Below are 53,871 nucleotides of genomic sequence, written 5' to 3' on the forward strand. Positions count from 1 at the left end.
AGTGATCTGGCCGGAGTGATCTGGCCGGAGTGATCTGGCCGGAGTGATCTGGCCGGAGTGATCTGGCCGGAGTGATCCGGCCGGAGTGATCCGGCCGGAGTGATCCGGCCGGAGTGATCCGGTGCGGTGTCCACCAAGGTCGGCCGGCTCGGCACGGGTTCGCCCGGATGCCGGCCGTCCTTGCGCCGCGGACCACGCCCGGCGGCCATGACGTGCTGCCGCTTCCTGACCAGAACATGTACTCCTGCCAGGAATGTCGCACGACCGGGACGCCCCCTCCGACCGGCAACCCGGCCGACGTCGGCGGACACCGCACCGGCGGCAAGGCTGAGGCGCGACCGGAAGTCGCGGGGCTCGGCCCGGCCTTGACTGACGTTGGTCGATCTACCCTCAAGTTGATCACGGAAAGTGAGGGTAGATCGACCAACGTCAGTCGGTGTCCGCCCCGGAGTCGACCGCACTACAGCGACACCAGCAGGCCTCGTCGGCGTGACAGCACAACCGCGACGCCAGCGGGCCCCGTCGGCGGCGGCAGCCGGCGCGCGTCAGAGCCCGGGGTCCCGCGTCGCCGCACCGTCGCAGTTCCGCTTCGCGGCGCCGGTGCCACGCGGCGGCGTGCCAGGGGGTGTGGGGTCGGAATCCCCGCGAGCTGACACTGCGCGAAACGACAGCGCCGTCCGTCGGCATCTCGCGCTAGGTTCGATGCTGTGACTCAGACGCCAGACCAGCCCCTGGACCTGCCCCGCACCGTCGGGGAGCTCCGGGCCAGCGGCCACCGGTTCCGCACCGTCAAGGAGGAGCTGCGTGAGAACCTGCTCGCGAAGCTGCGGGCGGGCGAGCCGCGCTTTCCCGGGATCGTCGGGTATGACGACACCGTGCTGCCCGAGCTCGAGCGGGCCATTCTCGCCGGGCACGACGTCGTGCTGCTCGGGGAGCGCGGTCAGGGCAAGACCCGCGTCATCCGCGGGCTGATCAGCCTGCTCGACGAGTGGACGCCGGTCATCGCCGGGTCAGAGCTCAACGAGCACCCCTTCGAGCCGGTCACGCCCGCCTCGCGGCGGCTGGCGAGCGAGGCCGGGGACGCGCTGCCCGTCGACTGGCTGCACCGGTCGATGCGGTACGGCGAGAAGCTGGCCACCCCGGACACCAGCGTCGGCGACCTCATCGGCGACGTGGACCCGATCAGGGTCGCGCAGGGGCGCACGCTCGGCGACCCCGAGACCATCCACTTCGGGCTCGTGCCGCGGACCAACCGGGGCATCTTCGCCGTCAACGAGCTGCCCGACCTGGCCGAGCGGATCCAGGTCTCGCTGCTCAACGTGCTGGAGGAGCGGGACATCCAGGTCCGGGGATATCAGCTGCGCCTGCCGCTCGACGTGCTGCTGGTGGCGAGCGCGAACCCGGAGGACTACACCAACCGCGGGCGGATCATCACGCCGCTCAAGGACCGGTTCGGGGCGGAGATCCGCACGCACTACCCGCTCGACCTGGAGCTGGAGATCGACCTGGTCCGGCAGGAGGCGCAGCTCGTCGCGCAGGTGCCGGAGCATGTCCTCGAGGTGCTGGCGCGGTTCACGCGGGCGGTGCGGGAGTCGCCGTCCGTCGACCAGCGCTCGGGCGTGTCGGCCCGGTTCGCCATCGCGGCCGCGGAGACCGTCGCGGCGTCGGCGCTGCGGCGGGCCGGGATGCTCGGGGAGGAGCGGCCGGTGGCCCGGATCGGCGACACCGTGTCGGTGACGAGCACGCTGCGCGGCAAGGTCGAGTTCGACAGCGGCGAGGAGGGGCGGGAGATCGAGATCCTCGCCCACCTGCTGCGCACCGCGACCGCCGAGGCGTTCCGCGGGCGGCTGGCCGGGCTGGACCTGTCCGGGTTCACCGACCTGGTCGCCGAGGGGCAGGTCATCGAGACCGGCGAGCTGGCCGGGGCCGACGAGATCCTGCGGCAGGTCGGCACGGTGCCCGGCCTGGCCAAGGTGCTCGAGCGGCTCGGGCTCGGCGACGCGCCCAGCCGGGGCGAGGCCGCGGCCGGCATCGAGTTCGCGCTCGAAGGGCTGCACCTGACCAGACGGCTGAGCAAGGATCTCACCGAAGACGGCCGCACCGTTTACGGAGGCTGACAGCGTTGCGCCACAACAGGTTCCGCTACGGGGCGTGGCGGGGCGGGCCCGACCCGCTCGCCCCGCCCTACGACGTGCGCGCGGCCGTCGACGAGGTCGGCGCCGAGGTTCTCGACGGCGGCAGCCTGCGGGAGGCGCTGCGCAACCTGCTGCGCCGCGGCCCGCAGGGCGGCCGCGGCCTCGACGACCTCGTCGCCCGGGCCAGAAGAATGCGCCGCGAGGCGATGCGCCGCGGCCAGCTCGACGGTGCCGTCACCCGGGCCCAGCAGCTGCTGGACCAGGCGATCGCCGCCGAGCGCGACGAGCTCGCCCGGCACGACACGGACGAGGCCCGGTTCGCCGAGACCGTGCTCGACAACCTCCCGCGCTCCACCGCACGTGCCGTGGAGGAGCTGAGCAGCTACCAGTGGGCGTCCGCAGAAGCCCGCCAGAGGTACCAGCAGATCCTCGACCAGCTCCGGCAGGAGGTCGTCGAGCAGCGCTTCCAGGGCATGCAGCAGGCGCTGCGCGACCCGGAGGCGCAGGCCGCCATGCGCGAGATGCTGCGCGACCTCAACGACCTGCTCGACCGCCACGCCCGCGGTGAGAACACCGACGACGCGTTCCAGCAGTTCATGAACCGGCACGGCGACTTCTTCCCGGAGAAGCCCGCCAACGTCGAGGAGCTCATCGACGCCCTCGCCCGCCGGGCCGCCGCCGGGGAGCGGCTCATGCGCTCCCTGACGCCGCAGCAGCGCGCCGAGCTCCAGTCGCTGATGGACCAGGCGCTCGGCGACCTCGCCGGCGAGATGGCCCGGCTCACCGACAACCTGCGCGCGCTGCGGCCCGGCATGAACTGGGGCCGGGGCGAGCGGGTCCGCGGCGACCGCGACCTCGGCTACGGCGAGGCCGCCGGGGCGCTGGAGGAGATCGGCGACCTCGACGACCTCGTCGACCAGCTCGGCCAGGAGCATCCGGGCGCGACGCTGGACGACGTCGACGTCGAGGCGGTGCAGCGGCAGCTCGGCCGCGGCGCCGCCGACGACCTGCGCCGGCTGCGCGAGCTGGAGCAGCAGCTGCGCCGGCAGGGCTGGGTCACCCGGGGCGCCGACGGGCTCACGCTGAGCCCGAAGGCGCTGCGCCGGCTCGGCGGCACCGCGCTGCGCACCGTCTTCTCCGAGCTGCAGGCGGGCCGGCAGGGCCAGCACGACCTGCGCGACGCCGGCGCGGCGGGGGAGCTGACCGGGGCGTCGCGGCGGTGGATGTACGGCGACGAGCAGCCCATCGACGTCGTGCGCACGATCGGCAACGCGGTGCGCCGGCAGGCCACCGGCGGCGCGGCGACCCTGCCCATCCGGCTCGACGTCGAGGACTTCGAGATCGCCGAGACCGAGCGGCGGGTGTCGGCGGCGGTCGCGCTCTGCGTCGACCTGTCGTTCTCGATGATGGCCGACGGGCGCTGGGGGCCGATGAAGCAGGCCGCGCTCGCCCTGTCGCACCTGGTCGCCACCCGGTTCCCGCAGGACGCCCTGCAGATCATCGGCTTCGGGCGGTATGCCATGCGCCTCTCGCAGGAGGAACTGGCCGCCGTCGAGCCCGACATGGTGCAGGGCACCAACCTGCAGCACGCGCTACGGCTCGCCGGGCGGCACCTGCGCCGGCACCCCGGCTCCGACCCGGTCGTCCTCGTCGTGACCGACGGCGAGCCGACCGCGCACCTGCTCGACGACGGCACGTCGTACTTCATGTGGCCGTCGACCCGCGAGACGGTGACGGCGACGGTGCACGAGGTCGACCAGCTGACCCGCTACGGCGCCGTGCTCAACGTGTTCATGCTGGGCGAGGACCCCGGCCTGCGCCGGTTCGTCGACGCCGTGGCCCGGCGCAACGGCGGGCGGGTCTTCACTCCCGAAGCCGACGACCTGGGCCGCTACGTCGTGTCCGACTACCTGCGGGCCCGCCGGGGCCGCCGCGGGTGAACCGTGTTTCGGCAACCGGGTGTGCGGGGTACCAGATCCACGTAGATCGGTACCCCTCTCCCCGGGAGCCCAACATGATCATCTTCGGTTTGATTCTGTTCCTGCTCGGACTGTTCCTGCATGTCGGCATCCTGGAGACGATCGGCATCGTGCTGCTGATCATCGGGGTGGTGCTGTGGATCCTGGGCGCGGTCGGCCGTCCGCTGGCCGGACGCCGTCACTATTGGTGAGCCGCGACCCTCTCCGGCTCGACGGGCTGGTCGGCGTCCTGCCGGCCGGCCCGCCGGCGTTTCGGGTCGCCGAAGGTCCAGAAGCGGTACAGCAGGTAGTTCCACACCAGGTTGGTGCCGCCGGCCGCGACCCGCGCGACGAGCAGCGGCACCCCGAGCGCGTGCAGGCCCTCGACCGCGCCGAGCGTCAGCGCGTAGTCGCCGAGCACCTGGGCCACGAACCGCAGCACCTGCGGCCCGACCGGCCGGTCCTGCGCGTGGAACGCGAAGTAGCGGTTGAGCACGAAGTTCAGCGCGTAGGTCACCCAGAACGCGACCGTCACCGCCGCCCACACCGGCAGCGGCGTGACCGTCTTCAGCAGCGCGAGCAGCGCCAGGTCGAAGCCGAACCCGACCATCCCGAGCAGGCAGAACCTGGTCAGGGAGTGTTGCCAGATCCGCCGCATCCGGCTCATCGCTGGAAGAACCGCCTCTTCTTCGGGGGCTTCGCCGGCGCGGGAGCGGCCGGGGCCGGCCCGCGGCCGAGCACGTCCCGGGCCAGGCCGACGACGTCGGGCACCATGTCGGGGGTCATGAGCACGACCTCCGCCAGGGAGTCGCGGATCGTGACGGCCCGCTGCCGCGACGCCTGGACCGCCGCGAGGAAACGGTACCCCACGGCCGCGACGACGTCCTCGCGACAGGCGGGATCGAGCCACGCCGCCACCGCCAGCGCGAAGCAGGCCGTGTCCGTCGTCCAGTCCTCGACGCCGTAGGCGATCTCGGTGAGCAGCGCCCGCGCTCGCGCGGTGTCGCCGGGAGCGGCCCCGGCCCGCAGCTCCTCGCAGTGCAGCAGGCCCAGGCAGGCGAACGTCTGCGCCGAGCGCTCCCACCAGCCCTGCGCCATCGGCCAGCCGTCGGGCGCGGCCGGCGGGTGCACCAGCAGCGACAGCAGCTCCTCGACGGGCAGCTGGCCCAGCGGCAGCGCGTGGTCGTACGCGGCGATCGGGTGCGGCCAGGCCGGCGCCGCGACCCGGGCGAGCAGCTCCTGGCTGGCCCGCGCCGCCGGCTCGACCGTGGGATAGGCGTCGAGGGCGTCGTAGCGCCACAGCGCCCGGCCGGGCCGCAGCGGCGCCACCATGTCGGCCGGCGGCGGGCCGGTGATCTCCACCTCGATGCCCGGGCTGGCCCTCCGCAGCAGGGCGAGCGCCGACGGTACCTCCAAAGCCGACAACGACAGGTGCGCCATCGGTCCCCGGTCCTCCGCCGCCAGCTGGTGCAGCACGTTCACGCACGCCTCGGCCGGCCCGGCCACGGCCCCGAGCCAGCGCCGCTCGCGGCAGGCCTCGTCGAGGTCGGCGTGCTCGTGGCTGGTCACCGGGTGCTCGCGCATGAAGTCGGCGAGCGCGACCAGGTGCCGCACGTCGCCGTCGTACGCGAAGCGCAGCCGGGCCGCGGTGTGCACCGCGCAGTCGTAGTCGGGCGCCGTCCGCGTCGCCGTGTCGAGCAGCTCCAGGGCCTCGTCGAGCCGGCCGGCCTCGGCCAGCCAGTTCGCCATGTCGGCGCACAGGTCCATCTCGCCCGGCGCGGCCTTCCACGCGGCCCGCATGACCTTCAGCGCCTCGTTGAGCCGGCCGTCGGCCCGCAGCGCGTACGCGTACCAGACCGCGGTGAGCTTGTCCGCGTGCAGCTTGTGGCCGCGGGCGCCCCAGCGGACGGCCTCGGCGGTGTGGCCCGGGAACCGGCGGGCCAGGCCGGCCGCGGCGCCGTGCAGCAGCGCGTGGCCCGGGTGCGCGACGGTCGCCCGGCGGACCAGGTCGAGGTACACCTCGTTGGCCCGCGCCACCTCGGGGCCGGCCGGGTCGCCGAGCGGCTGCATCACGCCGACCGTGAGCCGGGCCAGCTCGTCGGGGTCGAGCCGGGCCACGTCGAGCGCCCGCACCCAGGACACGTCGGCCCACGGCTGCGCCGGGTCGAACCGGGTCGCCTGGGCCAGCAGCCGCAGCGCCTCCACCGGGCTGGTGCGCGACAGCAGGTGCGCCCGCGCGACGACGGTGCCGATGTACGCCGGCTCCTCGAGCGGGAACAGCCCGGCCACGCCGTCGCCGGCCCGGGTCGCCAGGGCGGCGAGCAGCTCGTGCACCTCGGGCAGCGCCGGCGCCCACGCGATCGCGCCGGCGAGATGGTTTGCCGCGTGCTCCAGGTCGTCCTCGGCGAGGGCGATCCGGGCGAGCGACAGCTCACCGTGCGCCTGCGCGACCGGATCCTCTTCAGCCTCAGCCACGCGGGCAGGGTAGAGCAGCCGCCGGGCCGCCCACTCGGCGGGTGCGGCCTGGAAGCGAGCGCAGCGATCCGTGACGATGCGGCACACCCTGCCCACCCCGACCGACCCCGACATTGCGTCGGCCCGGCCGCCGCATGAACGGTTCCGCACCGCCCGCGGAAGGCCCCGTCGATCTTGCAGTTGTGGTGGCTGACAAACCCGGACATCGTGGGAGTGTCGAGGCACCACAACTGCAAGATCGACGCAAGTGGTCGGGGGTCAGGCCGCGGCGGCCGGGACCGGGGTGTCGTCCGGGGTTGCGACCAGGACCGGGCCGGGGCCTACGCCGACCGTGACCGTGTCGCCGGGCTTGATGCCGGCCGCGGCCGGGCTGGGCAGGTCGACCAGGGCCTCGTCGCCGTCCGGGAGGCGGACCGACAGCCGGGTCAGGGCGCCGTGGAAGGTGCGGACCACGACCAGGGCCGTGCCCGTGTCGGCGGCGGTCAGGGTCATCGCCTCCGGGCGGACCAGCACCGCGACCGCCGCGCCCGCCGCGGCGTCGGACGAGCCCGCGGCCACCTGGTGCGTGGAGCCGAGGACACTGACCGTACCGTCGGATCCCAGCACGCCCGAGAGCCGGTTCATCGTGCCGACGAACTCGCCCACGAACGGCGTGGCCGGGCGGTGGTAGAGCGTGTCCGGGTCGGCCAGCTGCTCCAGGCGGCCGGCGCGCATGACCCCGACGCGGTCCGCGACGGACAGCGCCTCGCCCTGGTCGTGGGTCACGAACAGGGTGGTGATGCCGAGCCGCTGCTGGATGCGGCGGATCTCGTCGCGCAGCTGGACCCGGACCTGTGCGTCGAGCGCCGAGAGCGGCTCGTCGAGCAGCAGCACCCGCGGTTCGATCGCGAGGGCCCGGGCCAGGGCGACCCGCTGCTGCTGGCCGCCGGAGAGCTGGTGCGGGTAGCGGCCGCCGGCGCCGCCGAGGCCGACGAGCTCCAGCAGCTCCGCGGCCCGCTTGCGGCGCGCGGCGGTGGCGTTGCCGCGCACCCGCAGGCCGAAGGCCACGTTGTCCAGCGCGGTCAGGTTCGGGAACAGGCTGAACGCCTGGAACACCATGCCCATGTCGCGCCTGTTCGGGGCCAGGTCCGTGATGTCGCGGTCGCCGACGAACACCGTGCCCTCGTCGGCCGACTCGAACCCGGCCAGGACCCGCAGCGCCGTGGTCTTGCCGCAGCCGGACGGGCCGAGCAGGGCGACGAACTCGCCCGGCTCGATGATCAGGTCGAGCCCGTCGAGCGCGGCCACCGCGCCGAACCTGCGCCGCATGCCGAGCATGCGCACACCGACCGCGCTCATGCGGTACCTCCGGAGGACTTGCGCCGGTCCGCGAGGGACACGACGAGCAGCAGGATCCACGTGAACAGCAGGCTGGCGGTGCTCACGGCGACGGACAGCTGCCCGCTGGCGCCGGAGATCTTCACCAGCCACGTCGGCAGGGTCTCGAACAGCAGGATGCTGGCGATCGTGTACTCGCCGAGGACCAGGCCGAGGGTGAGGAACGCGGCGCCGAGCACGGCGCTGCGCAGGTTGGGCAGCAGCACCCGCCAGACCACCGTCGGCCACGACGCGCCGAGGCCGCGGGCCGCGTCGACGAGCGTCCTCGCGTCGATCGACCGGATGCCGGCGTCCAGGGAACGGTAGGCGAACGGGGTGGCCAGCACGATGTACACGATGATGAGAATGTATGGCAGCTCCGGGTCCTGCGAGGAGACCAGGAAGTCGCCGAGCGGCGTGCCGGCCAGCTGGTTCGGCCCGAGGGCGAGCATGTCGCGGACGCCGGCGACCAGGGCGATCGGCGGGATGACCAGCGGCAGCAGCGACAGGCCCTCGACGATCGGGCGCAGCTTGGGCAGGCGCAGCGTGACGGCCAGCATCGCCGGCACGGTCACCAGCAGCACCCCCAGCACGGTGAGCACGGCCAGGGACAGCGAGCGGCGCAGCGCGGCGGCGAAGCCGTCGGCGGCCGGGATCGCCGCGTAGTACTCGCCGGTGACGCCGCCGTTGCGCTTGTCCTCGATGGTGAACCAGACGGCGGCGGCGAGCGGCACCAGGAAGTAGACGGCCGCGATCGCGAGGATGATCGGTCGGTCGACCGACCAGCGGCGGCGCTTCGGCGGGGCCGCGCGCACCACCGTGGGCTCCAGCACGGCGGTCACCGCAGCCACCTCGCCGTCCGGCGCTCGATCGTCCAGTACACCGCCATGACGATCGAGACGAGCACGATCATCTCCAGGGCGAGCGCGGCGCCGACGCCCTCGTGGTCGGCCGACACGTTGCCCGACAGGGCGTTCGCGATCTGGAGCGTGACCAGGGGGACCGTGCCGCCGACCATGGCCTGCGCGGTGGCGAACGCCGAGAGGGAGCCGCAGAACAGCAGCAGCGCGCCGGCCATCACCGGCGGGGCGAGCAGCGGGCCGGCCACGAGCCGCCAGTACTGGGCGCGGGTGGCGCCCAGGTTCGCCGCCGCCTCCGACCACTCCACCCGGACACCGTCGAGGGCCGGCGCGATCACGATGACCATGAGCGGCACCAGGAAGTAGAGGTAGACGAGCACGAGGCCGCCGAACTGGTACAGGCTGAACGCCGAGTTGGCCAGGTCGAAGCCGGTCCAGTCGCGGATCAGCGCGGTCACGATGCCGGCGTTGCCGATCGTGGCGATGAACATGAACGCGAGCGGGACGCCGCCGAAGTTGGCCAGCACGCCGGAGGCGGTGAGCACCAGGCGGCGCAGCAGGCCACCGCCGGCCAGCACGGCCCGGGCCAGCAGCAGGCCGCACGCCGCGCCGAGCACGGCGCACACGACGGAGAGCTTCAGCGAGCCCCACAGCGCCTGGCGGTAGCCGCCGCCGAGGGCGGCCTCGATGTCGGAGGTCCCGTTGCCGAACGCGCCGAAGCCCAGCGCGACGGTCGGCAGGATCAGCCCGATGAGCATGATGAGGAGGAACGGTGCGACCGACAGCCAGGGGCCGCACCGCCGGGCACGGCCCCAGAAGGACCGTGCCCGGACGGGAGTTGCGGCGATGGTCACCCGGTCAGCGCCTTGGTCCAGCCGTCGGTGAGGACCTTCTTGGCGCCGTCGATCTGGTCGGTGGTCGGGAACTCGGCCTTCGCCTCGACCTTCGGCAGCTGCGCGACGAGCGCCGTGTCGGCCTTGCCCGACTCGCTCATCTTCGGCAGCCGGACCGGCCGCGCGTAGCCCTTGAGCCACAGGTTCTGGCCCTCGTCGGAGTACAGGAACTCCTCCCACAGCCGCGCCGCGGCCGGGTGCGGGGCGGTCTTGTTGATCGCCTGGCAGTAGAAGTTGCCGTAGATGCCGTCGCTGGGGACCGCGACCTTCCAGTCGATGCCCTTCTCGGCCAGCTTCTTGGTGTAGCCGGCGTTGAGGTAGTCCCAGTCGATCGAGATCGGGGTCTCGCCCTTCTCGATGGTGGCCGGGGTCGACTCGACCGGGATGTAGTTGCCGCTCTTCTTCAGCGCGGCGAAGTAGTCGATGCCGGGCTGGATGTTGGTGAAGCTGCCGCCGTTGGCCAGGGCCGCGGCGAACACGCCGGCGAACGCCGAGCCGGACTTGGTCGGGTCACCGTTCAGCGCGACCTTGCCCTTGTACTCCGGCTTCTTGAGGTCGGCGAACGTCGTCGGGCAGACCGGGATCTTCTTGGCGTCGCAGCCGATGGAGATGTAGCCGCCGTAGTCGTTGTACCAGGCGCCGCCCGACTCCTTCTGGCTGTCCGGGATGTCGGCCCAGGTCGCCACCTTGTAGTTGGCGAACAGGCCCTCCTTCGCGCCGGACTGGGCGAACGCGCCGCCGAGGTCGAGCACGTCGGGCGCGCGGTCCTGGCCCTTGAGCGACTTGACGGCGTTGATCTCGTCCTGCGACGAGCCGTCGGGGTTGTCGCTGTTGACCTTGATGTTGTACTTCTTCGAGAACGTCTCGATGATCTCGCCGTAGTTGGCCCAGTCCGGCGGCAGCGTGATGACGTTGAGCTGCCCCTCCGCCTGCGCGGCCTTGATGAGGGCGTCCATGCCGCCGAGGTCGGCGGCCGACGTGGCCGTCGCGGCGTCGGAGGTGTTGTTCTGGGCCTCGGCCGCCTTCTCGGACGAGCCGCAGCCGGCCACGGCGGCGACCAGGGCCGCCGCCAGCAGGCCGTGCAGGACGATATTACGTTGGCGCATGAAGATGCTCCCGAGGGTGTGGAGCCGAAACCGCTTCGGCGGCCTCACTGTCAGCCGGTCGTGTGGCCCTCGGGTGAACGTCGGTTGTCAGTCGGGTCGATAGGTCCCCAACACCCTTGACACGGTGATCACGATCACGACTCTGGCCGGGTTGACCCGGGGGATCTTGTACCGGCGGGCGTAGCGCTCCTCGGCATCCGCCACCGCCTGCGGATCCGTGACGATGACGGCCGTGCCCTCAAGGGTCGACCAGCGGTGGCCGTCGACCTGGGTGAGGGCGACTCGTCCGGTATCGCGGACATTGCGGACCTTCTGTGACGTGCCCGACGTGATGACCCGGGCGATGCCCGTCTCCGGGTCGTAGGTCGCGCCCACCGGCACCACGTGCGGGGTCCCGTCGCGGCGGATCGTCGCCAGGGTGCACAGGTGCCGCTCGGTCCAGAACTCGGTGAGGCTCACCGCTCGGCCACCGTCCCGTTCACCACGTCCACGTGCCGGTTGGTGTGCACCGCTTCGAGCATCCGCCGGTCGTGCGTCACCAGCAGCAGCGTGCCGGGGTAGTTGTCCAGGGCGCTCTCCAGCTGCTCGATCGCCGGCAGGTCCAGGTGGTTCGTCGGCTCGTCGAGCACCAGCAGGTTCACGCCGCGCCCCTGCAGCAGCGCGAGCGCCGCCCGGGTCCGCTCGCCCGGCGACAGCGTCCGCGCCGGCCGCAGCACGTGGTCGGCCCGCAGCCCGAACTTCGCCAGCAGCGTCCGCACGTCGGCGGGGGACTCGTCCGGCACGTGCTGGCGGAACGCGTCGAGCAGCGTGACGTCGCCCTCGAACAGCCGCCGCGCCTGGTCGACCTCGCCGACCACGACGCCCGGCCCGACGTGCGCGGTGCCCTCGTCGAGCGCCACCCGCCCGAGCAGCGCGCCGAGCAGCGTCGTCTTCCCGGCGCCGTTCGCGCCGGTGATCGCCATCCGGTCGGCCCAGTCGACCTGCAGGTCCACCGGCCCGAGGGTGAACTCGCCGCGGCGCACGACCGCGCCGCGCAGCGTCGCCACCACCGCGCCGGCCCGCGGCGCGGCGGCGATCTCCATCCGCAGCTGCCACTCCTTGCGCGGCTCCTCGACCACCTCGAGGCGATCGATGAGCCGCTCGGTCTGGCGGGCCTTCGCGGCCTGCTTCTCGGTCGACTCGATCTTCTTCGCCTTGATGTTCTTGTCGTTGTCGGGCTGCTTGCGGCGGGCGTTCTTGACGCCCTTCTCCATCCAGGCCCGCTGCATCCGGGCCCGGGCCTCCAGGTCGGAGCGCGTCTCGGCGTAGTCCTCGTAGCGTTCCCGCGCGTGGCGGCGGGCCACCTCGCGCTCCTCCAGGTAGGCCGCGTACCCGCCGCCGTAGTAGTTGACCTGTTGCTGGGCCAGGTCGAGCTCGAGGATGCCGGTCGCCGTGCGGGCCAGGAACTCCCGGTCGTGGCTCACCACGACGGCCCCGCCCTGCAGGCCGGTGGTGAACCGCTCGATGCGGGCGAGCCCGTCCAGGTCCAGGTCGTTGGTCGGCTCGTCCAGCAGGAAGATGTCGTACCGGCTGAGCAGCAGCGACGCCAGCCCGGCGCGCGCGGCCTGGCCGCCGGACAGCGCCGTCATCGGCCGGTCGAGCTCGGCGATCGCCGCCGCCAGCTCCTCGGCGCGCTCGTCGAAGTCGGCCCCGCCGAGCGCGAGCCAGCGCTCGAGGGCGGTCGCGTATTCCTCGTCGGCGCCGGCGACACCTGAGCCGAGGGCCTCGGCGGCCGTCTCCATCCGCAGCTGCGCGTCGGCGACGCCGGTGCGCCGGGACAGGAACCCCCGGACCGTCTCGCCGGGGCGGCGGTCGGGTTCCTGCGGGAGGTACCCGACGGTGGCGGTCGGCGGGTTGAGCTGGATGGCGCCGTGCTCGGCCGGCAGCAGCCCGGCGAGCGTGCGCAGCAGCGTCGTCTTCCCCGCCCCGTTGACCCCCACCAACCCGATCACGTCACCGGGCGCGACCACCAGGTCGAGCCCCGAGAAGAGGGCCTTGTCGCCGTGCCCGGCGGCGAGGCCCTTGACCACCAGCGTCGCAGACATCCGCATAGTGTCCCTCAACGCGCCGGGCGCGATCTCGGGGAGTAGCGTGATTGTGGAACGCCCACGGCTCGTATCGCGTGCTTCGGCCTGCCGCCCTGTCGTTCCCGCTGTCGTTTCCTGTTCTCGTGGAGTGAAGCCTTGAGCAGCACAACCTCGCCGACGCTCAGCCACCGGCAGATCGTGACCATCCTCGCCGGGCTCATGATGGCGATGTTCCTCGCCGCGCTCGACCAGACGATCGTCTCGACGGCGATGCGCACGATCGCCGACGACCTCGGCGGGTTCTCGATCCAGGCGTGGGCGACGACGGCGTTCCTCATCACCTCGACGATCGCCACGCCGCTGTACGGCAAGCTCTCCGACATCTACGGCCGCAAGCCGTTCATCCTCTTCGCGATCGGCATCTTCATCGTCGGCTCGGCGCTGTGCGGCGTGGCCGACTCGATCTACCAGCTCGCCGCGTTCCGGGCCGTGCAGGGCATCGGCGCCGGCGGCCTGTTCTCGCTGGTCTTCGCGATCATCGGCGACATCGTCCCGCCGCGCGAGCGGGCGAAGTACCAGGGCTACTTCCTCGCCGTCTTCGGCACCTCCAGCGTGCTGGGCCCGGTCCTCGGCGGCTTCTTCGCCGGCTCCGACTCGCTGCTCGGGATCACCGGCTGGCGCTGGATCTTCTACATCAACGTCCCGATCGCCCTGGCCGCGTTCCTGGTCGTGCTGCGCGTGCTGCACATCCCGCACCACCGCACCGACCACCGCATCGACTGGCCCGGCGCGCTCGCCCTCGTCGTCACCCTGGTCCCGCTGCTCACCGTGGCCGAGCAGGGCCGCGAGTGGGGCTGGGGCTCCGGCCGGTCGGTGACGTGCTACGCGATCGGCGCCGTCGGCCTGGTGCTCTTCCTGGTCGCCGAGTACTTCTACAAGGAAGAGGCCCTGCTGCCGCTGCGCCTCTTCCGCGGGCGGACCTTCTCGGTCGCCTCGACGAGCAGCTTCATCCTCGGCATGGCGATGTTCGGCGGCCTGCTGACCCTTCCCCTGTACCTGCAGATCGTGAAGGGCGCGACCCCGACCGAGGCCGGGCTCATGCTGCTGCCGCTGGTGCTGGGCATCATGACCGGCTCGATCGTCTCGGGTCAGGTGATCGCGCGCACCGGGCGGTACCGCATCTTCCCGGTCGTGGGCTCCCTGCTCATGATCGTGGCGCTGTTCCTGTTCTCCCGCATCGGCGCCGACACCCCGCTCTGGCGCACCATGCTCGTCATGGCCCTGATGGGCCTGGGCCTGGGCGGGAACATGCAGCCGGTGATCACGGCCGCGCAGAACGCCGCGAACCCGCGCGAGATCGGCGTCGCGACGTCTACGGTGACGTTCTTCCGTTCGATGGGCGGCACGCTGGGCGCCGCCGTGTTCCTGTCGGTCCTGTTCAGCCTGATGCCGGACAAGATCCGCGCGGCCTTCACGGCGGCCGCGACGACGCCGGAGTTCCAGTCCGCCGCCCGGGCCGACCCGGGCGTCGTCGAGCAGATCCGCTCCACGGCGACGTCGGGCAACGCCAGCTCCTTCAACAACACGTCGTTCCTGGAGCGCCTTCCGGCCGCCCTGGCCCACCCGTTCAAGGTCGGCTTCTCGGACTCGATGAGCGTGGTGTTCCTGGTGGCGGCGTTCATCATGGTGGTGGGCTTCGTGGTGATCCTGTTCCTGCCGGAGCTCCCGCTGCGCTCGATGTCGGCAGCCCAGCAGCGGGCGGCGGAGGAGGCCCCGGCGGCCGCGGCTTCGGCGCCGTCCCCGAACGGCGCGGCCGCCGCTGCGGCCGTGATCGCCCGCGACGACGACGGTCCGGCTCCGGTCCCGGCCGCGGCGGGGATCGCGCCCGGTGGGGCCCACGAGTCCGACGAGGTGGCGTCCGGCAACGGCCACCAGCCCTCGCACGCGGCCGGCGCGCACGAGGCCGAGGGCGAGGGCACCCCGAGCGAAACGAAACCCCGCCACGCCCGCTGACGCCGGACGCCCGGAGGGCGCGTCCGTGATCCATGGCGACTTCTGGTCGTCATGGCAGCCAGATCTCGCCGTCGATCATGGCCGCGCCCTCCGGGCGTCCGCTGAACCCAGCTCGCCGACGTGTCGCGGCTGCTTTTCCATCTCTTGCCCGGCCCATCCTCGTTCTGGTCGAGGGCATCAACCTAGCTTCCTAGGATGCGGAACGCGACGTGGTCGAGGGCGCGGGAGCTGGTCGAGAGCGGCGGGCCGGCGCGTCGTCAGGTGCCCAGGATTCGGCGTTTCTGGTGTTCGAACTCCGCCTCGGTGAGGACGCCCTGAGCCCTGAGGGCGGCCAGGCGTTCCAGCTGGGAGAGGGGATCGGGGGCCACGTCGCTCAGCGGCGGGCCGGCGCCCGGCGCCGGCCGGTCGCGCATCGCCTGGGCCAGCCGCTCGGCCTGCTGGCGGGCCACGACCGCCGGGTCCGGGACCTCGTCCCACAGGATCGCGAAGGCCCGCGGGTTGTGCGGGTCGATCGACACCGGCAGCGTGGCGCCCGGCGTGGGCCAGCGGCGGTGGTGGACCAGGCCGTGGAACTCGGCGGCGTACGGGGCCAGGCCCGGGGCCTGCAGCACCAGGTGCATGCGGCAGTTCTGGTAGATGCCCCGGCCGTTGTGGCGGGTCGCCGAGACCACCTGCGCGACTCCCCGCACGCCGCCCGGTGGGGGCTGGGAGCCGCCCGTCAGGAAGTCGAAGATGCCCATGGTGCACAGTGTGCGCGGCGCCGGCAAGCGGATCGGCGGTACACTTCGGCGCATGCAGGGCGAGTCGGACCGGGGGCGGGTGGCGTATCTCGCGCGTCCGCATCGGCCCGCGCTCGTCGCGCGGACGCTCGAGGAGCTGCGCGGGCCGGTGCACGGAGTCGTGGAGCTGCCGCAGCGGCTGATGTGGAATCCGCAGCGGCGGTTCGACGTGGACAACCGCGACCTGCTGCTGTGGATGTATGAGAACGTGCTCCGCGAGGCGATCCGGCACGACGAGCTGCGGCGGTTCGTCAACGGGCGGATGCTCGTGCGGGTGTGGCCCGACCTGAATCTTCCGCACGGCGTGCGCCGGGCGTGGGAGGCGCGGCACCCGCGGCTGCGGGCCGCCGCCGGGTGAGCCCGGACCCGTTCTACACCGACGTCGCCCGGATCGCGCTCGCCGTCGCGGAGCGGCACGGGTTTGTGCTCGGGGGCGGGTTCGCCTGGCTGATGAACGGGCTCGTCGAGCGGCCGACCGAGGACGTCGACCTGTTCACCGACACCGAGGGCGCGGCCGGGGCGGCCGCCGACGCGGTGTGCGCGGCGCTGCGGGCGGCGGGATACACCGTGCACGAGGAGGAGGCCGACGACCTGCTGGAGCTGTTCGCCGGCTTCGACCAGCGGGAGTACACGGTGGGCGACGGCGCTCGGACGGTACGGCTGACGCTCTCGCGGCTCGACCGTCAGCAGTCGCCCGTCATGATGGACGTCGGGCCGGTGATGCACCTCGACGACCTCATCGCGACCAAGGTCGCGGCCCTGGTGAACCGGCGCGAGGTCCGGGACTACATCGACGTGGCGGCGGCCCTCGACCGGTACTCGGTGGACGAGCTGCTGAGCCTGGCCCGGCGGCAGGACCCGGCGCTGGAGCACGACGACGTCCTCGCGGCGGGCCGCTACCTCGACCGGCTCGACGACGGCCGGTTCACGTTCTACGGCCTGACGCCGGACCGGATCGCGGCGCTGCGGGCCAAGCTCAAGGACTGGCCGCGCTGAGGTATCGAGGCCGGCCCTACGCGGGGTTCTCCCGGCGCCAGAGGTCGATGAGGCCGCGGAAGTGGGCAACGAACCGGTCGTGCTCGGCCGGTGGGTAGGTGGCGCGGACGGTGTCGACGAGCAGCGCGTCGAAGCCGGGCGAGGCGACCCACTCGGCGACGAGCGCCGGGACGTGGGCGAGGGCGGTGTCGCAGAACTCGCGGTAGGCATCGACGGTGAAGTAGTCGTCGGCGAGCCTGCGGTACTCGGCGAGCTTCTCGGGGTACGACAGGTGAGCGGCGTCGGCGATCGCGAAGTAGCGGGCCGTGTCCATGTCCAGGCTGGGCCGGCGGCCGGTGACGACGCAGAACGCCGTCCAGCGCAGCAGGGCCGTCATCGCCCACGGGAAGTAGTAGTGCAGGCTGGTCAGCGCCACGTCGGGGCAGGCGTTGGCGTAGTCGATCGGGTGGACGACGCCGTCGCGCACGAGGCACTCGCAGGAGTTGAACTCCCACCGGAAGAACGCGTTGACCAGCCGCGAGATGGTGACCACCTCGTCGCCGGCGGTGGCGTCGAGGAAGCCGTGCTCGACCGCGTAGCGCTCGTGCATCGGCAGCTCGGGCCGGAACTTCATGACCATCGTCTCGGGGCCGACGGACAGCGAGCGGGTGAAGACGTCGTAGCCCTCGACCGACTGCTGCAGGTGCATGAGCCGCGCGCCGGAGGCGTCGTAGGCGGCGTGCAGCTGGGCGCTGTCGGTGATGCGGGACACGCCGACCCAGGCGCCGCCGTCGAAGGGCTTCATGAACAGCGGGTAGCCGAGGCCGTCCGCGACGGCGTCGAGGTCGAACGGGCGGTTGTAGCGCTCTGCGGTGTACGCCCACTTCGTGTGGTCGACGGGGTTCTTGTACGGCACGAGGACGGTCTCGGGCACGTGCAGGCCGAGGCGCATCATCGCGCAGTAGGCGGCGTGCTTCTCCATGGACTGGAACGTGAACGGGCTGTTGAGCAGGTACACGTCGTCCATGAGGGCGACCTTCTTGAGCCACTCGCGGGGGTGGTAGTACCAGTAGGCGAGCCGGTCGATGACCAGGTCGTGCGCCGGGGTGTCGCGCAGGTTGAACGGTTCGATGGTGACGCGGGTGGTGCGCAGGGTGTGGCTGGTGCCGTCAGGGCCGCGGATCGGGCCCAGCCGGGCGATCAGCGTCTCGTAGGCCCGGGGCCAGTCCTGCTCCGTGCCGAGCAGCAGTCCGATGAGGTGGTCCAACGGTGACCTCCCGCAGTAGGCGGTGCAGGTGCGGGTCGAGCGCGGCCCGCCAGGTGGTCATGGCGTGCCCGCCGGGCACCTCGACGAGCGGCGCGCCCAGCCGCTGCGCCATGGCCCGGTTGTTCAGCAGGTTCTCCTCGTCCTGCCCGCACGTCAAGACCACCCGCGCATCGACGCCGTTGACGCTCTCGACGAAGCGGACGATCCGGCGGTACCGCTTGAATCCCGCCTCCTGGGGGTCGAGCTCCGGCGTGAAGAACGAGCCGGACTGCAGGAACAGCCCGGCGAACGCGCCGGGGTGGCGGGTCTCGGCGTGCAGCAGCGCCAGGGCGCCGAGGCTCGCGCCCAGCCCGACCCGCGGGCCGGGCGGCAGCGCCGGCAGGACCCGCCGGACGAGGGTGTCGGCGTAGGCGGGGTTCGCCGAGTACCACTCGTGGCGCTCGCCGGGGTCCAGCAGCACCACGTGCTCGGCGGGGAAGCGGCTCGACAGCCCGGCCGCGCGCTCGTACTCCGGGCCGTCGTGCGCGACGAGCACCGCACCGCTCGGCGCCGCGGTGGGCGCCACGATCCGGGTCTCGACGCGCATTCACGCACCATAGGGCAGATGATCGTGCGGCGCAGGGGAGACGGGCGCCGGCGGGGCCTCGGGCATGACGATCCACAGGATCGGGTAGGCGAGGACCGCGGTGCCGCCGGTGAGCAGGATGGACAGCAGGTAGACGGCGCGGATCATGGTGGGGTCGGCGTCGAGGTACTCCGCGATGCCGCCGAGCACGCCGGCGACGGTGCGGTCGGTTTGCGAGCGGCGCAGCCGCTTGATGTTCGTCATGCCTGCAAGGTTGCCGCGCGGCGGGCCCCGGTGACCTCGGGTGAGGCCCTGAGCGAACCCGGATTCCCACACCCGGGGTGGTTGCCGGGCGCTCGGGCGCCGGTGGCTCTACCCTGGCGCGCATGACGACCCCTCCGCAGCCTTCCCCTTCCCAGGACGACCTCGTCGAGCTCGACCGCAGCACCGTCACCGTGGCCCGCTTCGCCGACTACGCCTCGGCCCAGCAGGCCGTCGACTACCTCTCCGACAACGGCTTCCCGGTCGAGCGGACCGCGATCATCGGCACCGACCTGCGCCTGGTCGAGAACGTCCTGGGCCGGCTCACGGTCGGCCGGGCCGCGGCCGCCGGCGCGCTGAGCGGCGCCTGGTTCGGCCTGTTCCTCGGCATCGTGTTCACGCTGTTCAGCGAGGGCAGCTGGCTGGCCGTGCTGATCTCGTCGATCCTCATCGGCGCGCTGTGGGGCGCCATCTTCGGCGCGTCGGCGCACGCCCTGACCGGCGGCCGGCGCGACTTCACCTCGCGCAGCTCGCTACAGGCCGGCCAGTACGCGGTCCAGGTCGACGCCGAGGTCGCCGACGAGGCCCGGGTGCTCATCACCCGGCAGAACTGGCGCGCCTCGGACCCGACCGCCGGATGATCCTGCTGAGGGCCGTGCCGGGCACGGCCCTCTCCTCGCCGGCGACGACGCCGGTCCTGGCGCCGGCCCTGGCGCCGGGGATCTACCATCGCGGCTGTGGAAGCGACCGAGGTTGATGTTGCCGTTCCTTCCATCTCCGCGGTCGAGCGCATCGCCGAGGCGTTCCCGGTCGGGGCCCGGGTCGACGCCGGCGGGGCCGAGGTGCCGGCCGCGTTCCTCGTCGAGCTGCTGACCGGGGAGCCGCCCGGGCGGCGGGCGGCGCTGCGGCTGCGGCGGGCCCGGGTGACCGGGCTGCTCGACCTGTCGTTCGCCGAGGTCGGGTGCCCGCTGCTCGTCGAGGACAGCGAGTTCGAGCAGCGCCTCGACCTCTACTGGGCCCGGCTCGGGTTCACCAGCCTGCGCGGATCGACGTATCCGGGGCTGGTCGGCGCCGGCCTCGCCGTCACCGGGCACCTGCGCCTCACCCACAGCACGTGCGACGGCGCGCTCAACCTCAAGGGTGCCAAGATCTCCGGCGGGCTGCTGCTCGACGGGGCCGAGCTGCGCAAGACCGGCGGCACCGCGCTGTCGGCGGAGCGGATCGAGGTCGGCGGGGACCTCGTCGCCGAGCAGGGCTTCCGGTCCGACGGCACGCTGCGGCTCTTCCAGGCCACCATCGGCGGCGGCGTGCACCTCGACGGGGCCGTCGTCCACGGCGGGACCGAGCACGGGCCGCAGCCGCGGTCCGTCGACCTCGACAGCGCGGCGCTGCGGGGCGGGTTCTTCGCCCGCCGCGCCGACGTCCACGGCGAGATCAGCCTGCGGCACGCCACGCTCGGCGGGGTCGCCACGTTCACCGGCGCGACCCTGCGCAACCCCGGCGGGGTGGCGCTGCGGTGCGACCGGGCCGACGTGCAGGGCGGCGTGCACCTGCTCGGCGGGGCGCGGGCCGAGGGCGAGGTGCGCCTCCTCGGCACCCGCATCGGGCGGATCCTGCGGATGACCGACGCCACGCTCGAACACCCGGGCGGCGCCGCCCTGCAGGCCGACAATTGCGCCGTCGACGGGCCGCTCGACTGCCGGCGCATCACCGTGCGCGGTGAGGTGTCGTTCGTCGAGGCCCGCGTCGCCGGGCCGGCGTTCTTCGACGGGGCAACGCTCGACAACCCCGGCGGGCGGTCGCTGCGCGCCACCGGCATCGTCACCGCGTCGCTGCTGAACTGCTGCAACGGGTTCACCGCCACCGGCCGGGTGTCGGTGACCGCGGCCAAGGTCGGCGGGCGGCTGTGCTTCGACGACGCGACGCTGGCCGCGCTGCGCTGCACCGGGACGGAGGCCGCCGAGCTGTCGCTGCGGTTCGCGGTGCCGCCGACCGGCGAGGTCGACCTGCGGCACGTGCGCACCGCCGTCGTGCGGGACGACCCGGGCACCTGGCCGGCCGGGCTGCGCCTCGACGGGCTCACCTACCAGGCCCTGGAGCCGACCCTGCCGCCCGGCCCGCGGCTGGGCTGGCTGGCCCGCGTCGTCGACGAGGTGCCGCCGCCCCAGCCGTACGAGCAGCTCGCCGCCGTGTACCGGCAGCTCGGCCACGACGACGAGGCCCGCACCGTGCTGCTCGCCAAGCAGCGCCGGCAGCGGCGGAGCCGGCCCTGGTGGACGTGGCCGTGGAGCTGGCTGCAGGACGTGACGGTCGGTTACGGCTACCGTCCGCAGCGGGCCGCGCTGTGGCTGGCCGCCCTGCTCGCCCTCGGCGCGTCGGTGTACGCCGCACACCCGCCGCGGCCGGTCGATCCCGGTCAGGCCCCGGCGTTCAACGCGATCTTCTACACGCTGGACCTGCTCCTGCCCATCATCGATTTCGGACAGGAGTCGGCCTACCGGGCCTCCGGCGCCGGGCAGTGGCTCGCGTACCTGCTCATCGCCGCCGGCTGGACCCTGGCCACCACCGCGGCCGCCGGGTTCACCCGCGTGCTGAACCGCAGTTAGCGCAGGTCCTGCCGGGGGACGACGACCTCGCGGACGATGAGCTGGATCGCGGCCACCACCGGGATCGCGATGAGCGCGCCGACGACGCCGAGCAGCGCGACGCCGATGAGCACCGACAGGATCGCCGCCAGGTCGGTGACCTTCACCGCCCGGCGCATCACGTTCGGGTAGATCAGGTAGTTCTCCACCTGCTGGTACACGACGAAGAAGATCACGCAGGCGATGCCGGCCTGGATCGACGTCGCGAAGCCGACGACGCTGACCACGACCGCGCCGAGCGTGGCGCCGATCTGCGGGATCAGGTCGGTGATGGCGACGAGGACGGCCAGGGCGTACGGGTAGGCGACGCCGATGATGAGCAGGAAGACGAACGACGACAGGCCGGCGACGACCGCGATCGCCAGGGCCCCGCCCAGGTAGGCGCCGACCTTGGCGAGGATCTCGTCGCCGAGGAGCCGGACCCGCTCGCGGCGGGAGGCGGGGACCAGCCGGTAGCCGCCCTCCTTCAGGCGGTCGAAGGCGGCCATGAAGTACAGCGTGAGGACGACCACCGTGAGGATGTTGAACAGCGCGCTGAACGCGACCTGCACGCCGCCCCACACCCCGCCCAGCGCCTTGGTGATGTTCCCGGCGGTGGCGACATTCTTGAGCTGGTCGAGCAGCTGGTAGTCCTCGTTGAGCCGGTTGAGCTGGTTGTTGCGGCGCAGGTTGTCGATGTACGTCGGCAGGCTGTCGACCAGGGCGCCCGTCTGCTGGACCAGCGGCGGGATGAGCGCGAACAGGCCGCCGCACAGCAGCAGCATCGCGCCGATGCCGACCGCCGCCACGGCCAGGCCGCGTGGCACGCCCCACTTGGTGAGGCGCACCACGGCCGGGTTGAGCCCGATCGCCAGGAACATCGCGATGAAGATCAGGATCAGGATCGACTTGACGTTCTGGACGGCCAGGTAGGCGCTGTAGGCGAGCAGCAGGCCCAGGCCGGCGGTCAGGCCGATGATCAGCGGCGACCGGCGCATCGGCGGGCCCGGCTTGCCGAACCGCGACCCCGTGGTCACCTCGACGACCGTGACGTCCACCTCGACGGACGGCACCTGACCGGCGCCGGGGCCGGCGGCGGGGCCGGTGGGACCGGCGGGAGCCGGATCGGCCACGGCCTGGCCGGCGGTGTCGGCGGCGGTCGGCGGCGTCGCGACCGGAGAAGCCTCGTCCTGCACTCTCGGACCCCCTGCGGAGAATGATCGGTCTTCAGCAGGGTACAGGTGGTTCCCAGCGACTACCGATAGCGTTGTGCCATGGCTGATCTCGTGTACCCACCGGTCATCGCGTTGGCGAAGACCATGTTCCGCGCGCTCAACATGAAGATCACGATCGAGGGCGCGGAGCACGTGCCGGCGACCGGTGGTGCCGTCATCGCCTGCAACCACATCTCGTACCTGGACTTCATCTTCTGTGGCCTGGGTGCGCGCCCGTCGCGGCGGCTGGTGCGGTTCATGGCCAAAGAGTCGATCTTCCGACACCGCGTCGGCGGGCCGCTCATGCGGGGGATGCACCACATTCCGGTCGACCGCGACGCCGGCCTGGCCTCCTACAAGGCGGCGCTGGCCGCGCTGCAGGCCGGCGAGGTCGTGGGCGTGTTCCCGGAGGCGACGATCAGCCCGTCGTTCATGATCAAGGACATGAAGAGCGGCGCGGCCCGGCTGGCCGCGGCCACCGGGACCCCGCTGGTGCCGATGGTCCTGTGGGGCACCCAGCGGTTCTGGACCAAGGGCCGACCCCGTGACCTGGGCCGGCGCGGCGTCGCGGTCACCATCATCGCCGGGGAGCCGCTGCGCCCCGCCCGCCGGGACAACGGCGAAGCGGTGACCGCGGAGCTGCGCACCCGGATGAGCGCCCTGCTGGACCGGGCGCAACGTGAGTATCCTCAGCGTCCCAAGGGGCCCGGTGAATCCTGGTGGCTGCCCGCCCACCTGGGCGGCACCGCGCCGGCGCCCGACGTCTACGAACCGGAGTCCATGTGAGCCACCCCGAACCGACCGACGAGGTCGTCCTGCTGCGCGAGCTCGAGCCCGTCGTCGAGGAGAACCTCAACCGCCACCTGGCCACGGCCAAGGAGTGGTTCCCGCACGAGTACGTGCCGTGGAGCGAGGGCCGCGACTATGACGGCATCCTGGGCGGTGAGGCGTGGGAGCCCGGCCAGTCGCGGCTGTCCGAGGTGGCCCGCACGTCCCTGGTGGTGAACCTGCTGACCGAGGACAACCTGCCGAGCTACCACCACGAGATCGCCACCGTCTTCGGCCGCGACGGCGCCTGGGGCACCTGGGTGCACCGGTGGACCGCCGAGGAGGGCCGGCACGGCATCGCGATCCGCGACTACCTGCTGGCGACCCGGGCCGTCGACCCGGTGGCCCTGGAGCGGGCCCGCATGCAGCACATGGAGGGCGGCTTCAGCAACGCCTACGAGGGCCTCATCGAGTCGGTCGCCTACGTCGCGTTCCAGGAGCTGGCCACCCGGGTCTCGCACCGCAACACCGGCACGCAGAGCGGCGACCCGCTCTGCGAGCAGCTGCTGGCCCGCGTCGCCGCCGACGAGAACCTGCACATGATCTTCTACCGCAACCTGCTCAGCGCCATGTTCGACCTGGCCCCGAACACGGCGATGCGGGCCGTGGCCCGGGTCGCCACCTCGTTCCAGATGCCCGGCCACACGATCGAGGGCTTCGGCCGCAAGTCGGTGCTCATCGCCAAGGCCGGCATCTACGACCTGCGGCTGCACCACGACGACGTGCTCGTGCCGGTGCTGCGGCAGGTGAAGGCGTTCGAGCGGTCGCTGTCCGGCGACGGGGACGCGGCCCGGGAGGAACTGGCCGCGTTCATGGCCGGACTCGACGCCCAAGCGTCACGCTTCGTAGAGCGGCGGGAGGCGATGCGCGCTCGTGTGAGCGCCTGAGACCGCCGGGGCCGTTGCGGAGAGCGATGGGCGCAGCGGTACGCTCCAACGACCGTTCCGTGCCCGCGACTGCCCGTCTGACCGTTTTGCGGTCAATCAGACGGGCACGCTGCGGGCACGGATGTTCACCCCCCGTACCGGAAGGCACCATCGCCATGGCCAGACGCGTGATCCATGAACTGATCGACGACCTCGACGGCGAGCACGCCGACGAGAGCGTCAGCTTCGGCCTCGACGGCGTGATGTATGCGATCGACCTGTCCGCGAAGAACGCCGCCGAGCTGCGCGAAGCCTTCGCGCCGTTCGTCACCGCCGCCACGAAGGTCGGTCGCGCCGCCACCGCATCCGGGCCGGCCCGCGCCGGCGTCCGGATCCGGCCGGTCCTCACCGCCCGTGCCGAGCGGGAGCAGAACCGCGCGATCCGGGAATGGGCACAGAGCAAGGGCATCGAGGTCTCCGACCGCGGCCGCATCCGTGCCGATCTCGTCGAGCGGTATCACGCCGAGGCGGGTCGCTGAGCGACCCTACATCGGCAGGCACACAGCCCGGGGGCGCCTACTGTCCGGACAGTAGGCGCCCCCGGTCGTTGCCCGTACTACTCGGACCGGCGGCCCAGCCGGCCGAAGCGGCCGGCGAAGGTCAGCGCCAGCCCGGCGGCCAGCATGAGCAGCCCGCCCAGGGCCATGCTGCTGATCGGCTCACCGGTCACCGCGAGCGAGCCGGAGCCGCCGGAGGAGCCCGAGCCGCCGCCGTCGCCGCCCGTGCTCGTCGCGTTGTCGGTGGACACCGCGACGGCCAGGGTCAGGTAGCGCGGCTGACCGTTGCTGTCCACCCCGGACGCGACCACGGTGTGTGAGCCGTTCAGCCCGGCCGGCACCGTCACCGGGACGCTGAACGCCCCGTTGCTGTCGGTCGTGGTGGTCGCCAGGACGGTCGGCGTCGAGTACAGCGCGACCTTGACCGTGGTGTTCGGCGCGAACCCGGAGCCGCTGATCGTGATCTGCTCGCCGGGTGCCACCGCGGAGCCCGAGGAACTGTCGACGGTCCCGCTGGCCGGCGGCACCTCCGCCGGCACCGTCACCGCCTGGGGCATGGCCGTCGCCGCGGGCGTCGACCAGGCCGAGTCGCGGCCGTGGAGGCCGAGCGCCTGCACCGCCACCGAGTAGGTCACGCCCGCCAGCAGGCCGGTGACCGTGCACGAGGTGCCGGTGCCGTCGGCGGTCTCGCAGCTGCGCGTCGCCCCGCCCGGCGCCGTCGCGGTCGCCTTGAACTTCTGCACGCCGGAGCCGGCCGACCCGCCGGTCCAGGCCACGGTGATCGCCTCGACCTTCGCCGTGGCGGTGACGCCGGTCGGCGCGTCGGGTGCGATGCTCGGCGCGACCTTCGCGGCGCTGACCCAGTCCGAGTCGCCGCTGGTGCCGACGCCGTTCGCCCGGATCCGCACGGTGTACCCGGTGCCGTTCTGCAGGCCGGAGATCGTGCACGCGTGGACGGTGTCGTCGACGGAACCGCAGTTCTTCGCCGGGTCCTCGACCGTCTCGACCGTGTAGCCCTGCAGGCCGCTGCCGGCGTTGGCCGGCGCCACCCACTCGACGGCGAGCTCGCTGTCGCCGGCGGTCACCTGGAGGCCCGTCGGCACGCCGGGCGGGCCGGCCGCCACGGCCGGCGTCGACGGCGCGCTCGGCGCCGAGTCGCCGCTGCTGCCCATGCCCTGGGCGACGACCGTGAACGTGTACCCGGCGCCGCCGGCGGTGAGCCCGTCGATCTCACAGTACGGGCTGCCGCCGTCGGTGGTGTCGCAGGTCTTCGCCGGGTCCTCGACGGAGGTCGCCACGTACTTCTTGACGCCGCCGCGCGGCTCGAGCGGCGCGGACCAGTTGACCCGCAGCGTGTTGGGCGCCACGGCGGTGGCCGTCACGTCGGTCGGCGCGTCGGGCGGGCCGGGCTTCACCGCCGTGGACGGGTCGCTCGGCGCCGAGTCGCCGACCAGGCCCTTGCCGATGGCCTGGACCTGGAACGTGTACGTGGTGTCGGCGGTCAGTCCGACGACGTCGCACGAGGTGGCGGTACCGCTGCCAGTCTGGCACGTCTTGCTGTTGTCCTCGACGGACGTGACCACGAAGTGGTCGATCGCGCTCGCCGGGCTCGACGGCGCCGTCCAGTGCACGGTCAGCGCGGTCGGCGTGCTGCCGGTGGCGTGCACGCCGGTCGGCACGGCCGGCGGCCCGGGCACGACGGTGCCGGACGTCGCCGCCTCCGAGGGCTCGCTGGAATCGGCGCTGCCGTACGCGACCACCTGCACGGTGTAGGCGGTGCCCGGCGTCAGGCCGGCGATGTCGCAGGTGAGGGCGGCGGCGGTACCGCCGAGGCAGCTCTCGATCGAGTTGTTGTCGGCGTCGAAGGCCGTGGCGGTGTAGTGGTCGACGTTCGTGCCGTCGTGCGACCAGGCCACCGAGACGCCGCTGTTGAGCGGGGTGACCGACACGCCGGTCGGCGCGGCCGGCGCGGCGAGGATGCGCACCCCGGGCGCCGGGGAGGCGCTCGGCACCCCGGACCCGGACGGGGTCGCCGAGGGGTCCGTGGACGGGCCCGCCACCGGGTCGCCGGGGATCTCGGCGATCGTCACCGCGTCCGGCGCGTCGGTGTCCTTGCCGGCCCCGCGCTTGTCGGTACCGAGGGCGTCGTCGCTGACCACCTTGACGCGCCTCGTGGTGGCGGTCGTGCCGCCGCTGCCCGTGGTGTTCGTGGCGGCCGGGGTGCCCGGCCGCCGGGACGGCGACGCGGAGCCGCCGGGCGACGCGCTCGCCGACCCCGGGGCACTCGCGGACCCGGAGGGGCTCGCGGAGCCTGCGCCGCCGGCCGAGCCCGAAGCGCTGGCCGACCCGGAGGCGCTCGCCGACCCGGAGGCGCTCGCCGACCCGGACGGGCCGGCCGCGGCGCCGGCCGACGCGCTCGCCGCGGCACCGCCCCCACCCGAAGCCGGGGCGGACCCGGCGGCGCCCGCACCGGCGCCGTTCGCGGCCGGGCTCGCGCCGCTCGTCGTCACCGCCGGTGCCGGTGAGCCCTCCTCCGCACCGCTGCCCTCCCTGGCCGTCAGCCCGGCCGTCGCCCCGCCTGAGCCCGCGAACGCGGACCCGGCCGTGCTGCCGAAGACGACGAACCCCGCCGTCGCCAGGGCGAGGCCGGCCTTCACGGTCCGGCCCCCCACCCGGCGGCGCGCGGCGCCCGGCGTCGGCCTGGTTTGCGCTGGCATCCCGTCCCCCGTCATGCGTCACCGTCGCGCCCAGGAAGACGCGAACACGCTTCGCAATCTAGCCACTACGGAGAGTTGTCAGACGGCAAACGGGCAGAATGCGTCAGCCGACCCAGGCGATGGCCTCGACCTCGACGCGGACGTCCGCGCGGCCGAAGTCGACCACGACCGTGCTGCGGGCCGGCGGTGCGGCCCCCCACCGGCGGGCGTAGACCTCGTTGAACGGCGCGAACAGCGTGGCGTTGGACAGGAAGGCGTTGACCTTGACCAGCTGGTCGGGGCGGGCGCCGGCGGCGGCGAGGACCGCCTCGACGTTGTCCAGTACCAGGTTCACCTCGTCGGCGAACTCGCCGAGGTGGACGGAGCCGTCGGGCCTGGTCGCGACCTGACCGGAGACGAAGACGAACCCGCCCGCCTTCGTGGCGTGCGACAGCGGAACGGCGGCGGGGGCGAAGGACGCCGGGTGGAAACGTTCGATCATGACGCCATGGGAACACATCCCACGTCGCCGCTCCGCGGCGGTGGGGTGGCCGAAATCGTTTGAGCCGCCCCTCGGCGTTCCCGTAGGTTGCCGGTGGCCCCGTCGCAGCGAGGACAAGGACAACCGCGTGACCCCGCCCGCTCTCTAGACCTGACGCCTTCTTCCGCGCATCTTCAGGCCGACCCTCCCGTCGGTCCTGCCGGGCTGCCCGAGTGCGCCCGTTTCATGCAGCGTTTGGGGCCGCGCGCAATCGGCCCCGGGTCAGGTCTTGAGAGAGATCATCATGTCTTCACAACCTCATACTGTGCTGCCCTGGGTCGTTCGCCGGACCAGGCTGCCGCTGCTGTCGTTGCGGTGCGTGGACTGCCGGTCGCAGTCGGCCACCACCGGCGAGGGCAGGTTCCGCGTCAACGCCAGCGGCAAGCTGCTGGACGTGTGGCTGCTGGTCCGGTGCGTGTCCTGCGATCGGACGAGCAAGCTCACCGTGCGCGAGCGGGCGACGGTCGGGTCCTTCGATCCGGCCGAGCTCGACGGGTACCACGCCAACGATCCGGAACTGGTGGCGGCCACGCTGCTGGATCCGCTGCTCGCCCGGCGCAACCGGTTCACCCTGGACTGGCAGGGGGCGTGGCGGCTGGACACCCCGCCGGCCCGGCTCGACGCGGCGTGGCCGGTCCAGGTGGCGGTCGTCTTCGAGGATCCGGTGCCGGTGCGCCCGGAGCGGCTCATCGCGCACGGGCTCGGCTTCAGCCGAAGCGAGGTGCTGCGCCGGATCAAGTGCGACATCTCGCTGCGCCGGCCGACGAGCGCCGGATTCACCTTCATCGTGATGATGCGGGACTAGCAACCGGGAGTGGGGACGTGGGCCGGTTCGCCTACGTCCCCACGTACGTGGGGTGCACGACTACCCGGTCTGCAGCGAGCTGCGGGTCGCGCCGGCCCCGACCAGGGCGAGCAGCGCCACGGTGGCGAGGACCGCGGCGCCCGTACCGGCGGCGAGGCCGATCGCCGGGGCGGCCACCAGCACCGGCAGGGCGCGCACGGCGATCGCGCCGCCCAGGGCCCGGGTCGACGCCGACCAGGCGAGGACCGTCGTGACCGTGCCGGGGCGGGCGTCGCGGGCCATGCGGGCGTCCATGCCGCCCTCGAACGCCGTCATGCTCAGGCCGGCCAGGAACTGGGCGAGGAACAGGCCGACCAGGTGGGCCGGGGCGAGCAGCCAGCCGGCCAGCATGCCCACGCCCCACAGCGGCCAGATGACGGCGGGGGAGCGGCGCAACCGGTCGGCGAGGTCGACGGCCGCGGAGGAGAGCAGGCAGCCGGCGCTGAACGCGGCCGCGGCGCCGGCGACGGCGTGCTGGCCGTGCAGTTCGCTGGCCAGGGCGACCGACAGCAGGGTCGGGCCCGAGGCCACGAGCATCACCAGGCCGCCGCCGGCCAGGACGGGCAGCGGCAGGCGGGCGCGGCGCCGTTCCCGGGTCCGCTCGAGGCGCGTGCCGGCGGTGCTGACGTTCCCGCCGGAGGGCGCGGCGGTGGTGCGGGCCCGCCGCGCGGTGAGCACGGTCGGCAGCAGGCTCAGCCCGTACAGCAGGAAAACGCCGACCATGAACGTCCCGTGCAGCGGCAGGAGTGCCGCCACGCCGGCGCCGGCGGCCTCCACGGCGGCGATCGACAGCGCGTAGCGGGTCATCGCCCGGGGCCGCGCGTCGACCGCCGCGACCTCGGCGCGCATCGCCGCGAACCCGGCGTAGGCCGCGACGTGCATGACGGTGACGCCGGCGGCGACGAGCCACGCGTCGAACCCGGCGAGCAGCGCCGCCAGCGTGGCCACGCGCAGGGTCGCCTCGGTGCCGGCGGCGAGGTACAGCAGCGTGCGCCCGTTGAGGCGGCGCGCCAGCCGGCCGGTGACCGGCGCGGACAGCACGACGCCGAGCAGCATCGCCGCGTTGAGGAGGCCGGCCGTCGCCAGCCCGCCGCGCTGGGTCGCGACGAGGTTGAACACGGTCCAGCCCAGCGACAGGCCGAACGAGTCGACGAGGCCGGACACCAGCAGCTCCCGCAGGCGGCCGGCCCGACGCCGGCCGCCCGGGAACCGGCTGCGGTGCTGCGGCGCCGACCCGGCGGCCGCCGCCATTACGGCGTGACCTGCCGCGCGGCCGGGACGTGCGCGTGCGGGCCGCCGACGACCACCGGCTCCGGCGGGGGGAAGCCGTTGAAGTGCGACGCGTAGCTCAGCGTGTAGGCGCCGGCCGAGCCGATGTACAGCCGGTCGCCGACCTCGATCGTCGAGGGCAGGTTGACGCCGTAGAACATGGTGTCGGAGCTGTCGCACGACGGGCCGGTCACGGTGAACGGCAGGTGCGGCACCAGCGCGTGGTCGGTGCGCGACGTCCACAGCGGGAAGCGCCACTGCTGGACCGTCTGCTGGGTCTCCATCATGCCGTTGTAGGCGCCGACGTCGAGGTACAGCCAGTTCTCCCCGGCCCGCACCTCGCGCCCGAGCACGCTCGCCACCATCACGGCGCTCTCCGCCACCAGGTGGCGGCCCGGCTCGGCGGCCAGCAGCGCCGGGCGGTACGGCAGCAGCTCGTCCAGCGCGGCGTTCAGGGTGTCGGCGATCTGAGCCAGCGAGGGGACGCGCTCGACGTACCGCGCGGGAAAGCCGCCGCCGAGGTCGAGCATCTCCAGGTGCACGCCGTCCTCGTGCAGTGCCGCGAGCAGCCGGCCGGCGGCGGCGACGGCCTGCCGCCACGCGCTCGTGGTCGAGCACTGCGACCCGACGTGGAAGGTGACGCCGTACGGGCGCAGGCCGAGCTCCCGTGCGAGCAGCATGAGCGCCCGGGCCTCGTGGGCCTCGGCGCCGAACTTGCGCGACAGCGGGAACAGGCTGGTCGAGTCGTCGACCCGCAGCCGGATGTACACGGCGGCGCCGGGCGCGTACTGGGCCAGCTTGTGCAGCTCGCCCTCGGAGTCGAAGCCGAACCGCCACAGGCCGGCCCTGCGCGCCTCGGCGATCGCGGCCGGCGGCTTGATCGGGTTGCTGTACAGCACCTCGGACGCGTCGACGCCGATCTCCTGCAGCATCCGCAGCTCGCCGATCGACGCCACCTCGAAGCTCGACCCGAGCGCGGCGAGGGTGCCCAGCACGTCCTCGGCCGAGTTGCACTTCATCGCGTAGAACGTCGAGACGCCGGGGATGGCCGCGGTGAACGCCGCGTACCGGTCGGCGACCGTCGTGAGGTCCACGGCGAGGAAGGGCGTGGGCGCGTCGACGGCGGCCAGGGCGCGCGGGCTGAGCGCGGCCGGCCAGTGGGCTGGGAGGTCCAGGCGCGCCTGGTCGGCGAGGGCAGCCGTCATCGGGCGGACTCCGTTCGTCGCGGGTGTACTGGAGGTGGTCCGTCCATGACGGTGACGGCGCACGGTTGGCGCCGCCGTCGCTGCCGGGTTGCGGGATGGTTCGCGGCGCGCGGCTGTTTCTGCGCGTTCTTGCGCGTTTTCCGCCGCGTTGCTACGCCGCGATGGCGGCGGGGTCGCGCAGGAGCCGGCCCGCCTCCCCGGCCGGCAGCGGGCGGGAGAAGTAGTAGCCCTGGGCGAGGTCGCAGCCCATCCGCCGCAGGGCGAGGAACTGCGCGTACTGCTCGATCCCCTCCGCGACCGTGGCCATCCCGAGGCTCTGGCCCAGCTGCACGATGGTCCGGGCCAGGGCGGCGTCCGGGGCCGCGCCGGTGAGCCGCTCGACGAACGACCGGTCGATCTTCAGCGTGTCGACCGGGAACCGGCGCAGGTAGGCCAGCGAGGAGTACCCGGTGCCGAAGTCGTCGATGGCCAGCTTCACCCCGATGTCCTTGAGCGACAGCAGGACGGCGAGGTTCTCCTCGGTGTCGGTCATGAGCACGCTCTCGGTCATCTCCAGGCACAGCCGGTCCGGCGGCAGGCCGGTCTCGGCCAGCACCGACGCGACGATCTGCGGCAGGTCGGGCTGGTCGAACTGCACGCCGGACACGTTGACGGCCATGGTCAGCGCCCGGCCCGGCTGGTCGAACCCCCAGGCGACGGCCTGCCGGGACGCCTCCGCGAGGACCCAGCGGCCGAGCGGCCGGATGAGGCCGGTCGACTCGGCGAGCGGGATGAAGTCGACCGGCGAGATCATCCCGCGGACCGGGTGCCGCCAGCGCACGAGCGCCTCGAACCCGACGATGTCGCCGGTGCGCAGCTCGATCGTCGGCTGGTAGTGCAGCTGCAGCTCGTTCGCGTCGCCGTCGAGCGCCCGGCGCAGGTCGGCCCCCAGCTGGAGGCGCTCGACCAGGCCGGAGTGCATCTGCGGGTCGTAGCGGGCGAACAGGCCCGAGCCGGCCGACTTGGCGCGGTACATCGCCAGGTCCGCGTTGCGCATGAGCTGGTCGGCGTCCTGCGCGTCGAGGCCGGTGAGGGCGATGCCGATGCTGCCCTGGACGTGGATCTCCTGGTTGTCGATGCCGAACGACTCGTCGAGCGCGGCGATGATCCGACCGGCCAGCTCGTCGGCGTCCTCGGCGCCGGCGACCTCGTCGATCAGTACCGCGAACTCGTCACCGCCGAAGCGGGCCACCGTGTCGCCGGGCCGCACGGCCGCGCCGAGCCGGCCGGCGACCTGCACCAGCAGCGTGTCGCCGGCGGCGTGGCCGAGGCTGTCGTTGACCTCCTTGAACCCGTCGAGGTCCAGGAAGAGGATGGCGACGCTGCGGTCCTCGCGCCGGTGACGCAGCGCCGCCTCGACCCGCTCCTTGAACAGCGCCCGGTTGGCGAGCTTCGTCAGCCCGTCGTGGAACGCCTCGTGCACGAGCTGGTCCTCGAGCTCCTTGCGCTCGCTGATGTCGCGGGAGTTGAGCACGATGCCGTGCACGCTGGCGTCGGTGAGCAGGTTGGTCATGGTGACCTCGGCGAGGCACCGGTGCCCGTCCGCGTGGGCCATCGGGATCTCCACGACCCGGCTCGCGTACGGCGTGTCGCGGATGGCGTCGATCGCCTCGCCCAGGATCCGCCCGGCCTCCGGGTTGATGGCGTCGGGCAGCACGATGCCGGTGGCGAAGACCGGGTCGTAGCCGAAGACGCGCTCGATGGACTCGCTCTGGTACGTCACGGTGCCGTCGGCGGCCATCACCGTCACCACGTCGGAGCTGTGCTGGACGAGTGCCCGGAAGCGCTGCTCGCTCGCCTTGAGCTCGGCGGTCCGCGTCTCGACGCGCAGCTCCAGGTCGCGGGTGAGCACCCGGTTCTCCAGGAGCGTGAGCAGCTGGCGGCCGACGATGAGCAGGATGATGGCCGAGCGGCTCCACGACACGATCGTGTCGTGCATGCCGTGCCGCAACACCTCGAACGTGCTGGTGACGAGCGCGGCGAGCACGGCGAGGTACGGCAGCATGACACCGAGCGGCCGGGTGAGCGCGTGCCCGTCCTCCTCCGCGTGCGCGGTGCCGGGCTTGCGCGAGGCGAGCAGGATGAGGGCGAACCCGGCGAACCAGCCGAGGTCGAGCACGGCCCCCGACCCGTAGGAGTCGATGAGCGTCAGGTAGGCGTAGCCGGAGTCGGACACGGTGAACGCGAGCAGGCCGACGCCGACGAGCGGCAGCGACATGGGCCGCGACCCGCCCCGCCTGAGCCTGGCGAGCATGAACAGGACCACGGTGAGCACCACGACGTCGCCGGCCGGGTACCACAGCGTGATGAGCAGGGCGAGCGAGCTGTCCGCCCCCTGGTGCACCAGCGGCCCGAGGATCAGCACCCAGGTGATGAGCAGCAGCGAGACGGCGATCATCAGGCCGTCGAGGATGCTGCGCGCCTGCTGCGCCACGCTCTGCCGGCTCATCGGCAGCAGCAGCAACCCGGCCGCGGTGAACGGCATCATCCAGAAGTACCCGGCGTCGGCCAGCGACGGGAACGGGACCTCCTGGTCGAGCACGGTCTCATACCAGATGCAGAACATCTGCCCGACGCCCCAGGAGAGGCTGCCGAGCCCGGTGAGCGCCCAGGCGAGCCGCGCGCGGCGGCCGTCGGCCTGCCAAACTTTGACGAGGCAGCCCCAGGCGGCACACAATGCGGCGCCGAAGAGTGCGACGTTGGAGATGTTCTGGGACACGACGGGCCCGCCGACCCCGGTCACGAACGCGACGAACAGCCCGCCGACGACGGTGGCCACGGCCGCGCACAGCCACGCGTAGCCCCGAGTGGGCACGGCGGCCCTGAGCATCCTGCTCAGCATGCGCAGCATCAGCCCTCCCGGGGTTACGGACGACGGTCGCGTAGCCCGTTGATCGGGCCCCGGGCTGCGGAACTGAGCCGCCGGCGTCCTCAGCAACCCGCTGGCACCCACATTGCGCTACGGGCAGCGACACCCTGGCTACGCCCGGCGGGCGAGTCGCCTCATGATCGTGGGAACCATCCGGTCGCCGGGACAGCCAAATGCTTCCCACGAATCAGCTCCGGGCCGGGGCCACGGGCCGGCCGGCCCGTCCCATGATCGATGGCGAGTTCTGGTCGCCATGGCAGCCCGAACTCTCTATTGATCATGGGACGAAGCCGCCGGGCATGCCGCGGGTCGGGAGCCCGCACCGAAGTCCCGGGTCCGTGCCCGCTGCCGCCGGCGTGGCGACGTGTGGCCACGGCCAGGCCACGTCCCGTGGGAGACCGCGTCGGCAGAAGACGGCGGGTGGCCAGGTCGCTTCCGCCGCGCTGCCGACCACCGTCCGGAGCCCCGGACACGGAGCCCCCGTGTCCCGGAGCCTTCGTCCGGAGTGCGAAGCCCGCTGCCGTGCGAAGCCCGCTGCCGGCGTGTGCCCACGGCCGCGGCGGCGCCACGCGCGAAGCCCTGCGCGCAGTGCGCCGCCGCCCGAAGCCCGCGTCCGGGTCTTCGCGCCCGCCGCCGTCGGAAGGGCGCGGCCGCGCCGGAGGGCCTTGCCGCGGCAGCCTTGCCGCGGCAAGGCAGCCTTGCCGGAGGGGCGGCGGCCGGGGTTACGAGACGGAGAGGGAGTGGACGGCGCCCGCTCGCGTGCCGAAGTACATTGCGCCCTTCCACACCGCCGGGGTGGACTCGATGCAGCCGCCGATCTTCAGCTCCCACAGCAGCTTGGGCTGGGCGTTGGTGTCGCCGACGTCGTAGGCGTGCATGACGCCCGAGCAGTCGCCGATGAACAGGGTGTCGTCGACCACGACCGGGGACTGCCAGGTCTCGTTGCCCGGGACGTGGAACTTCCAGCGGACCGCGCCCGTCTGCCGGTCCAGGCCCATCACGTCGCCGCCCGTGGTGTCGAAGATGGCGATGTCCTTGTACAGCGCCGGCGTGCCCCAGATGCCGGCCGGCCTCGTGCCCTGGTCCTTCACCGACCACACCACCGGGTTGTCGGGCTTCGACGGGTCCAGCTTCATCATCTGGCCGACCTGCTTCGAGCGGGCGTTGCCCTTCTCGTACTCCGAGCCGACGTAGAGGAACCCGGCCTCGTCGATGACGATCGACGCGTCGGTGTCGTCGCCGGTCCAGAAGCGGAACGTGCGGGTCGGGGTCTTGCCCTCCTTGAGGCCGCTGATGTCCCAGCCCTGCACGAGACCGCCCGAGTTGGCGAAGTAGACGGTGTTCTTGTAGATGGCGACCGAGTTCTCGATCGAGACGTTGGTGTCGCCGAAGTCCTTGAGCAGCTGCTCGTCCCAGCCCGGCGTGTTGAACACCAGCTTCGGGTTGACCGTCACCTTGCCGTTGGCGTCGTAGCCGCGGTTGAGCTTCACGATGTGGAACTGGCTGTTCTCGCCGCCCTCGAACAGGTAGTCGTCGATGATCAGGCCGGAGCCGTCCCAGTCGTCGTTCCACATCGTCGGCTTCACCGCGTTGGCGGACAGCTTCCACAGCTCGGTCGGCACGCCGCGGTCGAGCGCGATGACCCGGTAGTAGTTGTCGCGGGAGCCCGAGTAGAGCAGGGGGAAGCCGTCGGGGTCGACGGTGACCGTGCCCTTGATGATGTCGCCGGTCTTGAAGTCGGGCATGATCTGCTCGCCGGTCGCCGCGTCGAGGAAGTGGATGTTGCGGTCGTAGGCGCCGAACACCACCCACGTGCGCCCGTCGCGCTCGAACACGGCCGGCTGGCCGGTCCAGCCGTTGCCGCACCACTGCGTGGTCTTGCCCTTGTCCTCGGACATCGCGCACATGCCGCCGGTCTTCGGATACTGCCACTTGTGCACCGGCATGGTCTTCGGCACGGGGCCCTGCCCGTAGTAGGTGCGCGTCGGGTTGCCGCGGAACGTTAACAAGCCGTTGACCTTCGTGCCCCACGGCTTGCCGACCAGCTCGGGGTCGGACCAGCCGACGAACGCCGGCTTCGACGGCGACGGCGACGCGGCGGCGGTCGTGCCGACCTCGGGATTCGCGGTCGAGGAGCTGTCGGAGCGCGACCGGCGCAACGCGTAGGCGGTGGTCGCGACCCCACCGACGACCAGCACCAATGCGCCCGCGAGCAGCAGGCGGAACGTCCCGGAACGTGACATGGGGCCCAGTATGTCGGCGCGGTACGACAAAATGTTCCCCCGAACGGCGGGACCGTCGTGCGCCCCTCGGCTCACCTATTCTGGTTTTTCGAAGTGCTGGTAGTCGATCCCGCTGCGCCAGCCGCCACCCCAGGTGAAGCCCTCGGCGCGGAACGCGGTCACCACCACGTCACCCTCGATGATCATACCGGGCCGCACGTTGCGCCGGTCCAGGAAGTCCTTGCCGGCCGGCGGCATGATCTTCCCCTTGGGCAGGTATGGGTTCTCGACCGTGTTGACGTCGATCGCCCGCCCGTAGGCGTGGTTCGACCAGTGGCTGGTTCCGGGCACGTTGCGGCAGTTGAACGCCGAGGTGTTGTCGGCGGCCATCGACGCGTCGTCGCTGCCGCCGTAGGTCTCGATGAGGTGCATGCTGCGGATCGGGAACCGCGCGGCCCGCAGCTTGGCGAACACCCGCAGCACCGCCGGCGCGATCGCCTGGTGCACGACCAGCTGCCCGCGCTGCTCGGCCCCGGCGAAGTCGACGAACGTGACGGTGAGCAGCCGCAGGTCGTCGAGGCCGACGGGGCACCCGGGCCGCCACGATACCCCGGTCATCGCCTCGCGCAGGGCGGGCGGCAACGGTTCGCTGGAGTCCGTGGCAGGCGTTGTGGATCCGGGTGTACCGGCGGAGGCCGCGCTCGGCGGGACCGCGTCCGACGCCGCCGGGGCGGTGCCGGCGGCGGCCGCCGCCGGGTGCGCCCGCCCCGATCCGCAGGCCGCGGTGACGGGGCCGGCCGCGAGCAGCGACACGAGCGCCGCGACGGGCGCGATCCGGGTATGTACCGCCATGGTCGGAATACTATGGGTCGTGCCGGTTGACCAGCGCCGTCGACGCGCCCGTCGCACGACCGCGTTCCCGCTGCTCATCGCCGCTCTGCTGGTGCCGCTCGCCGCGTGTTCGAAGCGCCCGCCCGCGCCGGGCGCCGCGCCGTCCGCGAGCGCGACGCCGGCGGTCGAGGAGGTGCCGGTCGCGGCGGTGCCCGCGCCGTCGCCGTCCACGGCGTCGCCGTCCGTGACCCGCGCGCCGGCGAGCGCAGTCCCGAAGAGCGCCGGCACATCCGGTACCGTAGCCGCCAACGACGCGTCGAGACTCCGGACGCTGCCGGCCTCCACCACCCAGGTCGTCATCGTCAAGACGCCCGGCATGGCGTCGACGTCGGGCACGCTGCAGGCCTTCGCCAAGTCGGGCGGGGCGTGGCAGCCGGTGTTCGCGGCGATGCCGGCCCGGATCGGGTCCAACGGCTTCAGCGACACCAAGCGCGAGGGCGACCGGACCACGCCCACCGGCGTGTATGCGATCGACGGCACGATGTACGGCATCGGCGGCAACCCGGGCGTCCGGTACGCGTACCACCGGCTGGTCCCCGACGACTGGTGGAACGAGAACAGCGACTCGCCCGGCTACAACACGTTCAGTCACGGGCCGAACCCCGGCGGGCCGAGCGAGCCGCTGTGGCAGATCAGCCCGCAGTACACGCACTTCGCCGTGATCCGCTACAACATGCCGGCCACCCCCGGCCGCGGCAGCGGCATCTTCCTGCACCAGAGCAACGGGAACGCGACCCTGGGCTGCGTGAGCCTCGCCCACGAGGACCTGGTCGGGGTCCTGCGCTGGCTCGACCCGGCGACGAACCCGCGGATCGTCATGGCCCCGACCGATCGGCTCAACCGCTACTGAGCGTCATCTCGGTCCAAAGGTTACAAAGCGGCTACAACCCCCGTCACTGTTACGAAAAGTGACCAATTCGCAACGCTCGGGCGCGATGATCGGCTCGCCAGGGGCGGTTGCCGGCGCGTTGCGCAATTGTTACCGGCAACAACAAAGTCTGGACCTCGGTGGCCTTGTGTCCACGGGGCGCGGAGGAATACGTTGCCGGACACAACAATCACCGTCGTCCCGGACACACCCCGACGGTGGAACTCCGCCCTAGAACCTCCTCGCGCCCCCCAAAGGCGCATATCCGAAAGGACCCGTGCAAATGCGCAAAGGGATCCTCTCCCTGTTGGCGGTAGGCGTCCTCGCCACCGGCGGCCTCACCGCCTGTGGCGACGACAAGTCGGACTCCGGCAGCAGCGGCGATTCCGCCAAGAAGCAGAAGATCGGCGTCATCCTGCCGGACAGCAAGTCGTCGGCCCGCTGGGAGACCGCGGACCGCAAGTACCTCGAGGCCGCCTTCAAGGCCGCCAACGTGGACTTCGACATCCAGAACGCGCAGGGCGACAAGGCCGCGTTCCAGACCATCGCCGAGCAGATGATCACCGGTGGCGTCAACGTCCTCATGATCGTCAACCTCGACTCCGGCACCGGTAAGGCCGTCCTCGACAAGGCCAAGGCGGCCGGCGTCGCGACGATCGACTACGACCGGCTCACGCTGGGCGGCTCCGCGTCGTACTACGTGTCGTTCGACAACACGGCCGTCGGCAAGCTGCAGGGCGAGGGCCTGGTCAAGTGCCTGACCGACCTCAAGGCCACCAAGCCGATCATCGCCGAGCTCAACGGCTCGCAGACCGACAACAACGCCACCCTGTTCAAGGCGGGCTACGACGGTGTGCTGAAGGCCAAGTACGACAGCGGCGAGTACGTCAAGGGCCCGGACCAGTGGGTTCCGGACTGGGACAACACCCAGGCCGGCACGATCTTCGAGCAGATGCTGACCTCGACCCCGAACATCGCGGGTGTCCTGGCGGCCAACGACGGTCTGGGCAACGCCGCGATCAACGCGCTCAAGAAGCAGGGCCTCAACGGCAAGGTCCCGGTGACCGGTCAGGACGCGACCGTCCAGGGTCTGCAGAACATCCTCAACGGTGACCAGTGCATGACCGTCTACAAGGCCGTCAAGCAGGAGGCCGACGCGGCCGCCAAGCTGGCCATCGGCCTGGCCAAGGGCGAGAAGGGCTCCACCACCCAGAAGGTGACGGACCCCGAGGGCAAGCGTGACGTCGACGCCGTGCTGCTCACCCCGAAGTCGATCACCAAGGACAACGTGAAGGACGTCGTCGACGACGGCTACGTCACGGCTGCCGAGCTCTGCACCGGCGACTTCGCCGCGAAGTGCACCGCCGCGGGCATCAAGTAACACCGGGTGACACCGGCCCGGCGTCCACAGCCTCGACTCTGTGGGCGCCGGGCCTCGGCCGTGAGAACACCCGGCGGCACCCCTTCCGCCGGTGACGAAGAAGTCGGACATGGAGAAGGAGCATCGTGACCGACACACCCTTGCTGGAAGTGAAGAAGCTCAACAAGAGCTTCGGACCGGTCCAGGTCCTGCGTGACGTGGATTTCTCGGCCTACGCCGGCCAGGTCACCGCCCTCGTCGGCGACAACGGAGCGGGAAAGTCCACCCTGGTGAAGTGCCTCGGCGGGATCTACTCCATCGACTCCGGCGACTACTACTTCGACGGCAAACCCGTCACCGTGCACGGGCCGCGCGACGCCGCCGCCCTCGGCCTCGAGATCGTCTACCAGGACCTCGCGCTCTGCGACAACCTGGACATCGTCCAGAACATGTTCCTCGGCCGCGAGATCAAGAGCGGCCTGGTCCTCGACGACATCTCGATGGAGCAGAAGGCCGCCGAGACCCTCGCCAGCCTGTCGGTCCGCACCGTCAAGTCGGTCCGCCAGCACGTCTCCAGCCTCTCCGGCGGCCAGCGCCAGACCGTCGCGATCGCCAAGGCCGTGCTGTGGAACAACCGCGTCGTCGTGCTCGACGAGCCGACCGCCGCCCTGGGCGTCGCGCAGACCGCCCAGGTGCTCGAGCTCGTCCGCCGCCTCGCCGACAACGGCCTCGCCGTCGTGCTCATCTCGCACAACATGAACGACGTGTTCGCGGTCGCCGACCGGATCGCCGCGCTCTTCCTCGGCCAGATGGCCGCCGAGGTCCGCGCGTCCGACGTGACCCACTCGCAGGTCGTCGAACTCATCACCGCCGGGCGCAGCGGCGACCTCGGCCTTCGCCAGAACGGAGCGGCGGCATGACCGTGTCCACCGTGCCCCCGGAGGAGAAGGCGGCCGCCGGCCGGCCGGTCACCCTGGGCAGCTACGTCAGCAGCTACTTCGGCAAGGTGCGCGGCGGCGACATGGGCGCCCTGCCCGCCATCTCCGGCCTGATCGTGCTCGTGATCGTGTTCTCGATCGCCCGCCCGGTCTTCTTCAGCAAGGCCAACTTCGCCAACCTGCTGACCCAGGGCGCGGCCGTCACGATCATCGCCATGGGTCTCGTGTTCGTGCTGCTCCTGGGCGAGATCGACCTCTCCGCCGGCTTCGCCAGCGGCGTCTGCGCCGCCGTGCTCGCGACACTGCTCACGACGCACGGCTATCCGTGGTACGTCGCCGTCCTCGGTGCCATCGTGACCGGTGTCGTCATCGGCCTCGTGCTCGGCACGCTCGTGGCCAAGCTCGGCATCCCGTCGTTCGTCGTCACCCTGGCGGCGTTCCTCGCCTTCCAGGGTGCGGTGCTGCTGCTCATCAAGGGCGGCACGATCATCGCCGTCGACAACCCCACGATCAAGAAGATCAACTTTGACGGCCGGTTCACCCCGACCCAGGGCTGGATCCTCTTCGCCGTCACCGTCCTCGGCCTGCTCGCGGTCCACCTCTGGAAGCGCCGGGGCCGGGCGAAGCGGGGCCTGGCGGTCGAGCCGATGTCGGTCATCGCCCTGCGCGTCGGCGCGGTCGCGGTGCTGCTCGGCGTCGCCGTCTACGTGCTCAACCTGGAGCGCGGCCGCAACGTGCTGTTCTCCCAGAAGGGCGTCCCGATGGTCGTCCTGATCATCGGCGTGTTCCTGCTGCTGTGGACGTTCGTGCTCGGCCGCACCGCCTACGGCCGGCACGTCTACGCCGTCGGCGGCAACAAGGAGGCCGCCCGCCGGGCCGGCATCAACGTCGACGCGATCCGCATCTCCGTGTTCGTCATCTGCTCCGGCATGGCGGCCGTCGGCGGCATCATCGCCGCGTCGCGCGCCGCGTCGGTCGACCCGAACACGGGCGGCAGCAACGTCCTGCTGTACGCGGTGGGCGCCGCGGTCATCGGCGGCACCAGCCTCTTCGGCGGCAAGGGCCGGGTCCTCGACGCGGTCCTCGGCGGTGCCGTGGTCGCGGTCATCGAGAACGGCATGGGCCTGCTGGGCTACGAGTCGGGCGTGAAGTTCATCGTCACCGGCGTCGTCCTGCTGCTCGCGGCGAGCGTCGACGCGCTGTCGCGCCGGCGAGCGGCCGCCGCGGGACTGAGTTGACGACCGGCGGCTAGGCTCGTTACCCGCCCCCGTAGAGAAAGCCGAGCATGCGCGTTGGTCCCAGCCAGGAGGAGATCCGCCGGAGCAACCTCGGTGCGCTCCTGCGCTCCGTGCACCTCCACGGCGCCATGTCCCGCGCCGACCTCACCACGAGCCTGGGACTCAACCGCAGCACGATCGGGGCGCTGACCGCCGACCTCGCCGCCGCCGGCCTGGTGAGCGAAGAGGTCCCGCAGGAGCAGCGCGGCCGGGCCGGGCGACCCTCGCTGGTCGTCCGGCCCGAGTCCGAGAAGGTGTACGTCTACGCGTTCGCCGTCGAGGTCGACCGGATCGTCGCGGCCCGGGTCGGGCTCGGCGGTGTCCTCCTCGACCGGCACGAGGCCGCCCGTCCCCGCGGTGAGCAGGACGCGGCGGCCGTCGTGGCGCCCATCGCCGACTTCGTGCGCAAAATGCAGGCCGCGGCGCCCGCCGACGCGCGGCTCATCGGCAGCGGCGCGGCCGTCTCCGCCATGGTCCGCCGCGAGGACGGCTACGTGCGGCTCGGCCCGCAGCTCGGCTGGGTCGACCAGCCGCTCGGGGAGGCCCTCGGCGAGGTGATCGGCGACGGCCGCACGGTCGCCGTGCGCAACAACGCCGACCTCGCCGCGCTGGCCGAGCACACCCGCGGCGCGGCCGTGGGCTGCGACAACGTCGTGTACCTGTACGGCGACGCCGGCGTCGGCGGCGGCATCATCGCCGCGGGCCGCCCGGTCACCGGCCACGGCGGGTACGGCGGCGAGGTCGGGCACATGGTCGTCAACCCGGTCGGCAAGCCGTGCAGCTGCGGCTCCCACGGCTGCTGGGAGACCGAGATCGGCGAGCACGCCCTGCTCGCCGCGGCGGGCCGCAACCCGTCGGCCGGCCGCGACGGCATCATGGCGGTCGTCGACGCCGCCTCGCGGGGCGACAACAGCGCCCAGGCCGCGGTGCGGCAGGTCGGGGACTGGCTCGGCTTCGGCGTGGCCAACCTGGTGAACATCTTCAACCCGGAGATGGTCATCTTCGGCGGCACGCTTCGCGAGGTGTACCTCGCTTCGGCGGCCCAGGTGCGCAGCCGCCTCAACCGCAACGGCCTGCCGGCGTGCCGGGAGCACGTCCGGTTGCGTACGCCGCAGCTCGGCGACGACGCTTCCCTGCTGGGCGCGGCTGAGCTGGCGTTCGAGCCGCTGTTCGCCGACCCGCTCGACCCGGCCTGACGCCGCCCCGGCACGCGGCCCTCGCCGCTCCTCCACGACGCCCGCGCCGTCCCGCCGCTCCTGTCTCGCCGCGCCCGTTCCCGTCCCGCTTCTCTGCGCTCCGACCGCGATCTTGGAGTTGCAGTCCGCGATTTGTCCCCCTTTTCCGGACATAGCAGGGACCACAACTCCAAGATCGCGGTCGAGCAGGACCCCCGGCGGCTGGCGGCTGGACGACCGCGCCGGTCAGGGGTCGTTTCCTAGCATCCTAGGATGCCTTAGGGGGTGCGGCTGGCGCCGCACTGAAGAACCCTTTTCCAGCCGCTACGCGGCAGACTTTCGTTTTTCTTGAGGTACGACCGCTCAGGAGGGCTTGGTCAGGGCCTGGCACGCAACCACCGCGTCCAGGTGCCAGCCGAGGTCGTCGTGGGATCGGAAGGTGAGCACGGCGACGGTCTGGGCCCTGCGGTCGAACGCGATGTCGACGCGGGCCGTCTCGGCGTGCAGCTCGTGCTGGCCCTTGACGAGGTCGGGGTCGCGGGCCCGGGCCCAGGCGGCGGCGAGCTCGGCCGGGGCGCGGGTCTCGCGGACGGTGGGTGCGGCGGTGGCGCGCGCGGCGGCCTTGTTGGCGTCGGCGCAGCTCAGCCGGCCGGCGGGGTCGAAGCCGCCGGCGTCGTCGCGGTCGTCGTTCCAGTTGACGTACAGGATGAGCGCGGCTGCGGCCAGGCTGATGCCGAGGAGTCGGAGGATGGTGCGGCGCACCTACTCAGCGTGCTCTTTCCGCCACCAGTCGGCGCCGGTTTCCGGCAACGTGTCGATCGGGTCGTAGTACGGGTAGCTGCGGTCGAGGTCCATCGAGTCGTGCTCGATGGAGGTGCGGTAGTTCTTGGTCCAGTAGCTGATGCCGCGTTCGCGGTCGTACTCGGTGATCATGTGGACCCAGCGCTTGCCGACGAAGGGGACGTCGCAGACGATGCGCGGGGTGGCGTAGCCGGGCAGGTAGCCCATGATGTCGTGCTGGAGCTGCTGGGCCTGCCAGACGGCGACGCGCCAGTGTTCGGCGTTGGGGATCATGTCGCACATGTAGAAGTAGTACGGCAGGATGCCGGCCTCGCCTTGGAGTGCGAAGCAGAGGTCGAGCAGGTCGGCGGCGGTGGCGTTGACGCCGCGCATGAGGACGCCCTGGTTGCGGACGTCGCGGACGCCGACCTCGAGCGCGGTCTGGGCGGCCTTGGCGACGAGCGGGGTGAGCGACTGGACGTGGTTGACGTGGGTGTGGATGGCGAGGTTGACGCCGCGGCGGGCGGCGGTGCGGGCGACGCGTTCGAGGCCTTCGACGACGTCGGGCTGGAGCCAGTGCTGCGGGAGGCCCATGAGGGCCTTGGTGGCGAGCCGGATGTCGCGGACGGTTTCGATGTCGAGGAGGCGCATGAGGAAGGACTCGAGGTGCTTCCAGGGGACGTTGGCGACGTCGCCGCCGGAGACGACGACGTCGCGGACGCCGGGGTGGGCGCGCAGGTAGGCGATCATCGCGTCGTACCGGTCGGTGGGTTTGAGCGTGAGGCGGAGCTTGTCGACGGTGGGGGTGGAGTTGCCGACGAGGTCCATGCGGGTGCAGTGCCCGCAGTACTGCGGGCAGGTGGAGAGCAGTTCGGCCAGGACCTTGGTGGGGTAGCGGTGGGTGAGGCCCTCGGCGACCCACATGTCGTGTTCGTGGAGTGAGTCGCGGGTGGCGTAGGGGTGGGAGGGCCAGTCGGTGAGGCGGTCGCTGGCGACGGGGATCATGTAGCGGCGGACGGGGTCGGCGTAGAGGGCGTCGGTGGTGAGGCCGCCGGTGGGCACCATGGTGTTGATCATCTGGGGTGGGATGAGCATGGACATGGTGGCGTGGTGGGCCTGGTCGTCGGCGAGGTCGTCGTAGAAGGTGTCGGCGATGTGGTCGCCGAGGAGCGCCTTGAGCTGGGCGATGTTCTTGACGCAGTGGGCGCGTTGCCACTGGGCGGACTCCCACTGGTCACGGGTGACGTCGTGCCAGCCGGGGAAGCGGCGCCAGTCGGGCTCGGTGAGGGTCCGGCGTTGGTAGACGTATGGCTGCATGTCCGGCCTCCACGACGAAATACTTCCGCGACACTGGCACCATAGCGTCATTTCTTCTCTGATTCGACTTCAGCGACGGAATTTTTGCTGTCTGTCGGGTGGGTGGGTGGAATCGGCGCCCGGCGGCCCGACGGTTTTTGTCGGTGCCCCCGCATAGGTTGGCCGCACCGATTCCGCTCCTGATCCGCACCTGAAGGTCCGATGAAGAACCGCTGGTCCGTCCGCGCCAAGATCACCGCGATGATGGCCGTGCCGCTGGCCATGCTGGTCGCGTTGTGGCTGTTCGTGGTGGGTGTGACGCTGCCCGACGCGCTGGACCTGCGGGGTGCGGCGACGGTCGAGGACCGCATCGGGGCGCCGGCCGAGGCGATGGTCAACGAGCTGCAGGCGGAGCGGATGGTGACGACGCTGGTGCTGGCCGGCGGTGGCCGGACGGCGCAGGACCTGGCGGCGCAGCGGGCGAAGACGGACGCGGCGGTGGCGCGGTTCCGGCAGGAGTCGGGGTCGGCGGCGGCGCGGGACGCGGCGTCGGAGGAGACGGCGCTGGCGGTGCGGGGCGCGGGCGAGGCCCTGGACGGGCTGGCGGCGCTGCGACAGGCGGCGGACGCGGGTGGTGAGCCGGACGCGGCGCGCCAGGGGTTCTCGGCGATCATCACCACGACCTACGACATCTTCGAGGCGCTCGCCGACCACGGGGACGCGGCGGTGGCCGAGGAGGCCCGGGGCGTGTTCGTGCTGAGCATGGTGCGGGAGCTGCTGAGCGAGGAGGACGCGCTCGTCGCCGGCTTCGTGGCGGAGGGCGACTTCACGGTCGAGGACCACGCGCAGGTGGTGACGTATGTCGGGCAGGTGCGGCTGATCCTGCCCTATGCGGCGACGCTGCTGTCGGTGGAGCAGCAGGTGCAGTATCAGCGGCTGGTGTCGGGTTCGGCGTGGGTGGCGCTGCAGGGCCTGGAGGACCGGCTGGTCGCCACGGCGCCGGGCAAGTCGCCGGGGCTGGACGCGGCGGCGTGGCGCACGGCGATGGACCAGGTCAACGGGCAGCTGAGCGAGTTCCGGTCGGCGGTGCAGCGGGACAACGTGCGGCACGCGGGCGAGGCGTCGGACCGGATCGTGCTGCGGCTGGTGCTGGCCGGTGTGGCGGGTCTGCTGGCGGTGGCCGGGTCGCTGGTGCTGTCGGTGCGGATCGGCCGGTCGCTGGCGCGGCGCCTCGACGGGCTGCGCGGGGCGGCGCTGGAGCTGGCCGACCGGCGGCTGCCGTCGGTGGTGGCGCGGCTGCGCCGGGGCGACGAGGTGGATGTGGCGGCGGAGGCGCCGCCGCTGCGGCTGGGCACGGACGAGATCGGCCAGGTGGGTGAGGCGTTCAACTCGGTGCAGCGCACGGCGGTGGCGTCGGCGGTCGAGGAGGCGGCGGTCCGCCGGGGCATGAACGAGGTGTTCCTGAACATCGCGCGGCGCAGCCAGACGCTGCTGCACCGGCAGCTGTCGCTGCTGGACGGCATGGAGCGGCGCACGTCGGAGCCGGAGGACCTGGCGGACCTGTTCCGGGTCGACCATCTGGCGACGCGGATGCGCCGCCACGCGGAGGACCTGGTGATCCTGGCGGGGGCGACGCCCGGGCGGGGCTGGCGCAACCCGGTGCCGGTGATCGACGTGGTGCGGGGTGCGGTGTCGGAGGTCGAGGACTACGCGCGGGTGCAGGTGCTGCACGTGAGTGAGGGCGCGGTCGTGGGCCGGGCGGTGGGTGACGTGATCCATCTGCTGGCGGAGCTGATCGAGAACGCGACGTCGTTCTCGCCGCCCCACACGCGGGTCCACGTGTCGGGCCAGGTGGTGCCGAACGGTTTCGTGATCGAGATCGAGGACCGGGGCCTGGGGATGGCGCCGGCGGCGATCGCGGACGCGAACCGCCGGCTGGCGGAGCCGCCGGAGTTCGACCCGGCGAACAGTGCCCGGCTGGGGCTGTTCGTGGTGGCGCAGCTGTCGGCGCGCCACGGGGTGCGGGTGGTGCTGCGTCCTTCGCCGTACGGCGGGGTGACCGCGGTCGCGCTCCTGCCCGTCGAGCTGGTGACGGCGCAGCCGGCGCTGCCCGCGGGCCGCCCGGCGGGTGGTCAAGCCGGCGGTCCGGCGGGGTCACGGCAGGTGGAGGCACGGCAGCAGGTGGGGTCGGCGTTGGATGCGGTGGCGGACGCGCGGCGGGAGGCTGCGCGGGAGCCGTTGCAGTCGGCGGCGCAGCAGCCGTTCTCGTGGTTGCCGCCGAGCCGGGCGCATGACACCGGCGGCGCTGCGACGGCCGGTGCCTTGGTGAACGGCAGCCGGGCCGACCTTCCGCGGCGCGGTGAGCGCGCCGAGCGCCGTGCCGCTGCCGAGCGGGCCGATCCGGGCGGTGCCGATCAGGGCGGTGCCGATCAGGGCGGTGCCGATCAGGGCGGGGCTGAGCTGGCCGTGGCTGAGCCGGCCGGGTATGCCGGCGCGGGCCGTGAGCGTGGTGGTGGGTTCGGTGGGCCGGCGGTGGCGTCGGTGGGCGTGGGCGGGGACGGGCCGCGCGGGTTGCCGAGGCGGGTGCGGCAGCAGAGCCTGGTGCCGCAGCTGCAGGACGACGCGACGGTGGTGTTCAGCGCCGAGGAGGCCGGGTCGCGGTCGCCGGAGGAGCTGCGCCGGATGATGTCGTCGTTCCAGGCGGGCACGGCCCGGGGGCGGCACGCGAGCCTCGACCTGGGCGGCGAGCACGGCGGCGACCTGGGCCGCGAGGAGGGCCACGGACCGGGCCGGGAGCCGGACCGGGACGCGGGCCATCAGGGCGGCGACGGGCGCGGCCAACGGGGCGGCGCGCAGGGTGGCGAGCGTGGCCGGGAGCGGGGCGGGGTCGCGGGCGGCGCCGGTTCGGGCGGGGGAGCGGCATGACGGTGGCGCAGGGCCACGGCGGCGGGTTGAACTGGCTGCTGGATGATCTTGTCGGGCGGGTGCCGGCGGTGCGGCAGTCGGTGGTGTTGTCGGTCGACGGGCTGATGATGGGCGCGTCGCGTGGGTTGACGCAGGAGGACGCGGAGCACCTGTCGGCGGTGGCGGCCGGGTTCCAGAGCCTGGCGCGGGGGGCCGGGCGGCACTTCGGGGGCGGGCCGGTGCGGCAGACGATCATCGAGATGGAGTCGGCGTTCCTGTTCGTGACGGCCGCCGGGCGGGGTGCGTGCCTGGCGGTGCTGGCGGAGGCGGACGCGGACATCGGGCTGATCGCGTACGAGATGGCGATGCTGGTGCAGCGGGTGGGGCAGAACCTGTCGGCGTCGGCGCGGCCGGCGGGTGCGTGATGACGGATCCGCCGGGCCGGCATGCGGCCGACCGTGGGTTCCCGCCGCTGCCGCCGGAGCCGGGGTTCGGGGACGGGCCGGGGGAGTACCGGTGGCCGGAGCGGCCGCGGGGGGACCTGCGGGCGGAGCCGTGGACGGAGTACGCGTGGGTGGACCGGGACGCGGGTCCGGTGGTGCGGCCGTATGCGATGACGGGTGGCCGGGTCGTGCCCGCGTCGGGCGGGTTCGACGTGGTGGCGATGGTGGTGGCGAGCCGGGCGGCGGACGGCGGTGGGTTCGGGTTGCAGCCGGAGCATCGGGCGATCCTGGCCTGGGCGCGGGAGCCGTTGGCGGTGGCGGAGCTGTCGGCGCATCTGGACCTGGCGCTGGGCGTGGTCCGGGTGCTGCTGGGTGACCTGCTGGGGCAGGGGTTGATCGAGTTGTACCAGCCTCCGGTTTCGGCGGGGCTGCCGAGCGAGCACGTGCTGCGGGCGGTGATCGATGGACTCCGTGCGCTTTGACGGGCCGGCGGGGCGGTCGGCGAGGCAGCCGGGCGGGCAGCCGGCGGGACGGCCGGTTCCGGCGGCGATCAAGATCCTGGTCGCGGGCGGGTTCGGTGCGGGGAAGACGACGCTGGTCGGTGCGGTGAGTGAGATCCGTCCGTTGCAGACGGAGGAGTCGCTGACGGCGGTGAGTGTCGGCACCGATGACCTGACGGGGGTGGAGGCGAAGTCGACGACGACGGTGGCGATGGACTTCGGGCGGATCACCATCGGGTCGCAGGTCGTGCTGTACCTGTTCGGGACGCCGGGGCAGGACCGGTTCTGGTTCCTGTGGGACGAGCTGGCGTTGGGTGCGCTGGGGGCGGTGGTGCTGGCGGACACGCGGCGGCTGGCTGACTGCTTCCCGTCGATCGACTACTTCGAGCGGCGGGGGACGCCGTTCGTGGTGGCGGTGAACTGTTTCGACGACGCGGTGGCGTACTCGGCGGCGGAGGTGCGGGAGGCGCTGGACGTGGACGGGCACGTGCCGTTGCTGTTGTGTGACGCGCGGGACCGGGAGTCGAGCAAGGCGGTGCTGATCGCGCTGGTCGAGCATGTGTTGGCGTTATCGGCGGGCAACGCCGGGACTTGAAAGATATTCTGCAATCACGCTACTGTGCCGGAAATTCTACGGTGATGCTTGGGTGGTGCGGGAAATGGGTTCGCCGATCGGGTTGCATCGGGTGGTTGAGCCGGCGGGTGTGCTGCCCCAGGCCGCGCACCGGCTCGACGCGTCGCCGGAGGTCGGTGCGGACGAGGTGCGGGTGCGGGTCGAGCGGCTCAACCTCGACGCGGCGAGCTTCCGCCAGCTCGTGGGCGAGCACGGCGGTGACGGCGACAAGATCCGCGCGGCGGTCCTGGGGATCGTCGAGGAGCGCGGCAAGATGCACAACCCGGTCACCGGCTCCGGCGGCATGCTCATCGGCACCGTCGAGGAGGCCGGCCCGGCGTCGCCGCTCGGCCTGCGCCCCGGCGACCGGGTCGCGACCCTGGTGTCGCTGACGCTCACCCCGCTGCGGATCACCGACGGCCTGGCCCGCTGGGACGGCCGCGGCGAACAGGTCCCCTGCGACGGCACGGCGATCCTGTTCGCCCGCTCGATCGCCGCGGTGCTGCCCGACGACCTCGACCCCGAGCTGTCCCTGGCGGTCCTCGACGTGTGCGGCTGCCCGGCACTGGTCGCCCGCACCCTCCGCACGATGCTCGCCGCCCCGCCGCCGCCCCCCAGCCGCGCCGATCTTGCAGTTGTGGTGCCGGGTTCATTGGAAGATGTCCCGGTTAAGGAGGCACCACAACTGCAAGATCGGTACAGGGGGCCGGTGCGGGTCGCGGTGCTGGGCGCGGCGGGCAAGAGCGGATCGCTGGCCCTCGCTGCCGCGCGGGACGTGGCCGCGGCGAGCGGTGGTGCTGGGCAGGTGGCCGTGCGGACGATCGGGGTGGTGCGCGACGACGCCGAGCGGGAGCGCCTCGAAGCCGCCGGGCTCGCCGACGACGTCGTCGTCGCCGACGCGCGGGACGCGGTCGGGCTGGGCGCCGCGCTCGAGCGGGTCGGCGGGCCGGCCGACCTGACCGTGGTCTGTGTCGACGTGCCCGGCTGCGAGCATGCGGCGATCCTGGCGACCGCGGACGGCGGCACCGTCGTGTTCTTCTCCATGGCCACGTCGTTCCCGGCGGCGGCGCTCGGCGCCGAAGGGCTCGCGGCCGACGTGACAATGATCATCGGGAACGGCTACGTGCCTGGCCACGCCGGGTATGCGCTGCGGCTGCTGCGATCCGACCCGGGCGTGCGGGCGCTGTTCGAGGCGCGGTTGGCAGACTGGGCGCCATGAGAACCCTCTACCGTGGTGGCCGGGTCCTGACGCCGGCCGACCCGTTCGCCACGGCGCTGCTCGTCGACGGTGACCGGATCGGGTGGCTCGGGCCCGACCAGGACGCGCCCGCCGGGGCGGACCGGGTCGTCGACCTGCAGGGCGCGCTGGTGACCCCGGCGTTCGTGGACGCGCACGTGCACACCACCGCGACCGGGCTCACACTGCAGGGCCTCAATCTCGGCGGTACCGTATCCGCCGGCGACGTCCTCGACGCGGTCGCCGCGCACGCGCAGCGGCTCGCGCCGGACGCCGTGGTCATCGGGCACGGCTGGGACGAGTCCGGCTGGGCCGACCAGACCACGCCGACCGCGCAGGAGCTCGACCGGGCCGGTGGCGGGCGGGCCGTGTACCTGTCGCGGACCTGCGTCCACGCCGCGCTGGTCTCGAGCCGGCTGCTGACCGACGAGGCGAAGCAGGCAGTGGGGTACGACCCGGGTGGGTGGCTGCGCCGCGACGCGCACCACGTCGTGCGGGAGGCCGCGTTCGGCAGCATCACCATGGACCAGGTCCGCGAGGCCCAGCGCGCCGCCCTGTGCAACGCCGCCGAGCTGGGGATCGCGTCGGTGCACGAGTGCGGCGGGCCGGGCACGTCCGGCGAGGACGACTTCGTCGCCGCCATGTCGCACGGGCCGCGGCTGCCCGAGGTGTACGGGCTGTGGGGTGAGGTCGGCGCCGCGGCGAAGGCCAAGGAGCTCGGCGCGCGGGGTGCGGCCGGCGACCTGTACGCCGACGGGGCGCTCGGGGCCCGCACGGCGCACCTGCGCCAGCCCTACCAGGACGGCGAGCACGACCACGGGCACGGCTACCTGACCGCCGAGCAGGTCACGGAGCACCTCGTCGGCTGCGTCCGGCACGGGGTGCAGGGCGGGTTCCACGCCATCGGCGACCAGGCGATCGCGACGGTACTGCGGGGCTTCGCCGGCGCGGCGAAGCAGGTCGGCGTCGACCGGCTGCGGACCGGCCGGCACCGCATCGAGCACGTCGAGCTGCTGGACAAGCAGCTGATCGCGCAGCTGGTCGACTTCGGGGTGGTCGCCAGCGTCCAGCCGGCGTTCGACCGGCTGTGGGGCGGTGACCGGGGCATGTACGCGCAGCGGCTCGGGGTGCAGCGGTCGCTGGCGTCGAACCCGATCGGTTCCCTGGCCGGGGTGGGGGTGATGCTGGCGTTCGGTTCGGACTCGCCGGTCACCGACCTCGACCCGTGGGGGTCGTGCCGGGCGGCGCTGCGCCACCACAACCCGGTGCAGCGCATCGGGGCGCGGGCGGCGTTCGCGGCGCACACCCGCGGCGGGTGGCGGGCCGTCGGCATCGACGACGAGGGTGTGCTCAACCCGGGCTGGTCGGCGACGTTCGCGATCTGGGACACCACGAGCGACCTGCCGGCCGTGCTGGCGTCCGACGTGACGCCCGCGGCGCGGGCCACGGTCCTGCGCGGGCAGGAGATCCACACGCAGTGAGGAGAGCAGTGCGGTGAGCGGGAAACTCGGGCTCGACAGCGCGGTCGTGGCCGAGGCGCGGCGGCTGGCGGCCGCGGCCGGGCAGCCGGTCGTCGATCTGGCGCGGCAGCACACGACGGTGTCGGTGGAGCGGGCCGTGCTGCGCCTGGCGGGGGTCGCCGGCGCCGACCCGGACGGCATCCCGTGGGTGAACCGGCTCGTCGACGCCGTGCGGGCCCAGGTGGGGCTCGGGCACGGGGTGGCGGTGCCGGTGTTCGACGCGCTGCGCCGGGAGGGCCACGCCGATCTGACGCTGCTGGCGCAGAAGGCGGCGGCTGGCAGCGTCCGCTTCGAGGTACCGTCAAAAACCGGAAATGTCCGGAAAGCGGCGGCGAGTGCCGTCAGGAAAGGCATCCAGCGCATCGACCAGCGCCGCAAGGAACGTGAGCGGCTCGTCAAACGCCACGGCGACCCGCCGCGCACGCCGTGGGTGTATCTCATCGTCGCCACCGGCGACATCTACGAGGACATCCCGCAGGCGCAGGCCGCCGCCCGGGCCGGCGCCGACGTCATCGCCGTCATCCGCTCCACCGGCCAGTCGCTGCTCGACTACGTGCCGGAGGGCGCCACCCGCGAAGGGTTCGCCGGCACCTACGCCACGCAGGAGAACTTCCGGCTCATGCGGGCCGCTCTCGACGACACGTCGAAGGAGGTCGGCCGGTACGTGCGGCTGACCAACTACGCGTCAGGCCTGTGCATGCCGGAGATCGCCACCCTCGCCGGCCTCGAACGGCTCGACATGATGCTCAACGACTCGATGTACGGCATCCTGTTCCGCGACATCAACCCCATCCGCACGTTCGTCGACCAGCGGTTCTCCCGGCAGATCCACGCCCGCGCCGGGATCATCATCAACACCGGCGAGGACAACTACCTCACCACCGCCGACGCCGTCGACGCCGCGCACACCGTGACCGTGTCGCAGCTGCTCAACGAGTACTTCGCCCACGAGGCCGGGCTCGCCGACCGGCAGCTCGGCCTCGGCCACGCCTTCGAGATCAACCCCGACCTGCCCGAGTCGTTCCGGCTCGAGCTCGCGCACGCGCTGCTGGCGCGGGAGCTGTTCCCGGACGCGCCGCTGAAGTGGATGCCGCCGACGAAGCACATGACCGGCGACGTGTTCCGCGGCAACCTGCTCAACGGGTTCTTCAACCTCGCCGGGATGCTCACCGGCCAGGGCATCCTGCTGGTCGGGATGATGACCGAGGCGGTCGTCACGCCCTGGCTGTCGGACCGGGACATCGCCCTGCAGAACGTGCACTACGTGCGGCAGGCCGCCGGCAACCTCCACGAGGACTTCACGCCCGGCCCGTTCATCCGGGAACGGGCGGCGACGGTACTGCGGGAGGCCGTCGACCTGCTGGGGAAGATCCGCGACGAGGGGCTGCTCGAAGCGATCGCCGACGGCACGTTCGGGATCATGCGCCGCCCCGCCGACCGGGGCAAAGGCCTCGACGGCGTCGCCCGCCGCGAATCCGGCTACTACAACCCGGCCCAGGAGATGCTGGAGGAGGGCGCATGAGTGGTTCCGGAGCGAAGCGGAGGAGGCCGCTCATGCTGGGCTCAGGGTGGAGCTCAGGCGGCCG

At 72.5% G+C, this 53,871-nt stretch carries 46 protein-coding genes; 24 read left to right on the plus strand and 22 right to left on the minus strand.

The features are described from left to right. Positions 1-707 precede the first annotated feature (707 nt). From IEZ31_RS45840 to IEZ31_RS45850, 3 genes are all read left to right on the plus strand, one after another. Positions 708-2,117, plus strand: a complete 1,410-nt coding sequence (locus IEZ31_RS45840) for a sigma 54-interacting transcriptional regulator (RefSeq protein WP_229836873.1) — start codon at positions 708-710, stop codon at positions 2,115-2,117. A 5-nt stretch (positions 2,118-2,122) separates the two neighbouring features. Next, on the plus strand, positions 2,123-4,075 hold the full coding sequence (locus IEZ31_RS45845; RefSeq protein WP_190256455.1) for a VWA domain-containing protein: 1,953 nt from the start codon (positions 2,123-2,125) through the stop codon (positions 4,073-4,075). Positions 4,076-4,149: 74 nt separating this feature from the next. Further along, complete coding sequence (locus IEZ31_RS45850) at positions 4,150-4,305, plus strand: DUF6131 family protein (protein ID WP_190256456.1); 156 nt, start codon at positions 4,150-4,152, stop codon at positions 4,303-4,305. Here the strand turns inward: IEZ31_RS45850 and IEZ31_RS45855 are convergent. The 8 genes from IEZ31_RS45855 to IEZ31_RS45890 all read right to left on the minus strand — a co-directional run bounded on the left by IEZ31_RS45855 (position 4,296) and on the right by IEZ31_RS45890 (position 12,867). Then, positions 4,296-4,760 (minus strand): GtrA family protein, encoded by a 465-nt coding sequence (locus tag IEZ31_RS45855; protein ID WP_190256457.1) that lies wholly within the window; start codon positions 4,758-4,760, stop codon positions 4,296-4,298. The genes IEZ31_RS45850 and IEZ31_RS45855 overlap by 10 nt on opposite strands. Then, positions 4,757-6,568, minus strand: coding sequence for a tetratricopeptide repeat protein (locus IEZ31_RS45860; RefSeq protein ID WP_229836875.1), 1,812 nt, complete (start codon positions 6,566-6,568; stop codon positions 4,757-4,759). The genes IEZ31_RS45855 and IEZ31_RS45860 overlap by 4 nt, the downstream gene beginning before the upstream one ends. 258 nt (positions 6,569-6,826) lie before the next feature. Further along, positions 6,827-7,906 carry an ABC transporter ATP-binding protein gene (locus tag IEZ31_RS45865; protein WP_190256459.1) on the minus strand — a complete coding sequence of 360 codons (1,080 nt, stop codon included), beginning with the start codon at positions 7,904-7,906 and terminating at the stop codon, positions 6,827-6,829. Then, complete coding sequence (locus tag IEZ31_RS45870; protein ID WP_229836878.1) at positions 7,903-8,766, minus strand: ABC transporter permease; 864 nt, start codon at positions 8,764-8,766, stop codon at positions 7,903-7,905. Before IEZ31_RS45870 ends, IEZ31_RS45865 begins: the two co-directional genes overlap by 4 nt. Continuing rightward, a complete protein-coding gene (locus IEZ31_RS45875) occupies positions 8,763-9,638 on the minus strand; it encodes an ABC transporter permease (RefSeq protein WP_229836883.1) in 876 nt (291 codons plus the stop codon). The genes IEZ31_RS45870 and IEZ31_RS45875 overlap by 4 nt, the downstream gene beginning before the upstream one ends. Then, positions 9,635-10,783, minus strand: a complete 1,149-nt coding sequence (locus IEZ31_RS45880; RefSeq protein WP_190256460.1) for an ABC transporter substrate-binding protein — start codon at positions 10,781-10,783, stop codon at positions 9,635-9,637. Before IEZ31_RS45880 ends, IEZ31_RS45875 begins: the two co-directional genes overlap by 4 nt. 87 nt (positions 10,784-10,870) lie before the next feature. Further along, positions 10,871-11,242, minus strand: a complete 372-nt coding sequence (locus IEZ31_RS45885) for a PPOX class F420-dependent oxidoreductase (protein WP_190256461.1) — start codon at positions 11,240-11,242, stop codon at positions 10,871-10,873. Further along, complete coding sequence (locus tag IEZ31_RS45890) at positions 11,239-12,867, minus strand: ABC-F family ATP-binding cassette domain-containing protein (protein ID WP_190256462.1); 1,629 nt, start codon at positions 12,865-12,867, stop codon at positions 11,239-11,241. Before IEZ31_RS45890 ends, IEZ31_RS45885 begins: the two co-directional genes overlap by 4 nt. Positions 12,868-13,005: 138 nt before the next feature. Here IEZ31_RS45890 and IEZ31_RS45895 point away from each other — a divergent pair, with 138 nt between their 5' ends. Beyond that, positions 13,006-14,862, plus strand: coding sequence for an MDR family MFS transporter (locus IEZ31_RS45895; protein WP_229836885.1), 1,857 nt, complete (start codon positions 13,006-13,008; stop codon positions 14,860-14,862). Positions 14,863-15,119: 257 nt separating this feature from the next. Here IEZ31_RS45895 and IEZ31_RS57415 read toward each other — a convergent pair whose 3' ends face one another. After that, the gene (locus IEZ31_RS57415; protein WP_229836888.1) at positions 15,120-15,602 is read right to left on the minus strand and encodes an SHOCT domain-containing protein; all 483 of its coding nucleotides are present in this window, start codon (positions 15,600-15,602) and stop codon (positions 15,120-15,122) included. A 52-nt stretch (positions 15,603-15,654) separates the two neighbouring features. On the opposite strand from IEZ31_RS57415, the gene IEZ31_RS45905 reads away from it, so the two are divergent. Further along, positions 15,655-15,999 (plus strand): hypothetical protein, encoded by a 345-nt coding sequence (locus IEZ31_RS45905; RefSeq protein WP_190256463.1) that lies wholly within the window; start codon positions 15,655-15,657, stop codon positions 15,997-15,999. After that, a complete protein-coding gene (locus tag IEZ31_RS45910; RefSeq protein WP_190256464.1) occupies positions 15,996-16,637 on the plus strand; it encodes a nucleotidyl transferase AbiEii/AbiGii toxin family protein in 642 nt (213 codons plus the stop codon). Before IEZ31_RS45905 ends, IEZ31_RS45910 begins: the two co-directional genes overlap by 4 nt. A 16-nt stretch (positions 16,638-16,653) precedes the next feature. On the opposite strand, the gene IEZ31_RS45915 is transcribed toward IEZ31_RS45910, so the two are convergent. Genes IEZ31_RS45915 through IEZ31_RS45925 form a run of 3 tightly spaced genes read right to left on the minus strand, consistent with a single transcriptional unit; the run spans position 16,654 to position 18,712 of the window. Next, on the minus strand, positions 16,654-17,883 hold the full coding sequence (locus IEZ31_RS45915; protein ID WP_190256465.1) for an ATP-grasp domain-containing protein: 1,230 nt from the start codon (positions 17,881-17,883) through the stop codon (positions 16,654-16,656). Continuing rightward, positions 17,786-18,469, minus strand: a complete 684-nt coding sequence (locus IEZ31_RS45920) for an alpha/beta hydrolase-fold protein (RefSeq protein ID WP_190256466.1) — start codon at positions 18,467-18,469, stop codon at positions 17,786-17,788. Before IEZ31_RS45920 ends, IEZ31_RS45915 begins: the two co-directional genes overlap by 98 nt. Next, positions 18,470-18,712 carry a PspC domain-containing protein gene (locus IEZ31_RS45925; protein WP_190256467.1) on the minus strand — a complete coding sequence of 81 codons (243 nt, stop codon included), beginning with the start codon at positions 18,710-18,712 and terminating at the stop codon, positions 18,470-18,472. A gap of 122 nt (positions 18,713-18,834) precedes the next feature. Between IEZ31_RS45925 and IEZ31_RS45930 the strand changes: the two genes are divergently transcribed. Beyond that, the gene (locus tag IEZ31_RS45930) at positions 18,835-19,350 is read left to right on the plus strand and encodes a YflT domain-containing protein (protein ID WP_190256468.1); all 516 of its coding nucleotides are present in this window, start codon (positions 18,835-18,837) and stop codon (positions 19,348-19,350) included. Between the two features lie 96 nt (positions 19,351-19,446). Then, entirely contained in the window at positions 19,447-21,315 is a 1,869-nt protein-coding gene (locus IEZ31_RS45935) for a hypothetical protein (protein ID WP_190256469.1), read from the plus strand. Here the strand turns inward: IEZ31_RS45935 and IEZ31_RS45940 are convergent. Then, complete coding sequence (locus tag IEZ31_RS45940) at positions 21,312-22,529, minus strand: AI-2E family transporter (RefSeq protein WP_373294798.1); 1,218 nt, start codon at positions 22,527-22,529, stop codon at positions 21,312-21,314. The genes IEZ31_RS45935 and IEZ31_RS45940 overlap by 4 nt on opposite strands. Before the next feature lie 78 nt (positions 22,530-22,607). Between IEZ31_RS45940 and IEZ31_RS45945 the strand changes: the two genes are divergently transcribed. The 3 genes from IEZ31_RS45945 (at position 22,608) to IEZ31_RS45955 (ending at position 24,780) form a co-directional block, all read left to right on the plus strand. Continuing rightward, on the plus strand, positions 22,608-23,333 hold the full coding sequence (locus IEZ31_RS45945) for a lysophospholipid acyltransferase family protein (protein WP_190256470.1): 726 nt from the start codon (positions 22,608-22,610) through the stop codon (positions 23,331-23,333). Then, positions 23,330-24,262, plus strand: coding sequence for an acyl-ACP desaturase (locus IEZ31_RS45950; RefSeq protein ID WP_229836891.1), 933 nt, complete (start codon positions 23,330-23,332; stop codon positions 24,260-24,262). Before IEZ31_RS45945 ends, IEZ31_RS45950 begins: the two co-directional genes overlap by 4 nt. 167 nt (positions 24,263-24,429) lie before the next feature. Beyond that, entirely contained in the window at positions 24,430-24,780 is a 351-nt protein-coding gene (locus IEZ31_RS45955) for a histone-like nucleoid-structuring protein Lsr2 (protein WP_373294800.1), read from the plus strand. A gap of 77 nt (positions 24,781-24,857) precedes the next feature. Here the strand turns inward: IEZ31_RS45955 and IEZ31_RS45960 are convergent, their stop codons facing one another. Together IEZ31_RS45960 and IEZ31_RS45965 are read right to left on the minus strand one after the other, a co-directional pair. After that, the gene (locus IEZ31_RS45960; protein ID WP_190256472.1) at positions 24,858-27,455 is read right to left on the minus strand and encodes a fibronectin type III domain-containing protein; all 2,598 of its coding nucleotides are present in this window, start codon (positions 27,453-27,455) and stop codon (positions 24,858-24,860) included. A gap of 163 nt (positions 27,456-27,618) precedes the next feature. After that, on the minus strand, positions 27,619-27,996 hold the full coding sequence (locus tag IEZ31_RS45965) for a RidA family protein (protein WP_190256473.1): 378 nt from the start codon (positions 27,994-27,996) through the stop codon (positions 27,619-27,621). Between the two features lie 304 nt (positions 27,997-28,300). On the opposite strand from IEZ31_RS45965, the gene IEZ31_RS45970 reads away from it, so the two are divergent. After that, positions 28,301-28,840 (plus strand): DUF1062 domain-containing protein, encoded by a 540-nt coding sequence (locus tag IEZ31_RS45970; RefSeq protein WP_229836893.1) that lies wholly within the window; start codon positions 28,301-28,303, stop codon positions 28,838-28,840. A 60-nt stretch (positions 28,841-28,900) separates the two neighbouring features. Here the strand turns inward: IEZ31_RS45970 and IEZ31_RS45975 are convergent, their stop codons facing one another. The 5 genes from IEZ31_RS45975 to IEZ31_RS45995 all read right to left on the minus strand — a co-directional run bounded on the left by IEZ31_RS45975 (position 28,901) and on the right by IEZ31_RS45995 (position 37,335). Next, positions 28,901-30,130: an MFS transporter gene (locus IEZ31_RS45975; protein ID WP_190256475.1), complete on the minus strand. Its 1,230-nt coding sequence runs from the start codon at positions 30,128-30,130 to the stop codon at positions 28,901-28,903. Then, positions 30,130-31,353 carry a type III PLP-dependent enzyme gene (locus IEZ31_RS45980; protein ID WP_190256476.1) on the minus strand — a complete coding sequence of 408 codons (1,224 nt, stop codon included), beginning with the start codon at positions 31,351-31,353 and terminating at the stop codon, positions 30,130-30,132. Before IEZ31_RS45980 ends, IEZ31_RS45975 begins: the two co-directional genes overlap by 1 nt. A gap of 151 nt (positions 31,354-31,504) precedes the next feature. Beyond that, complete coding sequence (locus IEZ31_RS45985) at positions 31,505-34,243, minus strand: putative bifunctional diguanylate cyclase/phosphodiesterase (protein WP_229836896.1); 2,739 nt, start codon at positions 34,241-34,243, stop codon at positions 31,505-31,507. 740 nt (positions 34,244-34,983) lie between these two features. Continuing rightward, positions 34,984-36,504, minus strand: a complete 1,521-nt coding sequence (locus IEZ31_RS45990; protein ID WP_190256477.1) for an outer membrane protein assembly factor BamB family protein — start codon at positions 36,502-36,504, stop codon at positions 34,984-34,986. A gap of 75 nt (positions 36,505-36,579) precedes the next feature. After that, positions 36,580-37,335, minus strand: a complete 756-nt coding sequence (locus IEZ31_RS45995) for a M15 family metallopeptidase (RefSeq protein WP_190256478.1) — start codon at positions 37,333-37,335, stop codon at positions 36,580-36,582. Between the two features lie 19 nt (positions 37,336-37,354). Between IEZ31_RS45995 and IEZ31_RS46000 the strand changes: the two genes are divergently transcribed. The 5 genes from IEZ31_RS46000 to IEZ31_RS46020 all read left to right on the plus strand — a co-directional run bounded on the left by IEZ31_RS46000 (position 37,355) and on the right by IEZ31_RS46020 (position 43,013). Then, positions 37,355-38,224: a L,D-transpeptidase family protein gene (locus IEZ31_RS46000; protein ID WP_190256479.1), complete on the plus strand. Its 870-nt coding sequence runs from the start codon at positions 37,355-37,357 to the stop codon at positions 38,222-38,224. Between the two features lie 301 nt (positions 38,225-38,525). Continuing rightward, entirely contained in the window at positions 38,526-39,623 is a 1,098-nt protein-coding gene (locus IEZ31_RS46005; RefSeq protein WP_190256480.1) for a sugar ABC transporter substrate-binding protein, read from the plus strand. Positions 39,624-39,748: 125 nt separating this feature from the next. Next, positions 39,749-40,522 carry an ATP-binding cassette domain-containing protein gene (locus IEZ31_RS46010; RefSeq protein WP_190256481.1) on the plus strand — a complete coding sequence of 258 codons (774 nt, stop codon included), beginning with the start codon at positions 39,749-39,751 and terminating at the stop codon, positions 40,520-40,522. After that, positions 40,519-41,778, plus strand: a complete 1,260-nt coding sequence (locus IEZ31_RS46015; RefSeq protein WP_190256482.1) for a sugar ABC transporter permease — start codon at positions 40,519-40,521, stop codon at positions 41,776-41,778. Before IEZ31_RS46010 ends, IEZ31_RS46015 begins: the two co-directional genes overlap by 4 nt. A 47-nt stretch (positions 41,779-41,825) precedes the next feature. After that, entirely contained in the window at positions 41,826-43,013 is a 1,188-nt protein-coding gene (locus IEZ31_RS46020; RefSeq protein ID WP_190256483.1) for an ROK family protein, read from the plus strand. Between the two features lie 342 nt (positions 43,014-43,355). Here IEZ31_RS46020 and IEZ31_RS46025 read toward each other — a convergent pair whose 3' ends face one another. Further along, entirely contained in the window at positions 43,356-43,754 is a 399-nt protein-coding gene (locus IEZ31_RS46025) for a hypothetical protein (RefSeq protein WP_190256484.1), read from the minus strand. Beyond that, positions 43,755-45,140 carry a KamA family radical SAM protein gene (locus tag IEZ31_RS46030; protein ID WP_190256485.1) on the minus strand — a complete coding sequence of 462 codons (1,386 nt, stop codon included), beginning with the start codon at positions 45,138-45,140 and terminating at the stop codon, positions 43,755-43,757. A gap of 150 nt (positions 45,141-45,290) precedes the next feature. Here IEZ31_RS46030 and IEZ31_RS58415 point away from each other — a divergent pair, with 150 nt between their 5' ends. The 7 genes from IEZ31_RS58415 (at position 45,291) to kamD (ending at position 53,807) form a co-directional block, all read left to right on the plus strand. Further along, entirely contained in the window at positions 45,291-47,993 is a 2,703-nt protein-coding gene (locus IEZ31_RS58415) for a sensor histidine kinase (RefSeq protein ID WP_190256486.1), read from the plus strand. Further along, the gene (locus IEZ31_RS46040; protein WP_190256487.1) at positions 47,990-48,397 is read left to right on the plus strand and encodes a roadblock/LC7 domain-containing protein; all 408 of its coding nucleotides are present in this window, start codon (positions 47,990-47,992) and stop codon (positions 48,395-48,397) included. Before IEZ31_RS58415 ends, IEZ31_RS46040 begins: the two co-directional genes overlap by 4 nt. Before the next feature lie 116 nt (positions 48,398-48,513). Continuing rightward, a complete protein-coding gene (locus IEZ31_RS46045; protein WP_190256500.1) occupies positions 48,514-48,897 on the plus strand; it encodes a DUF742 domain-containing protein in 384 nt (127 codons plus the stop codon). Then, entirely contained in the window at positions 48,878-49,510 is a 633-nt protein-coding gene (locus tag IEZ31_RS46050) for a GTP-binding protein (protein ID WP_190256488.1), read from the plus strand. The genes IEZ31_RS46045 and IEZ31_RS46050 overlap by 20 nt, the downstream gene beginning before the upstream one ends. A gap of 64 nt (positions 49,511-49,574) precedes the next feature. Continuing rightward, a complete protein-coding gene (gene kdd, locus IEZ31_RS60395) occupies positions 49,575-50,747 on the plus strand; it encodes an L-erythro-3,5-diaminohexanoate dehydrogenase (protein WP_190256489.1) in 1,173 nt (390 codons plus the stop codon). After that, on the plus strand, positions 50,744-52,246 hold the full coding sequence (locus IEZ31_RS46060) for an amidohydrolase (RefSeq protein ID WP_190256490.1): 1,503 nt from the start codon (positions 50,744-50,746) through the stop codon (positions 52,244-52,246). The genes kdd and IEZ31_RS46060 overlap by 4 nt, the downstream gene beginning before the upstream one ends. 13 nt (positions 52,247-52,259) lie before the next feature. Continuing rightward, on the plus strand, positions 52,260-53,807 hold the full coding sequence (kamD, locus tag IEZ31_RS46065; protein ID WP_190256491.1) for a lysine 5,6-aminomutase subunit alpha: 1,548 nt from the start codon (positions 52,260-52,262) through the stop codon (positions 53,805-53,807). Positions 53,808-53,871: the final 64 nt, after the last annotated feature.

The organism is Dactylosporangium sucinum, assembly GCF_014647515.1.
Taxonomy (GTDB): domain Bacteria; phylum Actinomycetota; class Actinomycetes; order Mycobacteriales; family Micromonosporaceae; genus Dactylosporangium; species Dactylosporangium sucinum.

Excerpts from the sequence above, each read along its gene's own strand:
- IEZ31_RS45925 (WP_190256467.1), bottom strand. The coding sequence starts at position 18,712 with ATGACGAACATCAAGCGGCTGCGCCGCTCGCAAACCGACCGCACCGTC.
- IEZ31_RS46040 (WP_190256487.1), top strand. The coding sequence starts at position 47,990 with ATGACGGTGGCGCAGGGCCACGGCGGCGGGTTGAACTGGCTGCTGGAT.
- IEZ31_RS45980 (WP_190256476.1), bottom strand. The coding sequence starts at position 31,353 with ATGACGGCTGCCCTCGCCGACCAGGCGCGCCTGGACCTCCCAGCCCAC.
- IEZ31_RS58415 (WP_190256486.1), top strand. The coding sequence starts at position 45,291 with ATGAAGAACCGCTGGTCCGTCCGCGCCAAGATCACCGCGATGATGGCC.
- IEZ31_RS45865 (WP_190256459.1), bottom strand. The coding sequence starts at position 7,906 with ATGAGCGCGGTCGGTGTGCGCATGCTCGGCATGCGGCGCAGGTTCGGC.
- IEZ31_RS46015 (WP_190256482.1), top strand. The coding sequence starts at position 40,519 with ATGACCGTGTCCACCGTGCCCCCGGAGGAGAAGGCGGCCGCCGGCCGG.
- IEZ31_RS45880 (WP_190256460.1), bottom strand. The coding sequence starts at position 10,783 with ATGCGCCAACGTAATATCGTCCTGCACGGCCTGCTGGCGGCGGCCCTG.
- IEZ31_RS45990 (WP_190256477.1), bottom strand. The coding sequence starts at position 36,504 with ATGTCACGTTCCGGGACGTTCCGCCTGCTGCTCGCGGGCGCATTGGTG.
- IEZ31_RS45855 (WP_190256457.1), bottom strand. The coding sequence starts at position 4,760 with ATGAGCCGGATGCGGCGGATCTGGCAACACTCCCTGACCAGGTTCTGC.
- IEZ31_RS45995 (WP_190256478.1), bottom strand. The coding sequence starts at position 37,335 with ATGGCGGTACATACCCGGATCGCGCCCGTCGCGGCGCTCGTGTCGCTG.
- IEZ31_RS45985 (WP_229836896.1), bottom strand. The coding sequence starts at position 34,243 with ATGCTGCGCATGCTGAGCAGGATGCTCAGGGCCGCCGTGCCCACTCGG.
- IEZ31_RS57415 (WP_229836888.1), bottom strand. The coding sequence starts at position 15,602 with ATGGGCATCTTCGACTTCCTGACGGGCGGCTCCCAGCCCCCACCGGGC.
- IEZ31_RS46030 (WP_190256485.1), bottom strand. The coding sequence starts at position 45,140 with ATGACGCTATGGTGCCAGTGTCGCGGAAGTATTTCGTCGTGGAGGCCG.
- IEZ31_RS45965 (WP_190256473.1), bottom strand. The coding sequence starts at position 27,996 with ATGATCGAACGTTTCCACCCGGCGTCCTTCGCCCCCGCCGCCGTTCCG.
- kdd (WP_190256489.1), top strand. The coding sequence starts at position 49,575 with ATGGGTTCGCCGATCGGGTTGCATCGGGTGGTTGAGCCGGCGGGTGTG.
- IEZ31_RS45920 (WP_190256466.1), bottom strand. The coding sequence starts at position 18,469 with ATGCGCGTCGAGACCCGGATCGTGGCGCCCACCGCGGCGCCGAGCGGT.
- IEZ31_RS45905 (WP_190256463.1), top strand. The coding sequence starts at position 15,655 with ATGCAGGGCGAGTCGGACCGGGGGCGGGTGGCGTATCTCGCGCGTCCG.
- IEZ31_RS45890 (WP_190256462.1), bottom strand. The coding sequence starts at position 12,867 with ATGTCTGCGACGCTGGTGGTCAAGGGCCTCGCCGCCGGGCACGGCGAC.
- IEZ31_RS45975 (WP_190256475.1), bottom strand. The coding sequence starts at position 30,130 with ATGGCGGCGGCCGCCGGGTCGGCGCCGCAGCACCGCAGCCGGTTCCCG.
- IEZ31_RS46050 (WP_190256488.1), top strand. The coding sequence starts at position 48,878 with ATGGACTCCGTGCGCTTTGACGGGCCGGCGGGGCGGTCGGCGAGGCAG.
- IEZ31_RS45945 (WP_190256470.1), top strand. The coding sequence starts at position 22,608 with ATGGCTGATCTCGTGTACCCACCGGTCATCGCGTTGGCGAAGACCATG.
- IEZ31_RS46060 (WP_190256490.1), top strand. The coding sequence starts at position 50,744 with ATGAGAACCCTCTACCGTGGTGGCCGGGTCCTGACGCCGGCCGACCCG.
- IEZ31_RS45850 (WP_190256456.1), top strand. The coding sequence starts at position 4,150 with ATGATCATCTTCGGTTTGATTCTGTTCCTGCTCGGACTGTTCCTGCAT.
- IEZ31_RS46020 (WP_190256483.1), top strand. The coding sequence starts at position 41,826 with ATGCGCGTTGGTCCCAGCCAGGAGGAGATCCGCCGGAGCAACCTCGGT.
- IEZ31_RS45930 (WP_190256468.1), top strand. The coding sequence starts at position 18,835 with ATGACGACCCCTCCGCAGCCTTCCCCTTCCCAGGACGACCTCGTCGAG.
- IEZ31_RS46005 (WP_190256480.1), top strand. The coding sequence starts at position 38,526 with ATGCGCAAAGGGATCCTCTCCCTGTTGGCGGTAGGCGTCCTCGCCACC.